General features: G+C 68.1%; 54 protein-coding genes and 1 tRNA gene (2 of these 55 cut by a window edge). 24 read left to right on the forward strand and 31 right to left on the reverse strand.

Annotated elements, in window-relative coordinates:
- Together CAP40_RS16980 and hslV are read right to left on the reverse strand one after the other, a co-directional pair.
- Window positions 1–225 carry the 5' portion of a hypothetical protein gene (locus CAP40_RS16980; RefSeq protein WP_144034406.1) on the reverse strand. Its footprint begins 174 nt before the window's first position, so the window shows 225 of its 399 coding nt (coding positions 1–225); its start codon is at window positions 223–225; its stop codon lies beyond the left edge, outside the window.
- On the reverse strand, window positions 218–769 hold the full coding sequence (hslV, locus tag CAP40_RS16985; RefSeq protein WP_086130717.1) for an ATP-dependent protease subunit HslV: 552 nt from the start codon (window positions 767–769) through the stop codon (window positions 218–220). The genes CAP40_RS16980 and hslV overlap by 8 nt, the downstream gene beginning before the upstream one ends.
- A gap of 286 nt (window positions 770–1,055) precedes the next feature.
- Between hslV and CAP40_RS16990 the strand changes: the two genes are divergently transcribed.
- The 3 genes from CAP40_RS16990 to CAP40_RS17000 all read left to right on the forward strand — a co-directional run bounded on the left by CAP40_RS16990 (window position 1,056) and on the right by CAP40_RS17000 (window position 7,239).
- A complete protein-coding gene (locus tag CAP40_RS16990; RefSeq protein ID WP_256924305.1) occupies window positions 1,056–3,950 on the forward strand; it encodes a TonB-dependent receptor domain-containing protein in 2,895 nt (964 codons plus the stop codon).
- A gap of 109 nt (window positions 3,951–4,059) precedes the next feature.
- Window positions 4,060–5,862 carry a family 43 glycosylhydrolase gene (locus CAP40_RS16995; protein WP_086130718.1) on the forward strand — a complete coding sequence of 601 codons (1,803 nt, stop codon included), beginning with the start codon at window positions 4,060–4,062 and terminating at the stop codon, window positions 5,860–5,862.
- An 81-nt stretch (window positions 5,863–5,943) separates the two neighbouring features.
- Complete coding sequence (locus tag CAP40_RS17000; protein WP_144034407.1) at window positions 5,944–7,239, forward strand: hypothetical protein; 1,296 nt, start codon at window positions 5,944–5,946, stop codon at window positions 7,237–7,239.
- Window positions 7,240–7,307: 68 nt separating this feature from the next.
- Here the strand turns inward: CAP40_RS17000 and CAP40_RS17005 are convergent, their stop codons facing one another.
- A complete protein-coding gene (locus tag CAP40_RS17005) occupies window positions 7,308–8,741 on the reverse strand; it encodes a glucoamylase family protein (protein ID WP_086130720.1) in 1,434 nt (477 codons plus the stop codon).
- Between the two features lie 153 nt (window positions 8,742–8,894).
- A complete protein-coding gene (locus CAP40_RS17010) occupies window positions 8,895–9,911 on the reverse strand; it encodes a LacI family DNA-binding transcriptional regulator (RefSeq protein ID WP_086130721.1) in 1,017 nt (338 codons plus the stop codon).
- A gap of 227 nt (window positions 9,912–10,138) precedes the next feature.
- On the opposite strand from CAP40_RS17010, the gene CAP40_RS17015 reads away from it, so the two are divergent.
- Window positions 10,139–12,388 (forward strand): glycoside hydrolase family 3 N-terminal domain-containing protein, encoded by a 2,250-nt coding sequence (locus tag CAP40_RS17015; RefSeq protein WP_373384951.1) that lies wholly within the window; start codon window positions 10,139–10,141, stop codon window positions 12,386–12,388.
- A 149-nt stretch (window positions 12,389–12,537) separates the two neighbouring features.
- Here CAP40_RS17015 and CAP40_RS17020 read toward each other — a convergent pair whose 3' ends face one another.
- A complete protein-coding gene (locus tag CAP40_RS17020; RefSeq protein ID WP_086130723.1) occupies window positions 12,538–13,887 on the reverse strand; it encodes an MFS transporter in 1,350 nt (449 codons plus the stop codon).
- 159 nt (window positions 13,888–14,046) lie between these two features.
- Here CAP40_RS17020 and CAP40_RS17025 point away from each other — a divergent pair, with 159 nt between their 5' ends.
- Window positions 14,047–15,219 carry an acyltransferase gene (locus tag CAP40_RS17025; protein WP_086130724.1) on the forward strand — a complete coding sequence of 391 codons (1,173 nt, stop codon included), beginning with the start codon at window positions 14,047–14,049 and terminating at the stop codon, window positions 15,217–15,219.
- 110 nt (window positions 15,220–15,329) lie between these two features.
- Here the strand turns inward: CAP40_RS17025 and CAP40_RS17030 are convergent.
- Window positions 15,330–15,406: transfer RNA gene (locus CAP40_RS17030), tRNA-Pro, on the reverse strand.
- Window positions 15,407–15,549: 143 nt separating this feature from the next.
- Between CAP40_RS17030 and yajC the strand changes: the two genes are divergently transcribed.
- The 5 genes from yajC to CAP40_RS17055 all read left to right on the forward strand — a co-directional run bounded on the left by yajC (window position 15,550) and on the right by CAP40_RS17055 (window position 20,017).
- Window positions 15,550–15,891 (forward strand): preprotein translocase subunit YajC, encoded by a 342-nt coding sequence (yajC, locus tag CAP40_RS17035; protein ID WP_086130725.1) that lies wholly within the window; start codon window positions 15,550–15,552, stop codon window positions 15,889–15,891.
- On the forward strand, window positions 15,891–17,483 hold the full coding sequence (gene secD, locus CAP40_RS17040) for a protein translocase subunit SecD (protein ID WP_086130726.1): 1,593 nt from the start codon (window positions 15,891–15,893) through the stop codon (window positions 17,481–17,483). The genes yajC and secD overlap by 1 nt, the downstream gene beginning before the upstream one ends.
- A gap of 14 nt (window positions 17,484–17,497) precedes the next feature.
- Complete coding sequence (gene secF / locus CAP40_RS17045; RefSeq protein WP_086130727.1) at window positions 17,498–18,451, forward strand: protein translocase subunit SecF; 954 nt, start codon at window positions 17,498–17,500, stop codon at window positions 18,449–18,451.
- Window positions 18,452–18,455: 4 nt separating this feature from the next.
- Entirely contained in the window at window positions 18,456–18,827 is a 372-nt protein-coding gene (locus tag CAP40_RS17050) for an Mth938-like domain-containing protein (protein ID WP_086130728.1), read from the forward strand.
- 68 nt (window positions 18,828–18,895) lie between these two features.
- The gene (locus tag CAP40_RS17055) at window positions 18,896–20,017 is read left to right on the forward strand and encodes a DUF3089 domain-containing protein (protein ID WP_086130729.1); all 1,122 of its coding nucleotides are present in this window, start codon (window positions 18,896–18,898) and stop codon (window positions 20,015–20,017) included.
- A gap of 55 nt (window positions 20,018–20,072) precedes the next feature.
- Here CAP40_RS17055 and CAP40_RS17060 read toward each other — a convergent pair whose 3' ends face one another.
- The 5 genes from CAP40_RS17060 to CAP40_RS17075 form a co-directional block, all read right to left on the reverse strand.
- On the reverse strand, window positions 20,073–20,702 hold the full coding sequence (locus CAP40_RS17060; protein WP_086130730.1) for a TMEM175 family protein: 630 nt from the start codon (window positions 20,700–20,702) through the stop codon (window positions 20,073–20,075).
- A 40-nt stretch (window positions 20,703–20,742) separates the two neighbouring features.
- On the reverse strand, window positions 20,743–21,378 hold the full coding sequence (locus CAP40_RS17065; RefSeq protein ID WP_086130731.1) for a hypothetical protein: 636 nt from the start codon (window positions 21,376–21,378) through the stop codon (window positions 20,743–20,745).
- Between the two features lie 77 nt (window positions 21,379–21,455).
- Entirely contained in the window at window positions 21,456–21,611 is a 156-nt protein-coding gene (locus tag CAP40_RS20540; protein ID WP_179188325.1) for a hypothetical protein, read from the reverse strand.
- A 59-nt stretch (window positions 21,612–21,670) separates the two neighbouring features.
- A complete protein-coding gene (locus CAP40_RS17070) occupies window positions 21,671–22,849 on the reverse strand; it encodes a glycosyltransferase (RefSeq protein ID WP_086130732.1) in 1,179 nt (392 codons plus the stop codon).
- A gap of 103 nt (window positions 22,850–22,952) precedes the next feature.
- Window positions 22,953–23,312 (reverse strand): glycine zipper 2TM domain-containing protein, encoded by a 360-nt coding sequence (locus CAP40_RS17075; protein ID WP_086130733.1) that lies wholly within the window; start codon window positions 23,310–23,312, stop codon window positions 22,953–22,955.
- A 105-nt stretch (window positions 23,313–23,417) separates the two neighbouring features.
- Between CAP40_RS17075 and CAP40_RS17080 the strand changes: the two genes are divergently transcribed.
- Window positions 23,418–23,855, forward strand: a complete 438-nt coding sequence (locus CAP40_RS17080; RefSeq protein WP_086130734.1) for a cupin domain-containing protein — start codon at window positions 23,418–23,420, stop codon at window positions 23,853–23,855.
- Window positions 23,856–25,070: 1,215 nt separating this feature from the next.
- On the opposite strand, the gene CAP40_RS17085 is transcribed toward CAP40_RS17080, so the two are convergent.
- From CAP40_RS17085 to CAP40_RS17105, 6 genes are all read right to left on the reverse strand, one after another.
- Window positions 25,071–25,496, reverse strand: a complete 426-nt coding sequence (locus tag CAP40_RS17085; protein ID WP_086130821.1) for an OsmC family protein — start codon at window positions 25,494–25,496, stop codon at window positions 25,071–25,073.
- A gap of 74 nt (window positions 25,497–25,570) precedes the next feature.
- A complete protein-coding gene (locus tag CAP40_RS17090) occupies window positions 25,571–25,972 on the reverse strand; it encodes a glycine zipper 2TM domain-containing protein (RefSeq protein WP_086130735.1) in 402 nt (133 codons plus the stop codon).
- A 116-nt stretch (window positions 25,973–26,088) separates the two neighbouring features.
- Entirely contained in the window at window positions 26,089–26,625 is a 537-nt protein-coding gene (locus tag CAP40_RS17095; protein ID WP_086130736.1) for a DUF3617 domain-containing protein, read from the reverse strand.
- A 183-nt stretch (window positions 26,626–26,808) separates the two neighbouring features.
- On the reverse strand, window positions 26,809–26,967 hold the full coding sequence (locus CAP40_RS20545) for a hypothetical protein (RefSeq protein ID WP_167301521.1): 159 nt from the start codon (window positions 26,965–26,967) through the stop codon (window positions 26,809–26,811).
- Window positions 26,964–27,173, reverse strand: a complete 210-nt coding sequence (locus CAP40_RS17100) for a hypothetical protein (protein WP_086130822.1) — start codon at window positions 27,171–27,173, stop codon at window positions 26,964–26,966. Before CAP40_RS17100 ends, CAP40_RS20545 begins: the two co-directional genes overlap by 4 nt.
- Before the next feature lie 94 nt (window positions 27,174–27,267).
- The gene (locus tag CAP40_RS17105) at window positions 27,268–27,480 is read right to left on the reverse strand and encodes a cold-shock protein (RefSeq protein ID WP_086130737.1); all 213 of its coding nucleotides are present in this window, start codon (window positions 27,478–27,480) and stop codon (window positions 27,268–27,270) included.
- A 271-nt stretch (window positions 27,481–27,751) separates the two neighbouring features.
- Here CAP40_RS17105 and CAP40_RS17110 point away from each other — a divergent pair, with 271 nt between their 5' ends.
- Window positions 27,752–28,159 (forward strand): hypothetical protein, encoded by a 408-nt coding sequence (locus CAP40_RS17110; RefSeq protein WP_086130738.1) that lies wholly within the window; start codon window positions 27,752–27,754, stop codon window positions 28,157–28,159.
- Between the two features lie 63 nt (window positions 28,160–28,222).
- On the opposite strand, the gene uvrA is transcribed toward CAP40_RS17110, so the two are convergent.
- Window positions 28,223–31,258 carry an excinuclease ABC subunit UvrA gene (gene uvrA, locus CAP40_RS17115; protein ID WP_086130739.1) on the reverse strand — a complete coding sequence of 1,012 codons (3,036 nt, stop codon included), beginning with the start codon at window positions 31,256–31,258 and terminating at the stop codon, window positions 28,223–28,225.
- A 193-nt stretch (window positions 31,259–31,451) separates the two neighbouring features.
- On the opposite strand from uvrA, the gene CAP40_RS17120 reads away from it, so the two are divergent.
- From CAP40_RS17120 to CAP40_RS17135, 4 genes are all read left to right on the forward strand, one after another.
- A complete protein-coding gene (locus tag CAP40_RS17120; protein ID WP_086130740.1) occupies window positions 31,452–31,715 on the forward strand; it encodes a hypothetical protein in 264 nt (87 codons plus the stop codon).
- Window positions 31,702–32,709, forward strand: a complete 1,008-nt coding sequence (locus CAP40_RS17125) for a hypothetical protein (RefSeq protein ID WP_086130741.1) — start codon at window positions 31,702–31,704, stop codon at window positions 32,707–32,709. The genes CAP40_RS17120 and CAP40_RS17125 overlap by 14 nt, the downstream gene beginning before the upstream one ends.
- 32 nt (window positions 32,710–32,741) lie before the next feature.
- Entirely contained in the window at window positions 32,742–33,185 is a 444-nt protein-coding gene (locus CAP40_RS17130) for a hypothetical protein (protein ID WP_086130742.1), read from the forward strand.
- A gap of 191 nt (window positions 33,186–33,376) precedes the next feature.
- Window positions 33,377–34,882: a hypothetical protein gene (locus CAP40_RS17135; RefSeq protein WP_144034408.1), complete on the forward strand. Its 1,506-nt coding sequence runs from the start codon at window positions 33,377–33,379 to the stop codon at window positions 34,880–34,882.
- On the opposite strand, the gene CAP40_RS17140 is transcribed toward CAP40_RS17135, so the two are convergent.
- Window positions 34,879–35,340: a vgr related protein gene (locus tag CAP40_RS17140; RefSeq protein ID WP_086130744.1), complete on the reverse strand. Its 462-nt coding sequence runs from the start codon at window positions 35,338–35,340 to the stop codon at window positions 34,879–34,881. The two genes, CAP40_RS17135 and CAP40_RS17140, sit on opposite strands and share 4 nt — an antisense overlap.
- A gap of 148 nt (window positions 35,341–35,488) precedes the next feature.
- Here CAP40_RS17140 and CAP40_RS17145 point away from each other — a divergent pair, with 148 nt between their 5' ends.
- Window positions 35,489–37,066, forward strand: a complete 1,578-nt coding sequence (locus CAP40_RS17145; RefSeq protein ID WP_086130745.1) for an ATP-binding cassette domain-containing protein — start codon at window positions 35,489–35,491, stop codon at window positions 37,064–37,066.
- 82 nt (window positions 37,067–37,148) lie between these two features.
- A complete protein-coding gene (locus CAP40_RS17150; RefSeq protein WP_144034409.1) occupies window positions 37,149–37,340 on the forward strand; it encodes a hypothetical protein in 192 nt (63 codons plus the stop codon).
- A gap of 40 nt (window positions 37,341–37,380) precedes the next feature.
- Here CAP40_RS17150 and CAP40_RS17155 read toward each other — a convergent pair whose 3' ends face one another.
- The 5 genes from CAP40_RS17155 to CAP40_RS17175 all read right to left on the reverse strand — a co-directional run bounded on the left by CAP40_RS17155 (window position 37,381) and on the right by CAP40_RS17175 (window position 41,619).
- Window positions 37,381–37,920 (reverse strand): PH domain-containing protein, encoded by a 540-nt coding sequence (locus CAP40_RS17155; RefSeq protein ID WP_086130747.1) that lies wholly within the window; start codon window positions 37,918–37,920, stop codon window positions 37,381–37,383.
- 73 nt (window positions 37,921–37,993) lie between these two features.
- On the reverse strand, window positions 37,994–38,707 hold the full coding sequence (locus CAP40_RS17160) for a TadE/TadG family type IV pilus assembly protein (RefSeq protein ID WP_086130748.1): 714 nt from the start codon (window positions 38,705–38,707) through the stop codon (window positions 37,994–37,996).
- Window positions 38,704–39,297 carry a TadE/TadG family type IV pilus assembly protein gene (locus CAP40_RS17165; protein ID WP_086130749.1) on the reverse strand — a complete coding sequence of 198 codons (594 nt, stop codon included), beginning with the start codon at window positions 39,295–39,297 and terminating at the stop codon, window positions 38,704–38,706. Before CAP40_RS17165 ends, CAP40_RS17160 begins: the two co-directional genes overlap by 4 nt.
- Window positions 39,294–41,054, reverse strand: coding sequence for a TadE/TadG family type IV pilus assembly protein (locus CAP40_RS17170; protein WP_306298593.1), 1,761 nt, complete (start codon window positions 41,052–41,054; stop codon window positions 39,294–39,296). Before CAP40_RS17170 ends, CAP40_RS17165 begins: the two co-directional genes overlap by 4 nt.
- A gap of 124 nt (window positions 41,055–41,178) precedes the next feature.
- Window positions 41,179–41,619, reverse strand: a complete 441-nt coding sequence (locus CAP40_RS17175) for a copper chaperone PCu(A)C (RefSeq protein ID WP_086130750.1) — start codon at window positions 41,617–41,619, stop codon at window positions 41,179–41,181.
- A 160-nt stretch (window positions 41,620–41,779) separates the two neighbouring features.
- Between CAP40_RS17175 and dnaK the strand changes: the two genes are divergently transcribed.
- The 4 genes from dnaK (at window position 41,780) to CAP40_RS17195 (ending at window position 46,875) form a co-directional block, all read left to right on the forward strand.
- Window positions 41,780–43,696, forward strand: coding sequence for a molecular chaperone DnaK (dnaK, locus tag CAP40_RS17180; protein ID WP_086130751.1), 1,917 nt, complete (start codon window positions 41,780–41,782; stop codon window positions 43,694–43,696).
- A 132-nt stretch (window positions 43,697–43,828) separates the two neighbouring features.
- Window positions 43,829–44,950, forward strand: coding sequence for a molecular chaperone DnaJ (gene dnaJ / locus CAP40_RS17185; RefSeq protein WP_086130752.1), 1,122 nt, complete (start codon window positions 43,829–43,831; stop codon window positions 44,948–44,950).
- A 467-nt stretch (window positions 44,951–45,417) separates the two neighbouring features.
- On the forward strand, window positions 45,418–46,365 hold the full coding sequence (locus tag CAP40_RS20655; protein WP_086130753.1) for a phage tail protein: 948 nt from the start codon (window positions 45,418–45,420) through the stop codon (window positions 46,363–46,365).
- Between the two features lie 123 nt (window positions 46,366–46,488).
- On the forward strand, window positions 46,489–46,875 hold the full coding sequence (locus CAP40_RS17195) for a glycine zipper 2TM domain-containing protein (protein ID WP_086130754.1): 387 nt from the start codon (window positions 46,489–46,491) through the stop codon (window positions 46,873–46,875).
- A gap of 90 nt (window positions 46,876–46,965) precedes the next feature.
- On the opposite strand, the gene CAP40_RS17200 is transcribed toward CAP40_RS17195, so the two are convergent.
- Window positions 46,966–47,541 carry an NADPH-dependent FMN reductase gene (locus CAP40_RS17200; protein WP_086130755.1) on the reverse strand — a complete coding sequence of 192 codons (576 nt, stop codon included), beginning with the start codon at window positions 47,539–47,541 and terminating at the stop codon, window positions 46,966–46,968.
- Between the two features lie 98 nt (window positions 47,542–47,639).
- On the opposite strand from CAP40_RS17200, the gene CAP40_RS17205 reads away from it, so the two are divergent.
- On the forward strand, window positions 47,640–48,032 hold the full coding sequence (locus CAP40_RS17205) for a helix-turn-helix domain-containing protein (protein ID WP_086130756.1): 393 nt from the start codon (window positions 47,640–47,642) through the stop codon (window positions 48,030–48,032).
- 43 nt (window positions 48,033–48,075) lie between these two features.
- On the opposite strand, the gene CAP40_RS17210 is transcribed toward CAP40_RS17205, so the two are convergent.
- The gene (locus CAP40_RS17210) at window positions 48,076–48,465 is read right to left on the reverse strand and encodes a hypothetical protein (RefSeq protein ID WP_086130757.1); all 390 of its coding nucleotides are present in this window, start codon (window positions 48,463–48,465) and stop codon (window positions 48,076–48,078) included.
- 122 nt (window positions 48,466–48,587) lie between these two features.
- Between CAP40_RS17210 and CAP40_RS17215 the strand changes: the two genes are divergently transcribed.
- A complete protein-coding gene (locus CAP40_RS17215) occupies window positions 48,588–49,370 on the forward strand; it encodes a helix-turn-helix domain-containing protein (protein WP_086130758.1) in 783 nt (260 codons plus the stop codon).
- A 38-nt stretch (window positions 49,371–49,408) separates the two neighbouring features.
- On the opposite strand, the gene CAP40_RS17220 is transcribed toward CAP40_RS17215, so the two are convergent.
- The 5 genes from CAP40_RS17220 to CAP40_RS17240 all read right to left on the reverse strand — a co-directional run.
- Window positions 49,409–50,215, reverse strand: coding sequence for a hypothetical protein (locus CAP40_RS17220; protein WP_086130759.1), 807 nt, complete (start codon window positions 50,213–50,215; stop codon window positions 49,409–49,411).
- Between the two features lie 168 nt (window positions 50,216–50,383).
- A complete protein-coding gene (locus CAP40_RS17225; protein ID WP_086130760.1) occupies window positions 50,384–52,936 on the reverse strand; it encodes an HWE histidine kinase domain-containing protein in 2,553 nt (850 codons plus the stop codon).
- Window positions 52,926–53,522 (reverse strand): biliverdin-producing heme oxygenase, encoded by a 597-nt coding sequence (locus CAP40_RS17230; protein ID WP_086130761.1) that lies wholly within the window; start codon window positions 53,520–53,522, stop codon window positions 52,926–52,928. The genes CAP40_RS17225 and CAP40_RS17230 overlap by 11 nt, the downstream gene beginning before the upstream one ends.
- On the reverse strand, window positions 53,519–54,829 hold the full coding sequence (gene purB / locus CAP40_RS17235) for an adenylosuccinate lyase (RefSeq protein ID WP_086130762.1): 1,311 nt from the start codon (window positions 54,827–54,829) through the stop codon (window positions 53,519–53,521). Before purB ends, CAP40_RS17230 begins: the two co-directional genes overlap by 4 nt.
- 46 nt (window positions 54,830–54,875) lie before the next feature.
- Window positions 54,876–55,198, reverse strand: partial view of a DUF1287 domain-containing protein gene (locus CAP40_RS17240; RefSeq protein WP_218822167.1) — the 3' portion only. It continues 313 nt past the right edge of the window; 323 of the gene's 636 nt are visible here — the last part of the coding sequence; the start codon falls outside the window, past its right edge — the gene reads right to left on this strand; the stop codon is at window positions 54,876–54,878.

Consider the following 55,198-nt stretch of genomic DNA (forward strand, 5'->3'; position numbering starts at 1 on the left):
GAGGTCGGCGACGTCGTTCGCCTGCACCGGGAAGTCGCGCGAATCGATCAGCACGTCGTAATCGTCGCGGATCGCGCGCACCTCCTGCGCCTTGGCGCCGGCCGCCGCCGCGAAGGCGCGTACCGTCTCCACCGTCCAGAAATCGCGGATATGGACCAGAATGCGGTTGCGGCGGGGATCATAGTCGAGGCGGAACTCCATCCGGCCGCCCCCGGCGTCAGGCATCACTGTCGAGCATTTCCACCGTCAGCCGATCATTGGTGTAGACGCACAGCTCGCCCGCGATCTTCATCGCGGCCCGCGCGATCTTCTCGGGGTCGCTTTCGTAGTCGACCAGCGCGCGCGCGGCGGCCAGGGCGAAATTGCCGCCCGAGCCAATCGCCGCCACGCCGCCCTCGGGCTCGAGCACGTCGCCGTTTCCGGTGACGACCAGCGTCACTTCCTTGTCGGCGACGATCAGCATCGCCTCGAGGTTGCGGAGATATTTGTCGGTGCGCCAGTCCTTGGCGAGCTCGACCGCGGCGCGGAGCAACTGGCCGTTATGGCGCTCCAGCTTGGCCTCGAGCCGTTCGAACAGCGTGAACGCGTCGGCGGTGGCCCCCGCGAAGCCCGCGATCACCTTGCCGTCGCCCAGGGGCCGCACCTTGCGGGCGTTGGGCTTCATCACGGTATTGCCGGCCGAGACCTGGCCGTCCCCCGCGATCACCACCTTGCCGGATTTGCGCACGGAGAGAATCGTCGTGCCGTGCCACGCATTTGTTTCGCTCATGGCGCGGATATGGGGAGTCCCCCGCACACGCCGCAAGAGGGGTGGCCAGCAACCCGCGGATGGCGGGGGCGGACCGAGGTGTTGCATCGACGACACATCGCAGTGCAGCAAAATTCAGCGCCGACAACGCTGACGCATCCGTGGGATTGACAGTTTCATGAAACCGGTTTCATGGGGGTTTCCGGCGGCAACCATAATCAGAACAACGCGCGCCACCGTTTGTAACCGGTTACAACTGGGTTGGGGAGGAATGACAGTGGGAATTTCGAGGAAGAATCGTCGCGTCTTGACGCGTGGCATCTCGGCGACGGCGATGGCCGCGGCGACCTTGTTCGCGAGCGGCGCGGTGTTGCTGCCGACCATGGCGTCGGCGCAGGTGAGCACCGCCAGCGTGCGCGGCCAGGTGATCGGCGCCGACGGCAAGGGCGCGGCCGGCGCGCAGGTGACCGCGCGCAGCACCGCCACCAACCAGACCTGGCGCGCGACCGGCGATGCGAATGGCGGCTACACGCTCACCGGCCTGCGCCCGGGCGAATATGAAGTGACCGCCACGGCGGGCGCCGAGACTACGAGCCAGCTGGTGGTGGTCGCAGTCGGCCAGTCGGCCAGCCTCGACCTGACGGTCGGCGGCGCGGCGGTGCCCGAGGGCCGGATCGTCGTCACCGGCAGCCGCCTGAGCGAGACGCGGACCAGCGAAGTCGCGACCAATGTCAGCGTGACGCAGATCCAGCGTCTTCCGCAGACCGACCGCAACTTCCTGTCCTTCGTCGCGCTCGCCCCGGGCGTGAAATATAATGACAGCGAGACCGACAAGGGCTTCACCTCGGGCGCCTCGACGGCGAGCCAGGTCAACGTGTTCGTCGACGGCGTCAGCCTGAAGAACCAGCTGCGCGAGGGCGGTATCGCCGGCCAGCAGAACAGCCGCGGCAACCCGTTCGGCCAGCTCGCCGTGCAGGAATTCCGCGTCCTCACCCAGAACTACAAGGCCGAATATGAGCAGGCCGGCGCGGCGATCGTCACGGCGGTCACCAAATCGGGCACCAACGAGTTCCACGGCGAGATCTTCGGCCAGTACACCGACAAGGGGCTGAGCGAGAAGGCGTATCTCGACAAGCGCAACAACCGCCCCGAGCCGCCGTTCGAGCGCAAGCAATATGGCGTGTCGCTGGGCGGCCCGATCATCAAGGACCGGCTGTTCTTCTTCGGCGCCTATGAAGGCAACGACCAGAATCGCGCCTTCAACGTCAAGAGCAGCGGGTCCGCCGACGCGATCCGGCAGTTCGAGCAATATTCGGGCCGCCGCCTGAGCGAGTTCGAAGGCGCATTCGTCAGCCCCTTCCGCGGCGACTTCTATTTCGGCAAGCTGACCCTGACGCCGGATGATCGCCAGACCTTCGACCTGTCGTTCAGCCGCCGCCAGGAAAGCGACATCCAGAACTTCGGCAATAATACTTCCTTCGAGAACGCCGAAAACAAGAAGAATAAGGTCGACACTTACCTGTTCAAGTGGAACTACAACGGCAACAACTTTACCAACGAGTTCAACGCCAGCTACCTGAACTACAACTTCAATCCGACATCGCTGCACCCCGAGCTTCCGTCCTACGACTATGTCAGCGTGATCCTGTTCGGCGGCAAGGATTCTACCCGCAACGAGACGCAGCAGAGCTACACGCTGCGCGACGACTTCACCTTCACCGGCTTCGACGGCCATGCGATCAAGTTCGGCGCGCGCGTGGAAGTGACGGACATCCAGTTCGACAACAACGCCTATATCCAGCCGCGTTATACCTATCGCATCGACGTCCCCGGCAACACCGACTTCTCCTTCCCGGCCGAAGCGCGGCTGGGGCTGGGCAGCGGCAAGATCCAGGGGTCGAACACCCAGATCGGCCTCTATGTCCAGGACGACTGGAACGTCACCGAGCGGGTGCAGCTGAATCTCGGCCTGCGCTGGGACTATGAGACCAACGGCTTCAACAACCATTATCGCACGCCGGCGGCGGCGGCGGCGGCGCTCCGCGCGCTGCCCAAGACCTATTATTTCGATCCCGAGAACTACATCACCGACGGCACCAACCGTAAGCCGTTCGCCGGTGCCTTCGCGCCGCGCCTCGGCTTCTCCTGGGACATCAAGGGCGATCGCTCGACGGTGATCTTCGGCGGGGCCGGCCGCTATTACGACCGCAACAATTTCAACAACACGATCGACGAGCTGTCGCGCACGATCAATCCGATCGGCATATTCCGCTTCTCGCGCGACGGCCAGCCGCGCTCGGGCCTGCCGACCATCCAGTGGAACCCGTCCTATGGCACGCGCGCAGGCCTGCTTGCACTGGTCGCCAGCGCCCAGAGCGCCGGCCTGCCCGAACTGTTCGCGGTCAAGAACAACGCGAAGCCGCCGGTGAACGACCAGTTCAGCCTCGGCGTGCGCCAGCGCATCGGCGTGTTCGAGGCCTCGGTCACCGGCTCGTACCAGCGCGGCCGCCACGGCTATACCAACCTGTTCGCCACCCGGCAGAACAACGGCCTGGGCAATTGCTGCAACACCGCGCCGGTGATTCCGTTCGGCTATGCCAATGTCCTGATCGGCTATGACGGGCTCGATACCCGCTACAAGGCGCTCTATTTCACGCTCGACAAGAACTACACCAAGAGCTCGGGCTGGGGCCTGAACATCGCCTATACCCTGTCCAAGGCGGAGCAGAATGGCGGCGACCTGTTCAGCCTCGATGGCGTGACGCCGGACCGCTATGGCTGGCGCCCCAAGGCCGGCGACGAGCGGCACCGGATCGTGATCTCCGGCATGGTCGACCTGCCGCTGGGCTTCCGCTTCTCGACCCTCACCACGCTGAGCAGCGGCGCGGGCTATCAGGTGACCGATGCCACCAACGGCTTCGACACCGGCGCGCTGCGCCTGGTCACGGCCTATCCGGTGAAGAACTGCATCAAGGGCCTGTTCGCCTTCTGCGAAGTGAATGCCTCGCTCGCCAAGGACGTGAAGATCGCAGGCGGCAACCTCGAGGCGGCGGTCGATGTCCTGAACCTGTTCAACAACAAGAACTTCAAGGACTTCGACACCTTCATGAGCTCCACCGACCCGCTCGTTCCGGGCCTGATCGGCGCGAACACGATCACGCTGCCGCGGCGCATCCAGTTCCGCCTGGGCTATCGCTTCTGAGGCGCTGCCCGCCCAGTCACTTTCGGGGGAGGCGAGCCACGGGGCTTTCCTCCCCCTTTTCATTCGGGCCCCTTTTTCATTCGGGCCCTTTTTCATTTGGGGAAGAACGATGCGCATCCTGTTTCCGCTCGGTGCCGGGCTGCTCGCGACGGGCACCGTCCAGGCACAGGAGGCGCGCCGGACCTATGCCAATCCGATCGACATCGATTATCGCTACAATTTCGAGCAGGTGAACGAGGGCATTTCCTATCGCACCGGCGCCGATCCGGCGATCGTCACCTTCAAGGGCAAATATTATCTCTTCCAGACGCTGGCGGACGGATATTGGTCGTCGCCCGACCTGGTGCACTGGACCTTCGTCACGCCCAGCCGCTGGCCGATGCGCTCGATCGTCGCGCCGGCGGTGTGGACCGATGGCGAGCGGATCCTCATCCAGCCCTCGATGATGGAGCCGAACGCGATCCTCTCCACCAGCGATCCCGACAGCGGCAAGCTCGACTTCTTCGTGCGGCGGATGCCGGCGATCCCCGGGCAACAGGGGCCGGGCGTGGAGCCGAAGCAGGGCGAAGTGCCGCCCGGGCCCTGGGATCCGGCGCTGTTCAAGGACGAGGACGGCAAATGGTACATGTACTGGGGCTCGTCCAACGTCTTCCCGCTCTACGGGATGGAGATCGCGTTCGCGGACGGGAAGCTGGCCTATAAGGGAAGGGCACGGCCGATGCTCGCGCTGCAGCCCGAACGACATGGCTGGGAACGGTTCGGCCAGGACCATAGCGGCGCCTTGCCCGACGGCACGCCGATCAAGCCCTTCATGGAAGGCGCCTGGATGACGAAGGCTGGGGGGCGCTACTATCTCCAGTACGGCGCGCCGGGGACGGAATACAACGCCTATGCCAACGGCACCTATGTCTCGGACAAGCCGCTGGGGCCGTTCGAATATGCGCCGTGGAACCCGGTCGCCTACAAGCCCGGCGGCTTCGTGCAGGGAGCGGGGCACGGCTCGACCTTCCAGGACGTCGACGGCAATTGGTGGAACACCGGCACGCCCTGGATCGGATACAACTGGACCTTCGAGCGGCGCATCGGCATGTGGCCGGCGAAATTCTGGGCGGACGGGCAGATGTCGGTCTCGACCCGGTTCGGCGACTTTCCCCATTATGCGCCGGGCGCGAAGGTCGCGGATCCGGAGAGCCTGTTCACCGGATGGATGTTGCTGTCGTACCGGAAATCGGCGGCGGCCTCATCGACGACGGGCGCGTTCGCGGCGGACCGGGTGACCGACGAGAATCCGCGGACCTTCTGGGTGGCAGGCGCGAACCGGCCCGGCGAGACGCTGACGGTGGATCTCGGCGCGGCGAAGACGCTGCGCGCGGTGCAGGTGAATTTCGCCGACTACCAGTCCGGCCGCTTCGGCGACGCACCGGATATCTATACCGAGTTCGCGCTGCAATCCTCGCTCGACGGCCGGAACTGGCGCCCGCTGGCCAGGACCGAGGCGCCGCGCCGCGACCGGCCCAACGCCTATTTCCAGCTGCCGGCGCCGGTGGAGGCGCGGTACGTGCGATACGTGCACGAGCATGTCGGCGGCGCGAACCTGGCGATCAGCGACCTGCGCGTGTTCGGCAGCGCGGGCGGCAAGGCGCCGGCGATGCCCGGCGGCGTGTCGGCGAAGCGGGACGGCGATGCGCGCAACGCCCATGTGGCGTGGAGGCCGGTGAAGGGCGCGGTGGGTTACAATGTCCTGTGGGGTGTGCGGCCGGACCGGCTGACGCTCGCCTATCAGCGCTGGGCCGACCAGGGCGCGGCGCTGGACATCCGCGCACTGAATGTCGGCGTGGACTATTGGGTCGCGATCGAGGCGTTCGACGAGAACGGGGTGTCGAAACGGACGCGGGCGATGCGGATCCGCTGATCCGCGCTCCAGTTCCGGCTTGCAATGTAGGATTTGCATTGTTCTCTATATGTTCCAAGTGGATTTATGGAGAATGTGATCATGGCGTATGTGACGGAAGCACAGCTGGCGGCATCGGACGGCGCTTCGCTCGTCGGCTTCGAACAGGCGGGTGGCGCGCATGCGGAGACGGTGGAGACTGCGCTTCGTCGGGTGCTGTCGCTCGAGAGCTTCGCGACCGGCGGCGGTTTCACCGACGACACGGCCGCGGTATCGGCCGCGATCGCCCAGGCCGCGGCGACGGGGCAGGTGCTGGACGGCAATGGCGGCCGGTTTCGGCTCACCGGCACGATCTATCTGCCCACGCGCACGCCGCTGAAGTTGCGCAACATCAACTTCCTGATCGATCACGCGGGACCTGCCATCTCCGCCCATGCGTCTTCGGGCAATGAAGTGGCGCGGTGCACATTCGAGATGGTCAATCTGCGCGCCATGCAGGACTGCGCGATCGCGTGGGACTGCAGCTATTGGCAATATTGCCAATGGATCAATTGCTTCGTCGGCACCGCGAACGGCACCGCCAAATTCGGCACGGCATGGCAGCTCCGTTCCGTGTGCTACTGGAACAGCTTCTATTCGCCCGAAGTCGAGCGTTGTGGTCTCGGCTGGGATCTGAACGATGCCAACGACACGCGATTCTTCATGCCGCGCATGGTCGATTTCACCGGCACGCCCCGGGCCGCGGTGGTCTTCAGCGGCCCGGTATCCGGGACGTCGTGGTACGGCGTCAGCTTTGAAGCGGCGTTCAGCCAGGCGCCGATCCAGTTCGATGCGGATTGCACCCAGAATTACTTCTATGGCGGACGTGCCGAATGCCGCGGCACCGCCGGTGCGCGCGCGATCGCGTTCAATGGTGCCGTGGCGAACGGCATCATGGGCATGGCTCCGGTGAACTGGAGCGACTTCTCCGATGCGATCGGCAATAATTTCGTGCAGTTCTACGGGTCGTTGAACGGCAGCGTGCTGAACGCCGGGACCGGGCAGTTCTTCGTGTCTTCCAATACCGTCAATGCGGACACGGTGGGCGGCCAGATCTACAACACCGTCCGGAACCGCTTCACCGGCTATCTCTCGGCCTTTGGCGCCAGGGACTTCGCGATGACGCCCGCAGTGGGTACGCTCGACATGAATGGTGAGCCGATCGACAATGTCGGCACGCTGGTCCTGTCCGGCGCCGCGACCAATCCTGGAAGCGGGAAGGTCGCGCTCGGAAACGGCACCGGCTTTACCGTGGGTGCAGCGGGCGGCGCTGCGATCCTGCCTGCCAGTCCGCTGGGCTATCTGACGGCCTATGTCGGCGCGACCGCGGTGAAGATTCCCTATTACAAGGCAAGCTAAGGCCGGAGGCTGATCCGGCGCGCCGGGGCGGGGCATGATGGCCGGCCCCGCCCCGGCGCGAAGCCGGATCACCCCAGCCACCCGCCGGTGAACCCGGCCAGCTTCAGCCCCTTCCGGATCGGCGCGCACGCCTGCATGCGCTTCCACACGAAGTCGCTGCGGTAGTTCGCCGCCTGGAGCAGGATCGGGCCCTGGTCGATGCCGATATAGTCGGTGTCGTACCAGCCCTTCACCGGATCGACGCGGCCCTTTTCGAGCTGCTTGTCGGTCCAGCGGAAGCTCGGGTTGAAGGCGTCGTAGAAGCCGTATTTGCCGTAGAGCAGGTCGCCATGGTCGCGGCGGAGCGCCTGCGCGGTGGGGATCACGATCTCCGGTGCGAAGGGCAGCGAGCCGAGCGAGGCGCTGGGCGTGATCGTGCCGTCGTCGCGGCCGTCCGGCTCATCGATCGGGCCGCGCGCGGAATAGCCGAAGAACTCGCGGTGCTCACCCTTGAAGTCGAGGCGGAAATTGCCCGGGCCATCGCATGCGGCGAGCCCCCAGCTCTGTGCGCCATAGCCGTCCCAGCGCATCGGATTGGCCACGCAATAGGCATGGTTGGCGAGCGTCTCGCGGCGGTTGTTCTCGAAATAGTCGAAGCCGGCCTCGCGCATCGCCGCATCGCGGATGCCGCGGAAGTCGATCCAGATATGGCTGTAATGCAGGGGGAACAGCGGCGCGAAGGCGAGGCGGCGGGTCGGCCCCTCGCCGCGCCAGCTGCGCGGATAGGTGGAGGTCCACACGTCCCAGCTGTCGGCCGGCAGCGGATGCTCCGGCCCCCCCAGGCCCAATAGGTAGACGCACATCCCCTCGTTATAGCCGGTCCAGTTGCTCGGGATCAGGCCGCGCTCGGGGTGCCAGCCCATCGACACGGCCTTGCGGCCGTCCGCCCGGAAGAAATTCCAGTCGGTACGGGCATAGAGCTTGTGCGCGAGCGCGCGGATCTCGCGCTCCTTGGCGTCCGCCCGGTCGTAATATTGGCCGGCGAACAGCACGCCCATCAGCAGCAGCGCGGTATCCACGCTGGAAAGCTCGACGTCGCGGAAGCGCGCGCCGGTGATCATGTCGATGAAATGATAGAAGGCGCCCTTGTGGCCGATCCTGCCGGTCGGCTCGGGCCCCTGGGGCGCTTCCCAGAAGAAGCGCAGCGTGGTGAGGGTGAGGTCGCGCGCCTCGGCCCGGGTGATCCAGCCGCGCTCGACGCCGATCGGATAGGCGGTGAGCGCGAAGCCGACCGAAGCGATCGAGCAGAAGCTGGGCGACGGATAGCGATCGGGGACCAGGCCGTTGTCGCGCCGCGCCGTTTCCCAGAACCAGCGGAAGGTGCGGTATTCGATGTCGGCGTAGAAGGGCGGCAGTGCGCGCGCGGCCGCGCCCTTGCGCGCCTGCGCCGCGGCGGCGCCGGGCAGCGCCGAGGCCGCGAGCAGCAGCGAAGATTGCGAAAGTAGCGCACGCCGGTCGATCATGTCCGAAGCCTCATAGCCGATAGAGCGGGGTCCCCGTTCCGCCCCGAAAAATCGGGGGCAGCGCGCGCGGCGCCGCCCCCGAGGGGGGTGTAACCGGGGAAGGGAGCCGTGGAACCGGTTACAGTCCAGGCCGAGAGAGAAACGGAGCCGCGGTCACGCATGCGCGGCTCCGTTCCCGGGGGCGGTGCGCGGCGCCGTGGTGGCGCGCATCACCAGCTCGGGAGTGAGGGTCTCGCTGGCGCGGTGCATGTCCTTGCCCTCGAGCAGGTCGATCAGCCGGGCGACGGCGCGGGCGCCCATCTCGGCGATGTTCACGCGGACGGTGCTGAGCGAGAGATAGCGGGCGAGCGGCACGTCGTCGAAGCCGGCGACCGCGATGTCCTCGGGCACGCGGGTGCCGGCGTCGCGCAGCGCATGGAGGCAGCCGATCGCCATCATGTCGTTGGCGGCGAAGACGGCGTCGGTGCGCGTGGTGCTCGCCAGTATCGCGCGCGCGGCGGCCTCGCCGGCCTCCTCGTTGAAGTTGCCCGGCAGGATGCGCGGGGGCAGGGCGTGGCGGGCGCAGACGGCGAGATAGCCCTCGGCGCGCTGGGCGGCGTCGAGATTGCCCTCCGGCCCGGCGATATGGACGATGTGGCGATAGCCGTTGGCGACGAGATGCTCGACCATCGCCTCGGCGCCCGCGCGATTGTCGAAGCGCAGCGCCGGGCGGCCGGGCAGATCGGCATGGCTGTTGAGCAGGATCGAGGGGAGCGCGGGCGGGATGGCCTGTTCGAGCGTCTCGGGCGCGATGTGCGGGGCCATGACGAGCAGGCCGTCGACGCGGCCTCGCATGGTGCGCAGCGCGACCGCCGCCTGGTCGCTGTCGTCGTGCATGTTGGAAAGGAGGAGGAGATAGCCGCGCCGGCTCGCCTCCCTGTCCATGCCGCGGACGCATTCGGAGAAGAACTCGCCGTGCAGGTCCGGCAGGACGACGCCGATCGCGTGCGCGCGGGCGAGGCTGAGGCTGCGCGCACCGGCATGGGGGACATAGCCGAGCTCGTTGGCCGCCTTGATCACTTTCTCGCGGGTTTCGGCGCGGACATTGTCGAGGCCGTTCAGCGCGCGCGACACCGACGCGACCGAAACTTCGGCGCGGCGTGCGACATCGCGGATGGTGGCCTCGCCCATTTCAGTCCCTTCTCCCCGATCGACGCGTGTTTTCCCGCGTTTCAGACCGCTTCGGCGATTGCAATACAACCCGTCCGCGAGTTATGTAACCGGTTACGGCGGGCGGCGACAAGCAAAAAAGTTTCGCGGTCGGCCGGGTGCAGACAATTTCCGTCGGCGTTCAGCGGCGGGCGTTCAGGAGAGGAAACGAGATGTTCGACACCAGGATTTCGCGACGCGCGGCTCTCATGGGAGCCGGAGCGGTCGCGGCCTGGGCCGCGAGCCCGGCGCGCGCGATGCTGCAGGCGGCGGGCAGCCTGCCGGTGCCCGCCTTCATCGATTCGCTGATCGCCAGGATGACGGTGGAGGAGAAGGCCGGGCAGCTCACCATCCTGCCCGCGGCCTGGGGCGGCGGCGTCGCCACCGCGCTCAACCCGCCCACCAACGGCCCGAGCTTCGAGCAGCAGCTGGAGGAAGTCGCGAAGATGCGGCTCACCGGCGTGTTCAACGGCAACGGCGCCGAGATGGCCCGCCGGATGCAGACCGTGGCGATGACCAGGTCGCGCCTCAAGATCCCGCTGCTCTTCGCCGCCGACGTGATCCATGGCCATCGCACCATCTTCCCGGTGCCGGTGGGCGAGGCGGCGGCGTTCGATCCCGATCTTGCCGAGCGCACCGCGCGCATGGCCTCGTACGAAGGCGCCGCGGCGGGCATCGACTGGACCTTCGCCCCGATGGTCGACATCGCGCGCGACCAGCGCTGGGGCCGCACCATGGAAGGCGCGGGCGAGGACACGCTGCTCGGCGAGGTCATCGCGGCGGCGCGCGTGCGCGGCTTCCAGGGCAAGGACCTGAAGGCGAACGACGCGATGCTGGCCTGTGCCAAGCATTTCGCCGCCTATGGCGCGGCCGAGGCCGGGCTCGACTATTCGACCGTCGACGTTTCCGAACGCACGCTGCGCGAAGTCTATCTGCCGCCGTTCAAGACCGCGTTCGACGAAGGCGCGCTTTCGGCCATGGCGTCGTTCAACGAGATTTCGGGCGTGCCCTCGACCGGCAGCGAATGGCTCATGCGCAGGATCCTGCGCGACGAATGGCGCTTCGAGGGCTTTGTCGTCTCCGACTATACCGGCGACATGGAGATGATCGACCATGGCTTCGCGGCCGATGCGCGCGAAGCGGCCAAGCTCGCCTTCCTGGCCGGCGTCGACATGAGCATGACCAGCGGCTTCTACCGCGATCACCTGCCCGATCTCGTCGCCAAGGGCGAGGTGCCGATCGCGCTGGTCGACGAATCGGTGCGCAAGGTGCTGGCGATGAAGGCGCGGCTCGGCCTGTTCGAGGATCCCTTCCGCCGGATCGATGCCAAGCGCGAAAAGGCGCGCTCGCGCACCAGGGAAGCGATCGCGCTGTCGCGCGAGAGCGGCCGCAAGTCGATCGTGATGCTCAAGAACGATGGCGACCTGCTGCCGCTGCCCAAGAGCGGCAAGAAGATCGCCATCATCGGGCCGTTCGCCGAGGGCAAGCACGACATCAACGGGCCCTGGGTGGTCTATGGCGACAATGCGCTGGCGATCGACCTGGCCACCGGCGTGCGCGGCGCGGTGGTGGACAAGGGCTCGGTGAGCGTCACGCTCGGCTCGGGCGTCGAAGCGCCGCTGGCCGGCGGCATCGCAGCGGCGGTGGCCGCGGCCAATGCGGCGGACGTGGTGATCCTGGCGATCGGCGAGAGCGAGAACATGTCCGGCGAAGCGCAGTCGCGCGCCGAGATCGTGATCCCCGCGCCGCAGATGGAACTTGCGGAAGCGGTGGCCCGGACGGGCAAGCCGATCGTGGTGGTGCTCAAGAACGGCCGGGCGCTGGCGCTGGACGGCGCAGTGCTGGCGGCGCCGGCGATCCTCGTCACCTGGTTCCTGGGCTCGGAGGGCGGCAACGCCACCGCCGACGTGCTGTTCGGCGATTATAGCCCCGCCGGGCGCCTGCCGTGCAGCTTCCCGCGCTCGCCCGGGCAGCAGCCCTATTACTACAACCACAAGCCGACGGGCCGGCCGAACCCGGAGGGGCCGCTGCAGCCCTACAAGGCGCATTATCGCGGCATCCCGAACTCGGCGCTGTTCCCGTTCGGGCACGGCCTGACCTATGGCAAGATCGGCTATTCCGACCTGTCGGTGCCGGCGACCCTGCCCTGGGACGGCGAGATCGCGGTCTCGGCGAAGATCACCAATTCGGGCAGCCGCGCGATCGAGGAAGTGGTGCAGCTCTACATCCGCGACCGGGTGGCGAGCGTGACGCGGCCGGTGCGCGAGCTGAAGGCGTTCCGCAAGCTGGCGCTGGCGCCGGGAGCGAGCGAGACGGTGACGTTCAAGCTCCGCCGCGAGCAGCTGCTGTTCATCGGCCGCGAGAACAAGCCGACCGTGGAGCCGGGGCTGTTCGACCTGTGGATCGCGCCGTCGGCGGAAGCCGAGGGCGTGAAGGCGCAGTTCACGCTGGCGGCTTGAGTTCTTCAATTCCTCCCCGAGCTTGCCTCGGGGAGGGGGGCCGCCGCCAAAGGCGGTGGTGGAGGGGTGCGCCGATGACGGCGCGTATCGCACCGCCCTTCCCAATCGCTTCGCGATGGTCCCCCTATCCCAGCAAGCTGGGGGAGGAATTAATTTGCCCGCCTCTCCAGGTCCTTCACGATCCGGGCATGCGCGCCCTTGCCCAGCGGGTTGAGCAGCATCAGCACGCATGACAGCGCCAGGAACGCCAGCGGCACCAGCGCGATGGTGAGGCGCATCGCGGCGAGGGTCGCCTCGCTCTGCCGGACATTGGCGACATAGCCGGCCGCGTCGAATCCGCTGGCGAGCAGCAGCGTGGCGAGGCCGATCGCGATGCGCTGGAGCAGCGCGGCCATGCCGAACACCGCGCCTTCGACGCGCAGGCCGGTGGCCTTCTCGCCATATTCCACCGTGTTGGGCAGCATCGCCCAATAGGCGAAGTGCAGCCCGACGATCAGCGCCTGCATCGCCACCAGGAAGAGCTGCATCGGCGTGGCCCGGTCGATATGTGCGCCGGCGAACAGCGCCAGCCCCGCCATGCAGAAGCCGGCGGCCAGGAACCATAGTCCGCGCGTGCCGAGCAGGCGCTGGAGCAGCATCCACAGCGGCACCGCCGCCGCCCCGACCACGCCCATCCAGGCGAGCGCGCTCTGCCCCGCCACGTCGTCGCCGATGAAATATTTGAAATAGTAGAGCACCGATTTGTTGAGGATCGTCACCGCGACGATCATCGCCATCATCGCGAGGTTGAGCGTGACGAAGGCACGATTGGCGGCGAGGCTGGCGAGGCTCGCCGCGATCGAGGGCGGCTGGGTGCGTGCGGGCGCGACCTGCTCGCGGTAGCTGGCGCCGACCAGCATGAGGATCGCGGTGCCCAGGATCGCGAACAGGATCGCCGCGCCGAGATAGGCCTGGGCGGGAACCGCGCTGCCGCTCAGCCAGGCGCCGAGCGGCAGCGTGCCGCGCGCGACCAGCACCGCCGCCATCGTGCCGAACAACATGCGCATGCCGGCGAGGAAGGCGCGGTCGCGGCTGTCGCTGCTCACCCGCGCGCTCATCGCCAGATAGGGCACGTTCACCGCGGCATAGGCGGTGCGGAAGAGCAGGTGGCCGGCGAAGATCGTCGCGATGCCCCACCATCCGCTTGCAAGGGGCGGCATGTAGGTGAGGACGAAGGCGAGCCCCAGCGGGATGCTGCCCAGCATCAGGAAGCGGCCATAGCCGCGCCCGGGCTCGCGCCGGTCGGCGATCGCGCCGGCGAGGAAATTGGCGAGCCCGTCCCATACCGAGGCGATGGTGTAGATCGCGGCGGCCCGCGCCACCGGCAGGTCGAGCGCCTCGGTATAGTAGAAGAGCAGGAAGAGCATGATGCTCTGCCAGTAGAGATTGAAGGCGAAGTCCCCGAAGGCGAAGAGCAGCAGCCGGAGGCGTGCCGGCGCGGCGCGGAGGCGGGCGATCATCGGGCCTGTCTAGCGCGGGCGGGGCGCGCGCGTCACGGGCTTATCGCGCATGCCGTCGTCCGGCTGGGCGATCGGCCGATCGGGCGGGCTTGCGCGGCGGTCCGGGCTCCGGATACGGCTGTCGTGCCGGGGAGCGGCGGGCGGCGTTGGAGGTACGCGATGGACATTCGGCCGGCCGACATCCGACGAGTCGAATGCCTCGACGGCCTGCGCGGGCTGGCGGCGCTCTGGGTGCTGTTCGGGCACATCGTGATCCTCACCGGCTTCCGCCTGCCGGTGCTGAGCAAGCCCGATCTCGGCGTCGATCTGTTCATCCTGCTCTCCGGCTTCCTGATGGTGTTCCAGTATCGGCTGCGCGCCGGTGCGGAGGATTGGCGCGCGCCCGGCACCTGGGCGGCATTCTGGACGCGCCGCTTCTTTCGCCTCGCGCCGCTCTTCTACGTGGCGCTGGCCGTGGCGCTGCTCGCCGGGCCGGCCCTTTATGCCGACCGGGTGGCGATCGACAGCTTCCTGGGCGAGCCGCTCCAGCCGCGCGAGCGCTATGCCGATGCGAGCCTCGCCAATATCGCGACGCATGTCAGCTTCGTGTTCGGCCTGCTTCCCGACTATGCCTTCCGCACCCCGCTGCCGGACTGGAGCCTGGGACTGGAGATGCAGTTCTACGCCGCCTTTCCGTTCCTGGTGCTGCTCGCGCGGCGGATCGGCTGGGTGCCGGCCGCGCTGGTCGCGGCGGGCGCGGCACTGGGGCTGGCAGTGCTCGCGCATCGGCTGGGGCTCGATTTCCCGATGCCCGCCTTCCTGCCGCTCAAGCTGCATCTCTTCCTGTGCGGCATGCTCATCGCCGCCGATCCCGGGCCGGGGCGAGGGCGGATCGGCGTCCATCTCGTCGTGGCGATGCTGCTCGCGGTGATGCCGGTGGGGGGCGATCACGACCTGCTCCACATCATCGTGCGCGAGATACTGGTGCTCGGCTTCTTCGCGCTCGTCCACCTGCGCTCGCTGGGTGCCGTCGACCGGGCGGCGCGGCTGCTCGGCGGCAGGGCGTTCCACTGGCTGGGGGAGCTTTCCTATGGCGCCTATCTCATCCACCTGCTGATCCTGTACCCGGTCGCGGCGGGCGTGATCGCGCGCTTCGGCACCGGGCTTGGCGCGGCCGGGCGATTCGCATTGACCGGCGCGATCGTGGTGCCGGCCACCTATGCCTTCGCCTATGTCACCTACAGGCTGGTCGAGCTGCCCGGGCAGCGGCTGGGCAAGGCCGTGATCGCGCGCGTCACCGGCAGCCGGACGCGCGCGCGCCAGACCCTGCCCGAGGAGATCGCGGCGCCCTAGCCGGGACGCGCAGGCGCGGGCCCGCGCGAATCCGCCGGGGTTCGCGGCATCGGGGCCATGGCTGAGGGAAGGGCCCCGAAAAGGGGCGGATCGGAGATCGATCGATGAAATGGTCGGGGCGACAGGATTCGAACCTGCGACCCCCACACCCCCAGTGTGATGCGCTACCAGGCTGCGCTACGCCCCGACCAAGGGTGCGCCCTCTAGGCCGGACCGGCGCGGGATGCAACCCATGGGCGACAATAGTTGCGCCGGGGTGTGCCGCATGTTAGCGCGCCGCGCTTGAACGGTGCGGATTCCTCCGCCCATGACAATAATAATCAGGACCCCATGCTCATCACGCCAGCACATGCACAGGCCGCAGGCGCGGCAGCCCAGGCCAACCCGATGGGCGGCGTCCTCGGACTTGCGCCGCTCGTCCTCATCTTCGTCGCCTTCTACTTCCTGATGATTCGCCCGCAGCAGAAGCGGATGAAGGATCTTCAGAACGCGGTGAACGCCGTGAAGAAGGGCGATCAGGTCGTCACCGGCGGCGGTCTGCTCGGCAAGGTGACCAAGGTCGACGAGACCGAAGTCGAGATCGAGCTTGCCCCCAATGTGAAGGTCCGCGCGATCAAGGCCACGCTCACCAGCGTGATGCCGGCCGGCGGCGCGAAGCCCGCGAACGACTGATGCTCGACTTTCCCCGCTGGAAGATCACGACGATCCTGGTCGGCATCGCGATCATGATCGCGCTGTCGATCCCGAGCTTCTTCCCCAAGAGCGCGCGCGACCATTGGCCGAGCTGGGTGCCCAAGCCGGCGATCAACCTGGGCCTCGACCTTGCCGGCGGCAGCTTCCTGCTGTTCGAGGCGAACACCGATGACGTGCGCCAGGCGAAGCTGACGCAGATGTCCGATCAGGTGAAGGCCGAGATGCGCAAGGACCCCAAGATCGACATTGGCGAAGTGTCGATCCAGGGCGGCAAGGTCAGCTTCATGGTCCGGGACGGGTCCAAGGTCGATGCCGCGCGCGAGAAGCTGCTGGCGATCACTGGCACCGGCGTGGGCACCACCGGCCAGCGCCAGTGGGACGTCGCGGTGGTCAATTCGTCGCAATTCGTGCTGACGCCGACCGAGGCGGGGATCAACGAAGCGATCGATACCGCGATGGGCGACGCGCGCGAAGTGATCGAGACGCGCATCAACGCGCTCGGCACCGTCGAGCCGACCGTGGTGCGCGAAGGCACCAACCGCATCGTCGTGCAGGTGCCGGGCCTGCAGAACCCGACCGCGCTCAAGGCGCTGATCGGCCAGACCGCGGTGCTCGAGTTCCGCCTGGTCGACGTCAACGCCGATCAGAACGCGGTGCAGCGCGGCGAAGCGCCCGCCGGCGACGTGATCATGCCGTACCAGGCGGGCGGCAAGGTCGCCGTGCAGCGCCAGGTGATGATCAGCGGCGACATGCTCGTCGACGCCAAGCAGACCTATGACCCGCAGACCGGCGCCCCGGGCGTCACGCTGCAGCTCAACGGCGCCGGCTCGAAGCGCTTCGCCAAGGTGACGCAGGAGAATAGCGGCAAGCCGTTCGCGATCATCATCGACGGCGTCGTGATCTCGGCCCCGAACATCAACGAGCCGATCCTGGGCGGCAGCGCCGTGATCAACGGCGGCTTCACCGTGGAAAGCGCGAACCAGCTCGCGATCGCGCTGCGCTCGGGCAAGCTGCCGGTGAAGCTGAAGGTGGTGCAGGAGTCGACGGTGAGCCCCGAGCTCGGCGCCGATTCGATCCGCGCCGGCGTCACGGCCTCGATCATCGCGGTCATCGCGGTGATCGCGTTCATGATCCTCACTTATGGCCGCTTCGGCATCTACGCCACGCTGGCGGTGATCATCAACGTGCTGGTCATCCTGGCAGTGATGGGGCTGCTCAACGCCACGCTGACGCTGCCGGGCATCGCCGGCTTCGTGCTGACCATCGGCACCGCGGTGGACGCGAACGTGCTGATCAACGAGCGCATCCGCGAGGAGCGGCGGCGCGGGCGCAGCGTGAGCCAGGCGGTCGAGCTTGGCTACAAGGAAGCCAGCCGGACGATCTTCGAGGCGAACGTGACGCACGCGATCGCCGGCCTGATCATGGTGATCCTGGGTTCCGGCCCGGTGCGCGGCTTCGCGGTCGTGCTGCTGATCGGCATCGCGACTTCGGTGTTCACCGCCGTCGTGTTCACCCGCATGCTCGTCACGATCTGGTTGCGCCGTAACCGGCCGACCGAAATCCACATTTAACGGAAGCGACGCGCATGCGGCTCCTCAAGATCATTCCCGACAATACGAACATCGGGTTCGTACGCGTCCGCTTCATCGCCTTCGCGGTCACCACGTTGCTCACCGTCGCCGCCGTGGCGCTGGTGGCCGTCCATGGGCTCAACATGGGCGTCGACTTCGTCGGCGGCGTCTCCATCGAGGAGAAGTTCGCCAGCCCGCCGCATCTCGACCAGGTGCGCGAGACGGTGAACGAGCTCGGCTTCGGCGAGGCGGCGCTCCAGCAGCTGGGCGGCCAGAACACCGTGACGATCCGCCTGCCGGTGCCGCATTCGACCACGCCGGATGCGGTCGACAAGATGGTCGAGACGGTGAAGACGGCGCTGGCGGCCAAGTTCCCCGGCGCGACCTTCAGCACCTATTCCACCGTGTCGGGCAAGGTCTCGGGCGAGCTGGTGAACAAGGGCATCCTGGCCGTGGTGCTGGCGATCATCGGCATCGCGATCTTCTCGTGGTTCCGCTACGAATGGCAGTTCGGCATCTCGACCGCGGTGGCGATCATCCACGACGTGCTGATGGCGCTCGGCTTCTTCGCGGTCACCGGCATGGTGTTCGACCTGAACATCGTCGCCGCAGTGCTGACGATCATCGGCTATTCGATCAACGACAAGATGGTGATCGACGACCGCATCCGCGAGAACATGCGCAAGTACCGCAAGATGGGGATGAGCGAGCTCATCGACCTTTCGGTGAACGAGACGCTGCCCCGCACGGTGATGACTTCGCTGACGATCATGCTCGCGCTCGCTTCGCTGCTGATCTTCGGCGGTCCGGTGCTGCGCGGCTTCACCGCCGCCATGATGCTCGGCATCGTCGTCGGCACCTATTCGTCGATCTATGTCTCGTCGTCGCTGCTGATCACGCTGGGCCTGAAGCCGGGCCCGCGCGAGGAGAAGCCCTCGCCGGCGAGCGGCGCCGAGCGCGTCCGCTGAGCCGATGGAAGTAAAGCGCGCCAGCGCGGAGGGGCCGGTCATCTCCGGCTTCTCCGGGCGCGGCTTTCGAGTCGACGAGGGCGTCTATGAAGGGCTGCTCATCACGCCCGAGCGCGCGGACGGATGGGCGCCGCCGCCGATCGCCGAGTTGACCGAAGCCGATCTCGCGCCCTTGCTGGGTCTGGAGCCTCGGCCCGAATTCCTGCTGCTCGGCACTGGCAGGACGCTGGTGCGCCCGCCACGGGCACTGGCCGAGGCGCTGGGTGCCAGGGGCATCGGCATCGAGGCGATGGACAGCCGCGCCGCGGCCCGCGCCTGGGGCGTGCTGCGCGCCGAACTGCGCTGGATCGCCGGAGCGCTCTACCCGCTGGACTAGGTTCCCGGAGGGGAGGCTTTCCGCATCGCTCGAACATTGGATATGCTGCCCGGAAAGGGAGAGGCAGCATGATGATTCTCGCGCTCGCGCTGGCCATGGCCGCTGGATCGGACACGCCGGACTATCGCAACGCCGCCAACTGGCTCTGCCGGCCCGGCCGGCAGGATGCGTGTACCGCGGACCTCTCCGCCACGGTGGTCGCCGCCGATGGCGCGCGCAGCGTCGAGCCGTTCAAGGCCGCGCGCGCGCCGCAGTTCGATTGCTTCTACGTCTACCCCACCATTTCGCTCGACCCGACTCCCAACAGCGACATGATCCCAGGGCCCGAGGAGAAGCGCGTCGCGCAGTTCCAGGTGGCGCGGTTCGGCGCCAATTGCCGGGTGTTCGCGCCGGTCTATCGCCAGGTCACGCTCACCGCGCTCAGGAGCATCATGGGCGGCGGCGCGCCCGCGATCGACCGCGACATGGCGTATCGCGACGTGAAGGCGGCCTGGGACGATTACATGGCCCATGACAACAAGGGGCGCGGCGTCGTGCTGATCGGGCACAGCCAGGGCTCGCTGATCCTCACCCAGCTCGTCGCCCGCGAAATCGACGGCAAGCCCGCGCAGAAGCAGCTGGTCTCGGCGATGCTGATCGGCAGTTCGGTGCCGGTCCCGGCGGGCAAGGACGTGGGTGGCATATTCCCGACGATCCCGCTGTGCCGCAGCGCCGACCAGGCCGGATGCGTGGTCACCTATGCGAGCTTCCGCGCCGACTCCCCGCCCACCGCCGCCAGCCGCTTCGCCAAGGGCGACAGGCCGGGCGTCGAGGCGGGCTGCACCAATCCGGCGGCGCTGGGCGGCGGCAGGGCAGTGGCGCACGCCTATCTCAATGCCGGCGGCAACATGCTCGTCCCGGGCCCGGCCGAGGCCTGGAGCAAGGACGGCGCAGCGATCGCCACGCCCTTCGTCAGCGTGCCGGGGCTGATCTCCACCGAGTGCGTCGACAAGGACGGCTTCAACTATCTCGCGGTGACGGTGAACGCGGATCCGGCGGATGCGCGCACCGATACCATCCCCGGCGACGTGAAGGTGGGCAGCATGATCCTGAAGGACTGGGGCCTGCACCTGATCGACATGAACCTGGCGCAGGGCGACCTGGTCGACCTGACCGCGCGCCAGTATCGCGCCTGGGCGAAGAAGCGCTAGGCGCCGTCCGAGGCGGGCTTGGTCCCCGCCCGGTAACGGCTTGCCGATACGGGCTTCAGCGTGCCGGCGCCAACCGTGTCAGCAGCATGCGCCAGAGCGGAATGGTGATCAGCACTATCTGGGCAAGGAACGGGATGAACAGGCTGGTCACGAATGCGGTGATGGAAGCGAGCAGCGCCGCAAGGCCGCGCTGGCGGATCATCCGGCGCTGTGCCGGCGTCACATGCTCTCCCACCACCGGCGGCGCGGTGAGGACGCGTTGGATCAGGATATTGAAGATCGATATCAGGATCATCCAGCCGCAATAAAAGGCGGTGGGCACGCGGTGGCCATAATATTCGGACGAGAAGGCCGTGAAGAAAGGCATCGCGGCGATCGCGCTCAGCAGCAGCAGGTTGGGCAGGAAGAGCCTGGGGCTCCAGTGGCGCGCACAATCGAACGCCCGGTGATGCCCCGCCCAGAAGGCGCCTATCACGAAGAAGGAAACGAAGAAGCCGATAAAGTTCGGGATCAGCTTGTTCAGCGCCTCCAGGAACGCGGTGTCGCTATAGGGCGCGGCGACATGCGGCACGTGGATCTCGATCACGAGCAATGTTATCGCGATGGCGAACACGGCATCGGAAAAGAACGCCATGCGCTCCAGCCCATGCGCCGGACTGTCGGCGTGCGTTTCCTTCGGCTTCATTGAATCCCCCCTCTGGTTCGGCAGCGTGCCTAGCAGAGGATCAGCGCGTCGTCTTGGGCGGCGTCGCCTTGGCGCGGCGCGTGGTGGCGCGTGGCGTGGTGGCCGGCGCCTTGGCCGCCGCGGCCTTGCGCGGTTTCGGCGCCGGCTTGGGTGCCGCAACGGTCTCGGTGGCCGGCTTGGCCGGAGCCGGCTTGGGCTTTGCCGCGGCCTTGGGCGCCGCCGGCTTGGCTTCGGCCTTGGCGGCGGGAGCCTTGGGTGCCGCCGGCTTGGCCTCGGCCCTGGTTGCGGATGCCTTGGCGGCGGCCGGAGTGGCGGGTGCCTTGGCCGCGGCTGCGGGCTTGGCCGCACGCTTTGCCGGCGCCTTGGCGGCCGGCTTCGCGGCGACGCTGCGCGTGCGCTTGGCCACCGGCTTGGCCGCAGCGGTGGCCGCTGCGGGTTTCGGGGCGGGCGGGGAAGCGGGAGCGGCCGCTTCCTCGGCCTTCTCGCTGGGCTTGAGCTTGGCGGCCAGCGCGACCAGGCCCGCGGCGAGCAGATCGTTCACCACCGGATGCTTGGCCAGCGCGTCAAGCTGCCTGCGCAGTTCCTTGGGCAGTTTCATCCCGGCGATGCTCTTGGGAAGAAAGCCCTTCTTCTCGGGCTTGGTATCGCCGGCCCGCTTGTCCTTCTTGCCCGCCATCACTCGGTCTCCACCGCTGGTAACTTCACTGTCATGAATGTCACGGACCGACGCCGCCTAGTCAACGCGGAAAAGGATCACTCTTCTTCCGCTTCCCAATCGGGTTCGAACTCTATCTCCAGGTCGCCCGGGCCGATCGGCGCCTCGGGCGCCTGCTCTGCCTGGGGCAGGATGTAATAGACGAGCGGCGGCGCTTCGGCAGGTCGCTCGGGCAGGTTGCGAAAAGGGTCCATGGTTCGTCTCTCTCCGTTACGTTCCGGGCACGAACGGCGGGCGGGGCGAAGCGGTTCCCTCAGGCGCCGTGGCGGCGATCGACGAGGCGCTGGAGAAACGCGTGGAGACGGGTGCTGTTGGCGGCCCAGGTGAACGGTGCGGCGACGGCGCGGGTGTCGGCCGGAGCGGGCGGCGCGGCGATCAGCGCGCCCAGTGCCTCGGCGAAGGCGGCGGGGGTGCGCGGAACGATGCTGCCGGCCGCCGGCGCGGTGACCACCTGGCGGGCGCCGCCCACATCGGGGATGACGATCGGGGTGCCGCTCGCCAGCGCCTCGAGCCATGCATTGGCGAGGCCTTCGCGTTCCGAGGCGAGCGCCATCGCATCGGCGGCGGCGAGCGCCGCGGCGACGCGATCGGGGGGGATCGAGCCGAGCAGCCTGACGCGGTCGCCCAGGCCGAGCTGTTCGATCCGCGCCTCGAGCCGCTTGCGATCGGGGCCTTCTCCGGCGATCCACAACGTGACGCCGGGAAGCGTCGAGACGGCGTCGATGACGATATCGTGCCCCTTGATCGGAATCAGCGCGCCGACCGAGAGGACCAGTGGCCCGTCGATGCCGAGCTCCGCCTTGGCGGTGGCACGGTCGCGGGGCGCGAAGCGGGCCAGGTCGACGCCGGTGGCGACCGTCTCGATCTTCTCGCCCGGGATGCCCATGGCGATCATGTCGGCGCGCAGCGCATCGCTCACCGAGAGCACGCCGTCCGCGCCCCGGCCGGCGGCGATCACCTGCGGCCCGATGGCGTTGCGCCGGCCCCAGTCATGGATATCGGAGCCGCGCGCCTTGATCGACACGGGCACGCCGATGCGCTCGCCGAGCACAACTGCAGCAGGGCCGTCGGGGAAGAAGAACTCGGCGGAGATCACGTCGAACGGGAATTCCCGGTGGATGGCGCCGAGCAGCGGGGTGAGCGCGGCGGCGAGGGCCCGGGCATGGAAACGGCCGCCGGTGCCCGGCAGGTTGCGGAAGCGGGGGCGGTGGACCGTCAGCCCGTTCCAGGTCTCGCGTTCCGGCAGGGCGGCGAGACGGGCGTAGCGGGAAAGCCGTGCCAGCGGCCAGGGCGGCAGGCCGAGCGGGGCGACGACGCGCACTTCCACATCCTCCCGCTCGGCCAGCGCCCGGGTCTGGCGCTCGACGAAGATGCCGAAATTGGGGCGCGACGCATCGGGGAAGAGCGTCGAGAGGACGAGCACGCGGAGCATGCTCCTGCCTATAGCCGGCAACGGTTAACGGGCCGCTCGCCACGCGAAAACGGCTCGCCCGGCGCGTTCTCCGGGCGAGCCGTTTCCTGTTGCCGGGGAAGGATCAGCGGCAGCGGCGCTTGCCGCTGCGCTCGATCTCGCGGCCCGCCACCGCGCCGGCCGCGGCACCGAGCAGCGTGCCGACGGTGCGGTCGCCACGGGTGTCGATCGTGCGGCCGACCAGCGCGCCGGCCACGCCGCCGACCACCAGGCCGGTGGTGCCGTCGGGCTTGCGGCAATAGCTGCGGCCGTCACGCCCGCGCCATTCGCGATATTCGTAGCGCTTGCGGTCGCGGCGATCCTGCGACCAGTTGCCGTCGACACCGGCCTTGGCGATGGGGGCGGCGTTCGCCGCGACCGGAACCACCGCGACGGACGGCACGGCCACAGCGATCGCGCCGAGCGCGAGAATGAATTTCCGCATGTTACACTCCTGATGCACTTTGGGGCAAACCGGGAACCTAACGTTTCGGTTCCGAACTAGTTTCATGAACGGAAAACAACATATCGTTCATCGAAGGGAAGGAAAATGGACGAAGCGCGGGCGATCATCGAGCGGCTGGAACTGGCGCCCCATCCCGAAGGCGGCTGGTATCGCGAGACCTGGCGCGCGGCGCCGGGCGCGGACGGGCGGGCGAGGGGAACCGCGATCCATTTCCTGCTCGAGCAGGGCCAGCGCTCCCACTGGCACCGGGTGGATGCCGACGAATGGTGGCTCTGGCACGCCGGCAGCCCGCTCGCGCTCCACATCGCCGACGCGGCGGACCGCGATCCGGCGACGACCCGGCTTGGCGGCGACGTGACCGCGGGCTATGCGCCCCAGTGCCTGGTCCCGGCGAATCGCTGGCAGGCGACCGAGGCGCCGCACGGATGGGCGCTGGTGAGCTGCATCGTCGTTCCGGGCTTCGATTTCGCCGGGTTCGAATTGGCGCCTCCAAATTGGTCTCCGCGCAACAATATTGCCTAGTTGTCCACGTTATCCACAGTCTTCACAAGCCTGCAGGGGCATTTCGCGCTTTGCGCGACTCGGGTTCGATGACACCATCATGACTGTAAGCGGAACGGTCCGGCGGCGGGAAACCAAAGCAAGATCAGAGGTTTACACGGGCCGGAAACGGTGCAGGTGCCTTCGGGAAACCGCATTCGGTTACGGTTCGGGGATGCGAGGCCCCGGAAGTTGCGAAGCCGAAGTGCCGCCCAGGCGCTGCTAAGGTTTCGCGGGACGCCGGAGCACGGTTCGGCCGGAAGCGGAGGGTGCTGCGCAAGCATTGCCCGAGGCGGAAGGGCGAAGCGGAAAGGGGTCGGAACCCTGGTTCGCGGAAAGGGGTGCGCAAGCGCCCGGCTTCGCGGACGAAGGAACGGCCTGCCGGGAGATTGGCCAGCCGGACGCGACGCGCAAGCGATGCGGAAGGATCTGGAGGGATCGAGCGGAGAGAAGCATCCAGCAAGGCTTCCGATTTCCGGCCCCCGGCCGGAGAGACGAAGCGGGCCGCCGGGGCTGGCAACCGCAACTCCCCTTCGGGGTGAGTGGACAACGGCCAGCCTCGACGACCGACCCGAGGTTCGCATGCCCTTGCCGGCGCGAGCCGAGGATGCCGCCGAAACCATGCCGACGATCCGTCCGGATCCACGGCAGCAGTCCGGCGACACGGGGCCTGGCAGCGATGCCGGGCCCCTTTTGCGTTGTCCGGCGCCGCAGGGCCCGGAGTTCGGGAGCCGGCGGGCATCTGGTTCGTTGCCGTCACCCCGGTTCCTCCGACATCGGCATCTGTGTGGCGGCTAGGACCAATTGATATTCGGGCTAACGGTGGCTTGGCGGGCCGGAACGCTTCCAGCCAACTTCTTTCGTCACCCTGAACTTGTTTCAGGGTCCAACGTGCCACCGGCGATACCGCGGGTGGAGAATTGGATGCTGAAACAAGTTCAGCACGACGGAAGGGAGAGGCTTCGACATTCAACTTCCTGCCCTCGCCACCAGGAATGGAAGGGGCAGTGCTGGAATGTCGATCATGCGCTAGGTCCCGGACTAGGGCGACGCCGAGGCCGAGCGATACCCACCACCGCACCTGGAAGTTTACGAAACATACGCTACGGGGCCCCGTTTTCGCTTCCCGTGCACCTGGTCGCCACCCCGGCCCAAGGCCGGGATGACGATGACGGGCCAGGCAACTCCTCGCGATATTCAGAGCAGGGTCGCGTCGAGGCTGCTTTCCGCCTTGAGCAGTTTGGAGACCGGGCAATTGGCATGGGCGCCGGCGGCCAGTGCCTCGAACTGCGCCTGGGCCAGGCCGGGGACGCTGGCCCGGAGCGTCAGGTCCGAGCGGGTGATGGTGAAGCCGTCGCCGTCCTGCTCGAGCTTCACCGCGGCGCGCGTCTCCAGTGCGCCTTCGCTGAAGCCGGCCCGGGCCAGGGCGAAGCTCAGTGCCATGGTGAAGCAGCCGGCATGGGCGGCGGCGACCAGTTCCTCGGGATTGGTGCCGGGCTCGTCGGCGAAGCGGGTGTTGAAGCCGTAGAACTGGTCGGTCAGCACGCCCGACTGGGTGGTGATATGGCCCTTGCCTTCCTTGCCGAAGCCTTCGTAGCGGGCAGTCGCGGTACGGGTCGTCATGATATGCATCTCCCTCTTTGCCGGGCCCCCGATCTAGGGAATCCGGGGCCCGGCTTGAAGGCCGCCCGTTCGGACTAGCGGCAGCGCGCCTCGCCCTTCTCGACCGACGAGCCTACCGCGCCGCCGGCCGCCGCACCGAGCAGCGCGCCGAGCAGTTCCGAGCCGCCCGGTGCGATCGCCGCGCCGAGCAGGCCGCCGGCCACGCCGCCGACCACCAGGCCGGTGGTGCCGTCGGAGCGGCGGCAATAATAGCGGCCGTCCTGGCCCCGATAGACGCGGTCGTTCCGGCCCAGCCGATATTCGCGATAGCCGCGGCCCTCGCGGTAATAGCGATCGGCATAATAGCCGCCATACGACGGATCGGGGCGGTTATAGTCGTAATCGCGATAGCCATAGCCGCCGCCGGGCCGCGTGTCGTAATCGGTACAGCCGGCAAGCGCCGTCGTGGCCGCCAGGCCGAGGATCAGGATGCGCATCGGTCTCTCCTCCGTGAACCCGCTCGCCTGGGGGAATGCACGGGGGGCGGAAAAGGTTTCGCCTCCATCACGAAATCGGGCGGCGGGGCCGGTGTTTCGCCGCCCCGCCGCTTGCGTCAGCTCTTCTCCTTGCCGGTGCAGGCGCCGGCGCGCTTCGCGTCGATCGTCATCGCCATGGTGCCGGCCTGGCCGCCGCTGGAGGTTACTTCGGTGTGATAGGAATCGGGGGAATAATTGCCCTTGATCGTCATGTCGCGCTTCTGGCCGGCGGTCTCGCAAGTCATCTTCGCGTCGATCGTGCCGCCGGCCATGGTGAAGTGATCGTAGCGGCAGCTCTTGTCGCCGCCGAACATGCCGGCCTTGGGCGACTTGACGTCGGCCTCGGTCACGCAACTGGCGAACTCCTGGCCCTTCATCATCTTGTCCTTCATCGCCTTCGCCATTTCGGGCGGCATCTTGTCCATGCCCGGCATGTCGAGATTGGTGATGGTGACCTTGCCGTCCCAATGGCCCGGCGAGATGAAGCTGCCGGCGCCCTGGGCCGCGGCGACCTTGTTCGAGACTTCCTCGACCGAGGCATTCTCGGCCGTGACCTTCGGCCCGGAATTGCAGGCGGCAAGGACCAGCGGCAGCAGCATGGTGAAGCGCTTCATCGAAATCCCCTCTTCAGTTGACCTGCCCCGGACGGGGCTATGCCTTGAACGCGGAAAAAGGGCATGCGGCCCCGCCGCCGCGCTCGACTGGGCGCACGAGGAGACCGGATGGACGGAAGCGTTATGGAAAGGGATGGGCCGGGGCCAGGCCGGTATGCCGGCCCCGGGGAGAAACGCCGGCCCCTAGCCGAGCACCTCGATCGCCGCGGCGCGGGCAATGGCGCGCTGACGCTGGCTGGTCTCGAGGGGGAAGAGGCGGCGGTGCGGCGGCACGAAGGCCTGGAAGGGCCGGCTGGCGCCGCGGATAATCTGGGTTTCGTGTATTCGATTGAAAAAGTTCATGTAGTTTCCTGTGTTGTTGATCGGATGGCCGGACTGGCCGCCTCTCGTGCAATGCGCGAGCTGACGGTACGTTCCTGGCGGACGGCCATTTCGAGCCATGCCGCTTCTGCCCGCAACCGCTGTTCGCGGACATTGTCGAGCGTGGCGGCATCGGCCTCGGCACGGCATTTCGCCGCCTGAGCCCGGAAATCGGGTTGGTTTGCCACTAATGCGTTCTCCAAGAGAGGACGTTGGGGTGGCGGCGCCCCCACAAGGGAGCGGAAGACGCCGCCGACGGCCAAGGCCGCCTGTCGGAGTCCGTTATTCGGCCGGCGACAGATTGGCGGCCGACGGGCGGCCGCGCTTGTCGTTCTCCAGCTCGTAGGTCACGCGCTGGTTCTGGCTGAGCGTGCTCATGCCCGAACGCTCGACGGCGCTGATATGGACGAAATGATCGTCCTTGCCGCCATCGGGCGAGATGAAGCCGAAGCCCTTCGTCGTATCGAAGAACTTGACGGTGCCGGTATAGCTCATGGCTTTCTTCCTCATGGTATCGGCCGCGCCCAGTGCGAGCGGACCTCGCGCTGCAAGGGGCAGATGGGAGGAAGAAGGGGCCGCAAAGCGCCGAAAACCGTCGAAATGCGACTGTAGCGGCAAGTATGTGGGAAGCGGGGGCCGAAAGCGCAACCCCCTGGTCATGCGGGCGCCGCCTCCTCCCGCCGCGTGATCGCCGTCACGCGTGCCGGTTCCGGGCCGGCGCTATCTCGGGCGCGGAAGGCCTGGCCTTCGTTCAGGGAGAAGAGACATGAGCTACAGGATCGCATTGGCCGCCGCCGCGGCCGCCCTGCTGGCGCCGCTGGGCGCGCAGGCACAGGAGACCCTCGCCCCCAGCGAGCTGACGCGCGACGCGCTGCCGGCCGATGCCGACATTGCCCGGATCGAGATCGCCCGCGCCGACCTGGCCGGAGCGATCGGCACCTGGTCCGGGGTGCGCAACTGCGGCGACGCGGCGCGGGTGAAGGGGCTGATGCAGGCGGCGTTCGACCGCTGGATCGGCCAGCAGGTGCAGGCGCGGCCGGGCAGGCTGCTGATCACCCATGGCTGGGAATCGAGCAGCTGGTCGTATCGCAACGGCAGGAGGCCCTGGCCCAGCAATGCGCGATACTGCCGGGGCAGCTTCGGCAGCGCCAAGGTCTATGCGCGCTTCTATTGAGTAAGGGGAGGGGCAAGCCGCCCCTCTCCTCTACCCTCGCCCCGCGGACGGGAAGAGGGTGCGCTATTCCGCCGCTACCGGCTCCTTCCGTGCACCGCTCCTTTCGAGGAGCGGCGCCAGATACCTGCCCGTGTAGCTGCGCGGTTCCTTCACCACGTCCTCGGGCGTGCCCTGGGCCACGATCTCGCCGCCCTTGACGCCGCCCTCGGGCCCCAGGTCCAGGATCCAGTCCGCCGTCTTGATGACGTCGAGATTATGCTCGATCACCACCACGGTGTTGCCCTGCTCGACCAGCGCATGGAGCACTTCCAGCAGCTTGCGGACGTCCTCGAAGTGCAGGCCGGTGGTCGGCTCGTCGAGGATGTAGAGCGTGTTGCCGGTGGCCCGCCGCGCCAGCTCCTTCGCCAGCTTCACTCGCTGCGCCTCGCCGCCCGAGAGCGTCGTCGCCTGCTGGCCGACCTTGACATAGCCCAGGCCGACCTCGGCCAGCATCGCCATCTTGTCGCGGATCGGCGGGACGGCCTTGAAGAACTCGACCGCGTCCTCGACCGTCATGTCGAGCACCTCGGCGATGCTCTTGCCCTTGAACTTCACTTCCAGCGTCTCGCGATTGTACCGCGCGCCGTGGCAGACGTCGCAAGTGACATAGACGTCGGGCAGGAAGTGCATCTCGATCTTGAGCACGCCGTCGCCCTGGCATGCCTCGCAGCGGCCGCCCTTGACGTTGAAGCTGAAGCGGCCGGGCTTGTAGCCCCGCGCCTGGGCCTCGGGCAGCCCCGCGAACCAGTCGCGGATGCTGGTGAAGGCGCCGGTATAGGTCGCCGGGTTCGAGCGCGGGGTGCGGCCGATCGGCGACTGGTCGATGTCGATCACCTTGTCGAGGTGCTGGAGGCCGGTGATCCGATCGTGCTTGCCGGCGAGCAGGCGGGCGCCGTTCAGCTGGCGCGCGGCGGCGGCATAGAGCGTGTCGATCGTGAAGCTCGACTTGCCCGAGCCCGAGACGCCGGTGATGCAGGTGAAGGTGCCTAGCGGGATCGACGCGGTGACGCCGCGCAGGTTGTTGGCGGTGGCGTTCTCCACCGTGAGCTTCTTGCCGGTGCCCTTGCGGCGCTTCGCCGGCACCGGGACTTCGCGGGTGCCGTTGAGATAGTCGGCAGTCACCGAGCCGGTGGCGGTGAGGATCTGGTCGAGCGTGCCGCGCGCGACGACTTCGCCGCCATGGACGCCGGCGCCCGGGCCCATGTCGAGGATATAGTCGGCGGTGCGGATCGCGTCCTCGTCATGCTCGACGACGATCACGGTGTTGCCGAGGTCGCGCAGCCGGCGCAGCGTGGCGAGCAGCATGTCGTTGTCGCGCTGGTGCAGGCCGATCGACGGCTCGTCGAGCACATAGAGCACGCCCGACAGGCCCGAGCCGATCTGCGAGGCGAGGCGGATGCGCTGGCTCTCGCCGCCCGAAAGCGTGCCCGAGGTGCGATCGAGGTTGAGATAGTCGAGGCCGACATTGTTGAGGAAGCCCAGCCGCTCGTCGATCTCCTTCAGGATCGCGCGGGCGATCTCGCGCTGCTGGTCGGTCAGCGTGGCGGGGAGCGCCTTGAACCAGCCGAGCGCATCGACCACCGAGAGGCGGGTGGCATGGCTGATATCCTCGCCCGCGATCTTGACCGCCAGCGCCTCGGGCTTGAGGCGGGCGCCGCCACAGGTCTCGCAGGGATGGGCCGCCTGGTACTTCGACAGCTCCTCGCGCATCCAGGCGGATTCGGTCTGGAGCATGCGGCGGTTGAGGTTGCCGATCACGCCCTCGAACGGCTTCTTCACATCGTACGACTTCTTGCCGTCGACGAAAGTGAGGGTGACCGGCTTGCCGCCGGTGCCGTGGAGGATGATCAGCCGGACCTCGCCGGGCAGGTCGCGCCAGGGCGTGTCGAGGCTGAAGCCGAACTCGCGGGCGAGGCTGCCGAGGACCTGCATGTAATAGGGGCTGGGCGGGTTGGACTTGGCCCAGGGGACGACCGCGCCCTTCTTGATGCTGAGATCGTGATTGGGGACGACCAGATCCTCGTCGAACACCAGCTTCTCGCCCAGGCCGTCGCATGCCGGGCAGGCACCCTGGGGCGCGTTGAACGAGAATAGGCGCGGCTCGATTTCCGGTATGGTGAAGCCGGAGACCGGGCAGGCGAATTTCTCGGAGAAGACGATGCGGTTGTCGGGGATGCCGGCGCCCTTGAGATTCCCCTCCCGCTTGCGGGAGGGGTTAGGGGAGGGTGAGTCCTGGCCTTCTGCCGTGAACGTCGACTGTGCCTCCCGCACTGACCCTCCCCCGGCCTCTCCCCCGGCCCCTCCCGCAAGCGGGAGGGGGGAAGAAAGTTCGGCGACCGTCATGTCCACCAGATCGACATAGGCCAGCCCTTCCGCGAGCTTGAGCGCGGTCTCGAAGCTCTCGGCCAGGCGGGTGGCGATATCGTCGCGGACGACGAGGCGGTCGATCACCACTTCGATGTCGTGCTTGTATTTCTTGTCGAGGGCGGGGGCCTCCTCGATCAGATAGGTCTCGCCGTCGATGCGGACGCGCTGGAAGCCGGCGCGCTGCCATTCGGCGAGCTCCTTGCGATACTCGCCCTTGCGGCCGCGCACGACCGGGGCGAGGAGGAGCAGCCGGGTGCCCTCGGGCAGCGCCAGGACGCGATCGACCATCTGGCTCACCGTCTGCGCCGAGATCGGCAGGCCGGTGGCGGGCGAATAGGGAATGCCGACGCGCGCCCAGAGCAGGCGCATGTAATCATAGATCTCGGTAACGGTGGCGACCGTCGAGCGCGGGTTGCGCGAAGTCGTCTTCTGCTCGATCGAGATGGCGGGGCTCAGGCCCTCGATATGATCGACATCGGGCTTCTGCATCAGTTCGAGGAACTGGCGGGCATAGGCGCTCAGCGACTCGACATAGCGGCGCTGGCCCTCGGCATAGATGGTGTCGAAGGCGAGGCTCGATTTGCCCGAGCCCGAAAGGCCCGTGATCACCGTGAGCGTGTCGCGCGGAATGTCGACGTCCACGCCCTTCAGATTATGCTCGCGCGCGCCGCGGACGGAGATGTGGGTAAGCATGCGGGAAGCCTGACTGTTCCAGTTATGTTCCGATTATAGGGAGCACGCCGGCGAGGTCAACGCGCGAGATCGCATGTGGGGCCACGGGGCGGGTGCGGCAAGGGCGAGGGGGCAGGACGGCGTGACGGCCGTCACGCGTGATGCTCCGGGAAATATGGGATCGATCCTCCGTCAAGGAAGAGGGAGGTTTCCCATGCTGACCAGGGAAGTTTTTTCCGGTGACTGCCGGAGCCAGATTCTCGCCTATATCGACGGGCTGACGCGCGCGAGCCTGATCCGCGACGATATCCCGCTGGATACGCAGCTGGGGGACATCGGCTTCGGGCCGCAGAAATGCGCCTGGCTCGAAGTGAAGGTCCGGGCCGAGCAGCGCGCGCGCGGCAAGCCCGAGATTCCCGGCGGCACGATCAAGGTGACCACCACGGTGGGGGAGGTCATCGGCTATGTCTGCGATTGATCCGCGCGCCGCGCTGGCGGCGTTCACCGCGCTGGCCCTGTGCCCGCCCGGCGCCGTGCTGGCCCAGGATGGGCCCGCGCCGGCGAAGAAGAAGAAGATCGAGGTCGACTTCAGCCTCTCGCAGCAATCGGCACCCGGCGCGAAGCCATGGGAACAGCCGGCGCTGCTGAGCTACACGATCGATCGCGATGGGCCGGACTTCTACAATGTGGAGCTGAACGCCGATCTCGACATCGGCGTGTACAAGGCACCCGCCCAGGGCACGGAATTCTCGATCGGGCCGAGCATTTCCTATGCGGGAAGCAATGCGAAGAGCAGCCGGCAGGACAATCTCGCGGCCGGCCTCACCGCCAAATATCGTACGATCTCGGCCAGTGGCGAGGCCGGGCTGCGCGCACTGGCGGGGCTGGACTATGCGCGCGAGGGCATCTTTCCCGATCGCGGCAAGGCCCCGTGCGATACCGATACGACCAGCGTCTTCTGCCGCAAGCAGCATGCCGAATCGCTGAAGGCCAGCCTCGATCTCTATCCGTTTCTCCGATGGTTCGAGGGGAGCGCGAACGAAAGCCCGCCCTTCAAGGGCAGGCACAACCGATCACTTTCCTGGTCGTTCAGCCCCCGCATCCAGATCGCGCATGACGATATCCTGGACGGGGCCGTGGATGCGTCGACCGGCGCGAAGGTTACGGGCGGGGTCACTTCGGTTCTCGCCGGTGCTGGCCTCAAGCTGACGCCGGGCTTCATCAATCCCCCGTTCGAGGTCAACCTGACCGGAACGGTACGCCAGCGGCTGTCGGCCTCGCCGCGGCGGACCGACCTGACCGACAAGACCGAGGCGCGGATGCAATTGTCCGCGACCTATTTCATCGCGCAGTCGGAAGATTCCGGCTGGCGGGCCGGCTTCTCGGTCATCTGGACCGAGGGCGGCGATTCCTTCGTCGACAAGCCCAAGGAAAGCACGATCGTCCTCGCATTCCGCATCGGACATTTCTGAGCCGGCCGGCCGGTGACGCAGGGAGTGGTGCAATGAGCGATTCCACGATGGACGCGATGCGCGCGTTCTGCACAGGCTATGTGCCGGCCGGGCTGGAAATGGCGGGGCTGGCCCGATGGTTTCTCTGGGCGGCACTTGCCGCAGGCCTGGTCGCGATGGTGCTCGAGACGATTGCGAAGGCGCGGGAGGCGCTGGCCGCCAATGCGGCCGACGGCGCGGCGGCGCCGCGCACCCTGACCCCGCTCAAGGAAGTATTCGAGGCGCTCAAGGGACTGGTCGAGGCGCTGGCCAAGGCGCCGATCTGGCTGGCGCTGTTCGCGGTGGGAATCGTCGTGTTCTGGGTTCCCGGCAGCGCCGTCTCCGGCGCCTGCGGATCCGAGGGGATCGAGAATTCCATGGCCAATGCCGGCATGGCCAACGAAGCGGCGCCCGCCGGCGAAGTCGCCGAAACCAACCGCAACGGAAAGGCCGAATGACGCACGTCGTGCAGGCATGATCCGCCGCCCCGGCTCGCTTTCCTTCGCCGCTCTCGCGAAGGGGGGAGCGGTCCGCCCCTCGACCCGGCGGGCCGCTCCTTGGCCTTCCTTTCGCGAAGCTGCATATGCATTTCACATGCCGTTCAGCGGCGTGGGCGGAAGCTCGCGGCACGATACAGGAGGGCAGGGCGATGCGGTTCGAGAGGATGATCCGGCTGACGATGCTGACCGGGGCGGCGCTCGCGCTGCCCGGCGCCGGCGTGGCGATGGCCGGGGCGGCGCCGGGCATGGGCCAGTCCGCACCGCAATCGGCCGACGACTATCAATGGATCGACCAGGCCGATGCGCTGTGGGACGCGATCGGCGACGCGCCGCCCGACTTCGCCTTCGCCTTCGAGGGGCAGGAACCCTGGGCCTGGCAGACGGCCGACGGCTATACGATCATCGTGGAGGATGCGGGCGCGGGTGGCATCCGCAGCTATTATTTCGCGCCGGGCGCGTCCGGGCCGTTCCTCGCGGTCGAGCCGGGGATGAGCTTTGCCTATGTGCGCGGGCGGCTCGCCATGGTCTATGACGCCGATGGCGAGGCGGCGCCCCGGGCCGAGTTCGGCGATTATGACGATGCGGCCGGCGACCTCTATGCGCGCGCCGTGCGGCTGCGCGAGGCGCTGGCGGGGCACGACTATCGCCCGGTCGATACCGATGCCTGGATCGATGCCAGCCCCTATCTGCTCAGCTTCATCCAGGTCTGGGACAGCGGCCGCAGCCGCTATCCGGGCTGGAACCGCTATCACGACCGCAGCGATGCCGCGGCCTGGCGCCGCCGCTTCGAGGCCGAGCAGCGCCGCCGCCGCGAGGCCGCCCAGCGCTTCCGCCACTGGCGCGAGGGCGGTTTCCAGGGCCCGCCGCCGGGCCGTTTCCACCCGCCGGGCCGCGGGCCGCATCAACCGGGCCGGCCGGGGGCAGAGCGCCCGCCGCAGCCGGGCTGGGGCTGGTCGCGCCAGCCGGGTCGCCCCGGCGGGCCGGGGACCAATCCGCCGCCGCGCCCGGGCACGCCGAACATCGAGCCCGGCGGCCCTCCGGTGCCGGGCCGGCCGCCGATGACGCGCCCCTGGAACGGCGGGCCGGACGGCCCGCGCGCACCCGGCTGGCGGCGCGGCCGCCCCGAGATGCCGACACCGGGAGCTCCCGGCGCGGGGCCGGATACGGGCAATCCGCCGGGTTCCGGCCCGCGCCCGCCCCGGCCCGGCGGCGGCACCGGCTGGCAGCGCCCGACTCCACCGCCGCCGGTGGCGACGCCGTCGCCCGCGCCGGTCCCGCCGCCTGCCGGGGCGGAGAATCCGCCCGCGCCGCCGGCATGGTCGCGCCCGCCCCGGCCGGAGGGTGGCTGGAACCGCCCGCGCCCGCCCGCGGATGGAGACAATGCGACGCCCGCGCCGCCGCGTCCGGTCCGGCCGGAAGGGGGCTGGAACCGCCCGCGCCTGCCCGCGGCCGGGGAGGGCGCGGCACCCGCACCGCCGCGTCCGCCGCGGCCGGAAGGGGGCTGGCAGCGGCCCGCGGCGCCCGCACCCGGCAGCGCGCCGCCGCCTCGGCCAAGCTACACGCCGCCGCCGCGCCCCAGCGCGCCGCCACCGGCTCCGCATCCGGCTCCGTCACCACGCCCGCCCAAGATCACGTCCGAGGACATGCCGCACTAGGCGGTGTGGAAGGGCAGCAGCGCCGCATAGCTGCTCAGCGGCGCGGCGCCGGGCAGCTCGACGCCGTGCCCGAGCAGGAACGCGTGGCGGACGATTTCCGCCTGCTGCTCGATGCCGTAGCGCAGGAAGGGACGGCCGGGCTCGAGCACATAGCCATAGCGGCAGAAGGGATGGCGCCGTAGCGGCAGGAACAGGCCCTGCTGATGCTGCCAGACATGGACGAGCTCGTGGACGAACAGCCCCTGCAGCACGAGGGGGGCGGCGGCGAAATCCTCGCGGTAGAGGCCCGAAGCGGGGTTGAAGTGGATCGTGCCGAGCGGCGCCATGGTGGTGTTACGCGGCTGGAAGAACGCCCATTTGCGATTGGCGACGAAGGCGCGCGCCGGATCGAGCGCGTCGCCGAACACCGAGCGGGCGAGCTCGGCTTCGCCGGGGGTGAGCGGGCGGGAAGCAGGCATGCGCCCTAGATGGCGCGGGCGGACGGGCTTGTCATCCGCGCGCCGGCCCGCCAGATAGCGCCTTCCCGAATTCCCAAGGAGTGAGCCGCCATGCGCCAGGAACCGATCGTCGTTCGCCCGATCGTCTCGTCCTGCCCGCAGGTGCCGCATGTCTTGCTTCGTAACTCTGGATTCGCTTTCCGCCGCCACGCCTGAGGGCGGCCGGCTCTTCGACGGCCTTACGCTGGCGCTCGGGCGGGAACGCACCGGGCTGGCGGGGCGCAACGGCTCGGGCAAATCGACCTTGCTGCGCATCGTCGCGGGCGAAATGCCGCCCGTGGCGGGGGACGTCACGCGTGCCGGCAGCATCGGCGTGCTTCGCCAGGACTGGCCGGGCGGCTGGCGCGTCGACGAAGTGCTCGGCGTGCGCGCGGAGCTGGCCCGGCTGGCCCGGGTGCTGGCTGGCAAGGGGAGCGCGGAGGACCTTGCCGAGGCCGACTGGACATTGGAGGAGCGCGTGGCCGCGGCGCTTGGCGAGGCCGGGCTGGACGCGATGGCGGTCGACCGGCGCGTGGCGACGCTTTCGGGCGGCGAGCGAACGCGGGCGGGGATCGCGCGCCTGCGCCTCGACGCGCCCGATCTGCTGCTGCTCGACGAGCCGACCAACAATCTCGATGCCGCGGGCCGCGCGGCGGTGGCGGCGCTGGTGGATGGATGGCGCGGCGGGGTGCTGGTCGCCAGCCATGACCGCGAACTGCTCGAGCATATGGACCGGATCGTCGAACTGACGCCGCTCGGCGCGCGCGTGTTCGGCGGCGGATGGTCGGCCTTTGCGGCCGCGCGGGCGGCGGAGCGGGCGCGGGCCGTGACCGAAGTGGAGCGGGCGGGCGACCTGTTGCGCGGCGCGGAGGCGGGGGCGCAGCAGGCGCGGGAGCGCCAGGCGCGGCGCGACCGGGCCGGTCGCGCCTATGCCGCGAGCGGATCGGCGCCGAAGATCCTGCTCGGGCGGCAGAAGGAGCGGGCGGAGAATTCGGCCGGGCGCGGGGCGGGCCTGGGCGAGCGGCTGGTGGGCGCTGCGGCGGAGCGGCTGGCGGCGGCACGGGCCGGGGTGGAAGTGGTGACGCCGCTGGTCATCGACTTGCCTGCCATCGGCCTGCCGGCGAACCGGCGATTGCTGGCGTTCGAGGACGCGGCGCTGGTGCGCGCGGGCCGGGTGTTCGGGCCATGGCGCTTCGAGATCACCGGGCCGGAACGCGTGGCGGTGACCGGCCCCAACGGTGCGGGCAAGACGAGCCTGCTCGGGATGGCGGCGGGCGCGTTGGCGCCGGATCGCGGCACGGTGCGGCGGGCCGAGGGGCGGGTGGCGATGCTCGACCAGCATGTCGGGCTGCTGGAGCCGGGGGCGTCTGTGCTCGACAATTTCCGGAGACTGCATCCGGGTGCTACCGAGCGCGAGGCCCATGCCGCCTGCGCGCGCTTCGCGTTCCGCAACCGGGATGCGCTGAAGCATGCGGGCGATCTCAGCGGTGGCGAGAGGCTGCGCGCGGGGCTGGCCTGTGTCCTCGGCGGCGTGACGGTGCCGCAATTGCTGCTGCTCGACGAGCCGACCAACCATCTCGACATGGAATCGATCGAGGTGCTGGAGGCGGCGCTGGCCGGCTTTGACGGCGCGCTGCTGGTGGTCAGCCACGACCGCGCGTTCCTGGAGGCGATCGGGGTGGCGCGGGAGATCGCGGTGGGATGTTGACGAGGCAGGCGTGCCGCGCCAGCATCGATGGATGCAGGAGCCGTCAAAGCGCGTTAGCCTAGGCCTGATCTATGGCTGTTGGGTGGGTGGCGTGCTCGGCACGATCATGGGGATCGGCTGCTGGCTGATCCTGCTCGGCGGCGGCAGGGTCTATTACAAGAACGCCCACCGGTATCTGTCGCTCGGCGAGAGCGCCCTGCAAGCGACGGGCATCCTGGCGCTGGGCCTTGGGCTGCTATGGGTTGCCGTGAAGATCACGCGGCCCGCGAAATAGGGCTTCCGATCGCCGGGGCGCATGGTCCGGATCGCCCTTCTCAGCCTTGCAATGGCGGCTCGCCCAGATCCTCGTGCACCATGTCGATCTCGCGCACGCCGCGGGTGCGGCGGGCGGTGTTGACCAGGTCGCGCAGCTTCTCGCGGCGGGCCCGGGCGCGGGCGACGTCGCGGATCACCAGCGGCGCCTCGCGCGTGGTCTCGTCCGACGAGGCGATGCTGATCGTGCCGATGTCCGCCAGCTGGTTGACGATCGTGAAGTCGATGCGGACGTCCTTCACCCGGTAGAGCTCGATCTCGTCGATCGACTTCCGGAGAATGCCCTTGTGGAGGATCAGCCGGTCCTCGGTGACTTCATAGGCGATGCCGAGATTCTCGAACCATTTGAGGACCAGCACCACGATCGCGACGACGAGCAGCAGCGGCGCGACCCAGGCGGCACCGGCCAGCATGCCCTGGGCGAGGAAATAGAAGGTGCCGACCAGCCCGAGCAGGAAGAGGAAGCAGGTGCCCCAGCCGGCGAGCGTGCCGATCAGCCAGCCGAGCGTGGAGGAACGGAAACGATCCAGGACTTGCGGCATGCGTGCGGGCCTTTCCTGCGGTGTTGGCCGGGGAAGATAGCGGATGGCGCCGCCACATCAACTCGGGGGAAGCTCAGCTTGTATATTTGTCGCAGGTCGAGCGCGTGGCGGCGGGGACGGGATTGAAGAGCTGCGAGAAGTCGCGCCGGTCGCGCACGATGAAGGAGGCGACATAATGGAGCCTGGCCGGGCCCATGAAGCTGGAGCCGAACAGGCGCTGATAATCGTAGTTCACTTCGACGAAGATCAGCCCCGAGCCGCTCGGCGCGGTGACGACCGCGCCCGGATCGCCCATGCCGGCGCTGGCGGTGCCGGCATTCGCCTGGGTCGCGTCGGTGCCGGCGGCCGCGCTGGTGGTGCCGTAGCTCGAATCATAGCCGGTCCCGCTCCTGAGCCCGAAGCAGCGCTGCCAGTGGATGCGCTGCACCGGCGCGGTGTCGTAGCTCTGCTGGACATATTCGAGGCTGGAGAGCGTCACCCGGCCATTGGCGCCGATCCCCAGCGCGCTGCCCTGGAGGCGCGCGGCCTGCAGCGCGTTGTTGATGTCCAGCTCGCGCAGCTGGACGGTGGAGGCCGTGCTCATCAGGCCCATGCGCGAGCCATTGTCGGCCAGGCTCGCGGTGAGCTGGCTGACCCGCAGATTGGCGAGCGCGAGGTTCGCGGTCTCGACCCCGTAGCAGCCGAGCACGAGCACGACGGGCAGGGCGAGCGCGAATTCGAGCATCGCCAGCCCCGACCTGGCGGCGGCGAAGCGGCGGAGCGGTGCCGGGACGCGATGCCGGCTCATGTGCAGATCGTCGCCGGCGAGGGGATGTTCTGGGTGGCGTAGGGCTGGTTCATCAGCGTGGTGGTGGCGCTGAGCGTTGCGGTGCCCGGCCAGCCGAACAGGCGCGTGACCGGGAACAGGCGGCCATAGGTGATCGCGGCGGTGTAGACGGTGACGTCGTTCGGCCCGCCCTGGCCCGCGCGCCCGGCATCGGCGTCCCATTGGCCGTTGCCGTTGATATCGGTGTAGCATTCGCCGGGGTCGCGCACGCCGTTGCCGTTGGTGTCGACGAACGGCTCCGGGGCGACGGCGCTGAAGCTGGTATAGCTGCGCCGGGTGGGAGAGCCGGCGGCGAAGGCGGCGCCCGGCGCCACCGCCTGGACCTGGGCCAGCACGCGCGCATCGATCGAGGCGGGAGTGGCCCCCTGGATACCGCTGTCGCGCCCTGCCTTCTGCACCGCGCCGGTGATCACCGACTGGACATAGGCCTGATAGCCCAGCTCCATCATGCCCATCATCAGCACCAGCATCACCGGCAGCACGAAGGCGAACTCCACCACCGTGACGCCGCGCCGGTCGCGAAGGAGGCGGACGAGGCCGTGCCGGCTCATTGCGAGACCCGCAGCATCGCCACCTGCTTGGCGATGGTGGCGAAGGCAGTGGACAGGCCGGCGCCGGTGGTGGTGGCGAGCGCCTGGTTGGTGGTGGTGGCGCAGGACTGCATCTGGGTGGTCGCGCTCGAATCGATCGTCACCGTCCAGATCTGGATGTTGCGCGCCTTGGCCGCGGCGCATTCCGCGAGGAAGCGGGCGTTGTGATAGGCCTTCAGATTGGTGAAGTCGCCGCCGCTCACCCGCCGGTCGTAATATTCGTTGCCGTACATGCCGTAGATCGACGTGCTGGGAGCCATGTCGCCATCGGTGAGGAACACGATCACCCGGTTGGGCGCCTGGCGCGCGGGCCAGGGCGCGGTGTCCGCCGCGAAGATGCCGGTGGGCGAAAGCAGCCGCGTGCCCCAGATCATGCCGGTGTCGTGATAGGTGCCGCCGATCGGCCGGAAATCGCTGGCGTTGACATAGTTGGACACCTGGGTCCGCGTCATCACCGCCAGGCGCGAGACCGGCTTGCCGCAGGAGACATAGCCGAGCTGGTAATAGGACGCGGTGCCGATGTTCGGGCTGCCGCTGCTGTCGCCGGTCGAAGTGGCGGTGGCGGTGCTCGAATAATTGTTGCGGGCATAGAAGAGCTCGGGCCACATCGGTTTCCACTGGGTGTCGATGTTCGAATTGGGCACGAGATCGGGATCGAGATCGGGCGGCAGCGTCGAGGTGTTGAAGCTCGTGGTGCCGGCGGTGGTGGCGCGCTCCTCGATGCAGCCGGTCCAGCGATTGGTGGCGCCGGTGGTCTTGCTGGGATCGGTGACCGTGCTGCCGGCGACGAAGCTGCGCACGTCGAAATTGAGCTGCTGGTACTTCCAGATCGGGATGCCGAGCAGGTTCCCGGTCTGGCTGCGCGATTCATAGTTCCACTGCGTGTTCGCGCTGCCCGTGCCGCCCACCATATAGGCGGGGGACAGCGCGACGATCGCCTTCCCGGCGTTCACGGTGGAAGTGTAGGTGACGAAGCCGTAGCGGATATGGGTGGAGGGATCCGCGGCGGCGGCGAGCGTGTCGTAGAAGTTCAGCACCGCCGAGCGCAGCGCCGAGATGCGTGAGCCGCTCTTCTCCGGCACGTAATAGGCGGTGCTGCCCGGATAGCCGGCGACGCTGTCATTGCCGCTGCCCGCGCCGTCGGCGGGGCGGGTGTAGGTGGTGGTGCCGGCCGAACCGACATAGTTGTTGCACGTGCTGTCGTCGTCCTGCGGCAGGCAGGCCATCGAGCCCGTCGTGTCGAGCACGAAGATCACGTCGGTGTCGCCGACGTCGTAGCTCGCCTGGCAGGTGACGTTGATCGTCTGGCTCGGCACGCCGAACATCGACAGGATCGTCATCGGCACCACTGCCTGGGCAGTGCCGGCGACCTGGGCGTCCGAGGTCTTGCTGGGCGTGAAGCTGGCGGTGCTGGTCTTGAACCAGCCGGTGCGGAAATTGTTGGTGAAGAAGGTCTGGGCCTGGGCAGTCGCGGTCGCGTCCAGCGTGGTGTTGCCGGCCGAGGTGTCGGTCATGAACTTGCGGCCGGCCAGGACGCCCGCATCGCACGCCTGCTGCAGCCGCGTCTTGACGACGTACATGCGGGCGGAGTCGATCGCGCAGCCGCAAAAGGCGGCAAGCGGGATGAGCGCGGCCGCCATCATCGCCAGGGTATTGCCGCGGCGGTCCCGCGCGAGACGCGCCAAGAACCCCGCGGGACGTTGCCGATCCTGCACCACGATACGCTCCGCACCGGGACCTGCTAAGGTCCACAATATGGAGCATTTTTTCTTCCGAAACTGAAAAAGAGATGGTTTCCGGCGGGGTAGGGAATTCTCCTCCGGGGGTTTCTACGGAGGCGGCCTAGCTCCCCGGCGCCGGATCGCCCGCGCCGACGACCTTCGCGTCGAGCTGGAGCGTCTTGCCGCTGGCGAAGGACAGCTGGAGCGGGACCGTCTGGCCGGGCTTCACCGCCGGCCCGATCGAGAAGAGCATGACGTGACGGCCGCCCGGCGCGAAGGCGAGCTTGCCGCCGGCGGGGACGGCGACGTCCTTGAGCGGGGCCATCGACATCATGCCATGCTCGCCCTTCATGTTCTCGTGCAGCTCGGCCTTCAGCGCGGCGCGCGAGGAGACGGCGAGCAGCGTGTCGGCGGTCGCGCCGCCCTGCACGGTGAAATAGGCCGCGCCCGGCTGGCCGGCGACGGCGGGCAGCCGGACCCAGGCGTTGTCGGCGGAAAGCGTGCCCGCGGGCGTGCAGGCGGAAAGTGCCGCCACCGTAACGATCATCGAGAAACGCCGCATCCGCCTTACTCCCATTCCGGGAAACCCTCTAGAAAGCCCTGCTTCTTGCGGCAAGCGCGTGTGCACCTATATCCGGCAACGTGACCGGTTCTCCGCGCTGCCTCCTAGCAGGGGCGTGGGGGCCAAGTTTTTGATTTGAACTGGGGGCCAACGAGGGACCATGGCTAAAGTTATCGGTATCGACCTGGGGACGACCAACAGCTGCGTGGCAGTGATGGAGGGCGGCAAGCCCAAGGTCATCGAGAATGTGGAAGGCGCGCGTACCACGCCGTCGATCGTCGCCTTCGCCAAGGATGGCGAACGCCTGATCGGCCAGCCGGCGAAGCGCCAGGCAGTGACCAATCCGGACAACACGGTTTTCGCGGTGAAGCGCCTGATCGGCCGCCGCTTCGACGATCCGGTGACCAAGAAGGACACCGAGCTGGTGCCCTACACCATCGTGCGCGGCGCCAATGGCGACGCCTGGGTGCAGGCCGGCGGCGAGGACTACAGCCCGTCGCAGATTTCGGCGTTCATCCTGCAGAAGATGAAGGAAACCGCCGAGGCCTATCTCGGCGAGAACGTCACCCAGGCCGTCATCACGGTGCCGGCGTATTTCAACGACGCGCAGCGCCAGGCGACCAAGGACGCCGGCAAGATCGCGGGCCTGGAAGTGCTGCGCATCATCAACGAGCCGACGGCGGCGGCGCTCGCCTATGGCCTCGAGAAGAACGACGGCAAGACGATCGCGGTCTATGATCTTGGCGGCGGCACGTTCGACATCTCGGTGCTCGAGATCGGCGACGGCGTGTTCGAAGTGAAGGCGACCAACGGCGACACCTTCCTGGGCGGCGAGGACTTCGACGCCAAGCTGGTGCAGTTCCTGGCCGAGGACTTCAAGAAGGCCGAGGGCATCGACCTCACCAAGGACAAGCTGGCGCTGCAGCGCCTGAAGGAAGCCGCCGAAAAGGCCAAGATCGAGCTTTCCTCGGCGCAGACCACCGAAGTGAACCTGCCCTTCATCACCGCCGACGCCAATGGGCCGAAGCACCTGGTGAAGACGATCAACCGCGCCGAGCTGGAGCGCCTCGTCGAGGACCTGATCCAGCGCACGCTCGAGCCGTGCCGCAAGGCGCTGGCCGATGCCGGCGTCAAGGGCTCGGCGATCGACGAAGTGGTGCTGGTGGGCGGCATGACCCGCATGCCCAAGGTCCGCCAGATCGTGAAGGAGTTCTTCGGCAAGGAGCCGCACACCGGCGTGAACCCCGATGAGGTGGTTGCGATCGGCGCGGCGATCCAGGCCGGCGTGCTTCAGGGCGACGTCAAGGACGTGCTGCTGCTCGACGTGACTCCGCTGAGCCTCGGCATCGAGACGCTGGGCGGCGTGTTCACCCGCATGATCGACCGCAACACGACGATCCCGACCAAGAAGAGCCAGGTCTATTCGACCGCCGACGACGGCCAGCAGGCGGTGACGATCCGTGTCTTCCAGGGCGAGCGCGAGATGGCGGCGGACAACAAGCTGCTCGGCCAGTTCGATCTGGTCGGCATCCCGCCGGCGCCGCGCGGCGTGCCGCAGATCGAAGTGACCTTCGACATCGACGCCAATGGCCTGGTCAACGTGTCGGCCAAGGACAAGGGCACCGGCAAGGAGCAGCAGATCCGCATCCAGGCCTCGGGCGGCCTTTCGGACAGCGACATCGAGCAGATGGTCCGCGACGCAGAGAGCTTCGCCGAGGAGGACAAGAAGCGCCGTGCCGCGGCCGAGGCGAAGAACAATGCCGAGAGCCTGATCCACACCACTGAGCGCCAGCTCCAGGAAAATGGCGACAAGGTCGATGCCGGGTTGAAGGCGGAGATCGAGGCGGCGGTGGCCGAGGCCAAGGCCGCGGTCGATGGCGGCGACGCCGACGAGATGCAGGCCAAGAGCCAGAACCTCGCCCAGGTGGCGATGAAGCTCGGCCAGGCGATCTACGAGAAGCAGACTGCCGAGCAGGCTTCGCCCCAGGCGGGCGCCGGCGCGGCGGCGGGTTCGGAGACCGGTGGCGAGGAAGTCGTCGATGCCGAGTTCTCCGAGGTGGACGACAACAAGGCGTAACTTAACTTCCCTCCCTCTCCTCGCGTGCGGGGAGAGGGCCGGGGAGAGGGGGAGTGGGGCGGCAATGCGGATTTCCGGCGGCGTGCCCCTCTCCCGACCCTCTCCCTGCGAGCGGGGAGAGGGCTTTAATTGATGACCACCGAAGTCGATTATTACGAGCTGCTCGAAGTCGAGCGCACCGCGGACGACGTCACGCTCAAGTCCGCCTATCGCAAGCTCGCGATCAAATATCATCCGGACAAGAATGCCGGGTGCAAGGATCACGAGGCCAAGTTCAAGGCGATCAACGAAGCCTATGACTGTCTGAAGGATCCGCAGAAGCGCGCGGCCTATGACCGGTTCGGCCATGCGGCGTTCAAGAACGGTATGGGCGGCGGCGGCGCCGGCCCGCAGCCCGATTTCGGCGCGTTCAGCGACATTTTCGAAAGCGTGTTCGGCGAGTTCATGGGCGGTGGCCGGGGCGGCGGCCGCCAGGTGCGCCGCGGCGCCGACCTGCGCTACGACATGGAGATCACGCTGGAAGAGGCCTTTCACGGCAAGACCAGCGAAGTCACCGTCGACGTATCCGGGCATTGCGACACGTGCGAGGGCACCGGCGCCAAGCCGGGCACCAAGGCGACTCAGTGCAAATATTGCGGCGGGCACGGCAAGGTGCGCGCGCAGCAGGGCTTCTTCATGGTCGAGCGCGCCTGCCACCATTGCCACGGCGCGGGCGAGATCATCGACGAGCCGTGCCGCGATTGCCGCGGCGAAGGCCGGGCCGACAAGACCAAGACGCTCAAGATCAACGTGCCGCCGGGCGTGGACGAGGGCACCCGGATCCGCTTGCAGGGCGAAGGCGAAGCGGGTGCGCGCGGCGCGCCGGCGGGCGACCTCTACATCTTCCTGCACGTTAAGAAGCACGCGATCTTCGATCGCGAGGGCACGAACCTGTTCGCGCATGCGCCGATCAGCTTTACCACCGCGGCGCTGGGCGGCGAAATCGTCCTGCCCGGCCTGGACGGCGAGAAGCATGTGGTGAAGATCGCGCCGGGCACCCAGAGCGGCCGCGAAGTGCGCCAGCGCGGCGCCGGCATGCCGGTGCTCCAGGGGCGCGGGCGCGGCGACCTGGTCGTCGAGCTCGTCGTCGAGATGCCGACCAAGCTGACCGCGAAGCAGCGCGAGCTGCTCGAGGAATTCCGCGCGACCGAGACGGGCGACGAATGCCCCCAGACGACCGGCTTCTTCGCCAAGCTCAAGGCGGCGTTGGGGTAGGGCAGATCGACATTCAGTTCCCTCCCTTCCATTCCCGGTGGCGAGGGACGGAAGTTGAATGTCGAGCGCTCTCCCTTCCGTCATGCTGAACTTGTTTCAGCATCCAATTCTCCACTGGCGATATCGCTGGTGGCACCTTGGACCCTGAAACAAGTTCAGGGTGACGAAGGAGGTTGGTTCGGAGTGTTCCTGCCTGCCAAGCCACACCCCCAGCCTGAATGTCGATTGGCCCCAGAGTCGTGGGGATGACGAGAGAAATCGGGATGATGGGGGAAGCCAAACCTGGACTTGTTCCCGGGGTGACGCCGGAACCGCGGAAGACGCAGCTACCTGCAGGTGCGCCCGTAGTCGATGCAATCCCCTCCCTTTCGCACCGTTTCGGTCCGGCTCGCTCCCATATGGGGTCTGTCCCGATTGCCGCCGGGTGTCGATAGTTGCGCGTCCTGGGGAAGCGGGGGAGAAAACCCATGTGGGCTTGGCTGAAGGCATTGCTGGCGCGGCTGTTCGGCGGCCGGGCGCCGAAGCCCGCTCCGCCGGTACTGGAGGAGGAAACCGTCCGGCCCGGCCCGCCGCCGCCTTCGGGCATGCAGCAGCTGCTGGTGATGAACGGCGTCTTCCCGCAGGACGGCCCGGCCCCCGCGCAATTCACCGTCGGCATGATCGAGAGCTTTGCCGGCAGCTACCCGGCCTATGGCGCCAGGCCGTGCACCGGCGGCACGCTGCCGATCCTGTGGAACCAGCCGCTGACGGCGGTGATGGGAACGAGTTTCGGCGGCGACGGAATCACGACCATCGGCGTGCCCGACCTGCATGCCCGGGTCGTGATCGGCGGCGGGCCGGTGGGCGGGATGCCGCCGGGCGCGCTCGTCCTCAGCTGGCTGATCGCGTTGGATGCGAGCGTCGACGCGCCGTTGCCGGGAACGGTGACGCCCTTTTGCGGGACCGTGGTGCCGGGCGGCTGGGCGCCCTGCGACGGCGCGACGCTGCCGGTCCAGCAATATGCCGCGCTGTTCGCGGCGATCGGCACCGCGTTCGGCGGCAATGGCGCGACGACCTTCCAGCTGCCGGACCTGAACGGCGCGGCGCCGGTGGGCCTGGGACCGGGCATGGCGCTGGGCCAGAAGGTGTCGGGCACGATCGGTGGGCTGGGCCTCAACTATATCATCAATACCGGCGATCTTCTGGCTCCCGGCAGCGGCGATGGCGATCCGCCGGCCTATCATGCCTATGCCGGGCAGGTGACGGCCTATGCCGGCGCGCAGATCCCCCAGGGCTGGGCGGCGTGCGACGGCAGCGTGCTGCCGATCTCGCACTATCCGACCTTGTTCCAGGCGATCGGCGACATCTGGGGCGGCGACGGCAAGACGAGCTTCGGCCTGCCCGATCTGCGCGGCCGGATGATGCCCGGGGCCTGAGCCGCCGCGATTTCGTTACGTGAACGCAAGCTGCAAGACGAGTTCAGCATCGCATCAGGCCGAATCGCCTAGACCCATCCTCGTACCCGGTGCCCAGGCACCGGCCAAAGGAGGAGATAGATCATGCGTAAGACGCTTCTGGGCCTCGCGGCCATGGCCGTTGCCCTTCCCGCCCTGCCCTCGACCGCGATGGCGCAGCGTTATGACGGCTATCGGGGCGACGATGGTCGCTACGAGCGCGGCTATGACAATCGCGGCTATGACCGGGGCTATGACGACCGCGGCCATTACAACGGCCCGAGCTGGCGTGGCCGCGACGGCCGCAACTATTGCCGCCGTTCGGACGGCACGACAGGCATGCTGATCGGCGGCGTCGCCGGTGCGCTGGTCGGCCGCAGCATCGATCGCTACGGCGATCGCACCCCCGGCACGCTGCTCGGCGCCCTGGGCGGCGCGCTGCTCGGCCGGGCGATCGACAAGGACAGCAGCGGCGGCCGTCGCTGCCGCTAAGTCCCGAGGGATTTCAAGCAGGAGGCAGGGGCCCGGTGGAAACGCCGGGCCCCTTCTCTTTGCCGGCCCCCTTCTCCTTGGGCGTGTCGCTCAGGCGGCGCGGGCGGCCTTGAGCGCGTTGCCCCACCAGGCGATCTCGTCGAACAAGGTGGCGCGCGCGGCGGCGAGATGGGGATAGTCGTCCAGCGTCTTGCCCTGCTGCAGGATGCCGAGGAACGGCTCCATGCCCACATTCACCTCGGCCCTGATCGGCGCCATGTGCAGCTCGACCGCGATGCCGCGCAGCTGCTCGATCGCACGGGCGCCGCCGACGCCGCCATAGCCGACGAACGCCACCGGCTTGCGGCGCCATTCGAAGGTGGCGGAATCGAGCGCGTTCTTCAGCACCGCGGTGGGCCCGTGATTATATTCCGCAGCGGTGACGATGAAGCCGTCATATCTGCCGACCTTCTGGCGCCAGGCCTCGGCAGCAGGGTGCGAATAGACGCCCTGGGTCCAGGATGGGGGGACGGGCTCCTCGAACAGCGGCAGATTCTGGTCGCGCAGGTCGAGGATATCGAGCGTGAAGTCGTCGCGCGCGGCGGCACCGGCGGCGATCCATTGGGCGGGAACGTCCGCGAAACGCTGCGGGCGGGTGCTGCCGATGATGAGTGCGAGGTTGAGCATGGAAATTTCGACCCTTTCCGGTTACGAATCGTAACAGGGGATCAAATGATGCGGTGGGCGCATCGCCACAAGGAGGCACATTTCTGGAACCCAGGCACATGCATGTAAGCGGCGGGCAGATAGGCGGACAGCACCAGGGCTGTACGCCGGTGCGCGAGATCCTCGCCAAGATCGGCGACAAATGGAGCATCCTGACGATCATGATGCTGAGCGGCGGCACCAGGCGGTTCAGCGAGCTGCAGCGCGGGATCGAGGGCATCTCGCAGCGGATGCTGACGCTCACCCTGCGCGGGCTGGAACGCGACGGGCTGGTGATGCGCGAAGTGTTCCCGACGATCCCGCCGCGGGTGGAATATACGCTGACGCCGCTGGGGCGCTCGCTCCAGCAGCCGGTGACTGCGCTCGGCCAATGGGTGACGGCGAACCTGCCGGAGATCGATGCGGCGCGGCGCCGGTTCGATGCGTCGGCGGAGGATCGGGCGGGCAGTTGACGGAAGAAGCCTGGCGGATGTGCCGGGCTCCTTCCGTCCTGTTTCAGGCAAAGGCGCGGCGGAACAGCGACAGGCCGTGGAATTCGAGCGCCGCGAGCCCCGCCACCGCCAGTGCCTGGACGGCCAGGAAGGCGGCGCCGAGCGGATTCGGCGCGAGCAGGGCGATCACCGCGAAGCTGGCCGCGGTCCAGCCCAGGTTGAGCAGGGCGATGGCGCGAACCGGCCATTCGACCCGGTCGGTCCGGCGCGCCGCCCAGAGCATGAACGCAGCCGAGGGGAAGAGCAGCAGCCCGGCCTCGAACAGCAGCGCCGCGGGCAGGCCGAGCAACCCGGCGAGCGGTCCGGCGCCGGCGGCGAGCAGCGCGCCCATCGCCAGGCAGGTGACTGCGTCGATGGTGAGCACGGTGCGGAGGAAATGGATCGGATTGGTCATGGGTCGTCTCCCTTGCTGGTGATGACGCAAGGCTGACGGCATCGGCGCACCCGGTCGATTACGCGGGAGGTAATGGAAACCGGCGCGGCTTGCGGGCAGAGAAGCGGCGAAGGAGACTATCCGTGCAGCCAGCCGTCCGCCCGCTCGGCGACCAGATCAGGGAATGGCGCCGCCGCCGCCGGCTGAGCCAGATGGACCTGGCGCTGGATGCGGAGATATCGACCCGGCATCTGAGCTTCATCGAGACCGGGCGCACCCGGCCGAGCCGCGAGATGGTGCTGCGCCTGGCCGACCAGCTCGCGCTGCCGCTCCGCGAACGCAACACGATGCTGCTCGCGGCGGGGTTCGCGCCGCTCTATGCTCAGCGGGCGCTCGACGATCCTGCCCTGGCGGCGGCGCGGCGGGCGATCGACCTGGTGCTGAAGGGGCACGAGCCCTGGCCGGCGCTGGCGATCGACCGGCATTGGCATCTGATCGCGGCCAATGCGGCGGTCGAGCCGCTGCTCGCCGGCTGCGCCCCGCACTTGCTGGCGGGGCCGGTCAACGTGCTGCGCCTGAGCCTGCACCCCGAGGGGCTGGCGCCGCGGATCCTGAACCTCGCCGAATGGCGCGCGCACCTGCTCGAGCGGCTGCGGCGCCAAGCGATGACCACCGGCGACCAGGCGCTGGAGGCGCTGGTCGTCGAGCTGGAGGGCTATCCCTTTCCCGACGGGGCGGGGCAGCTGGAGGATATGGGCGGGGTGGCGATCCCGCTGCGGCTCGCCACCCCGCTGGGCGACCTCAGCTTCATCAGCACCACCACCGTATTCGGCACGCCGCTCGACGTGACGCTGGACGAACTGGCGATCGAGGCCTTCTATCCGGCGGACGCGATGACGGCGGAGCGGCTGCGGGGGGTGCATTGAAATTCCTCCTCCGGCTTGCTGGGGGAGGAACTTGGAGTTCACCGCCCGTCGTCGCTCCAGTGCGGCGGGTCGCTGAGCAGCTTGATCACACCATAGGTCGCGCCGATCCGATGGAGATCGGTGTTGGTGTCGCCCGAGCGCGGTGCGCCGATCTCGCGCGGCTTGCCCTGCTTGTCCCGCACCTTGATCGTGCCGTTCCAGCCGATCGTCATGTCGATCGCACGGCCTTCGATATGGCGCGAAGTGAGCGAGGGCTCGAAGGCGATCTGGAACAGGTCGCACATCGCCTGCGCACCGGCCTTCGACCTGGCGAGGTCGCCATGATCCCATCGGATATCCAGGCCGGGCAGGGCGGGGACCTTGTTCGGCGCGACCAGCCCCTTTGCCACCCGCCAGCTGTAATGCATCAGCTGCGCGCGGAGGGCGTTGCGGCGCGTGGCGGAGATCGTGACGCTGGCGCCCGCATCCTTCAGCGCCTTCAGAAAGGCGGTGACGTTGTCGCGGAAGGGCTGGACCAGGTCGGCGACGGCGGCGCTGTTCGGATATCTGGCCTGGTTGGCGTTCCACCAGTCCGCACCCGCGAACGGCGGGCGGGTGCCCTGGCCGGCGGCGAGCGCGAGCCAGGTCCTGCCGCCGGGGCCGATCAGGCCGTCCGGCCTGGCCGCACCCAGCACCTGTGCCTGGTAGCCGGTGATCGCCGCAATGGTGAGCGTGCCGCATTCGCCGCTGGTCGGGAGCAGCTTCTGGCCGGTGGCGCCGAGCCAGTCGTTGAGGAGGTGCTGGACGACCAGTACGTCCGCCAGGTCGTTGACGCCGTTCTTCCCTACCGATGCGCCGATGGGCATGTGATCCCTCCCTTGAGATTCCCCTCCTTGGAAGGGAGGGGTTAGGGGTGGGTAGATGCGCACGATATGGCAGCCGTTCGCCCGCCTTTACCATATCGCCAGGACACGACCCACCCCCAACCCCTCCCTTCCAGGGAGGGGAGCTTGTGAGTCGTATCGGCTGAAATCCTACATTGAAAGCAGGTCGGAGAGCGCGCGGGAGATGCTTGCGAGCGTATAGGGCTTCTGGGTGACGAGCGCAGCGGCATGCTCGCCGGGAAGCTTGAGCTGCTCGCCATAGCCGGTGGCGAAGAGGAAGGGCACCTGGGCGGCGATGAGGTCGTCGGCAAGCGGCAGGCTGGTCTCGGCGCCGAGATTGACGTCGAGCACCGCGGCTTCGAACGTTTCGCGGGCGATCTCCTCGCGCGCCTGGGCGAGCGTGCCGGCGGTAACCACGCGGTGGGCACCCAGGCGCGTGAGAATGTCCTCGGCGTCCATGGCGATGATCAGACTGTCCTCGACCAGCAGCACCACGCCCGAGAGCAGCTTGGGCACGGCGGTGCCCGGCGCGGGTGCGGATGGCGCCGCGGGATGGCCCGCGCGGCTCGGGTCGATCTCGATATAGCGGGCGGGCACCCGGAAATCGGCTTCGAGCCCGGTGAGCGGATAGCGCACGTCGGCGCGGCCGCCCAGGTCATAGGGGATCGAGCGCGTGATGATCGTGGTGCCGAAGCCTTGCCGTTTCGGCGGTTGCACGGCGGGGCCGCCGCGCTCGCGCCATGCGATCGCCAGGTCGCCGTCGCGCTCGATCCGCCAGCCGATATCGACCGAGCCGCTGTCCGAGAGCGCGCCATATTTGGCCGAGTTCGTCATCAGCTCGTGCAGTACCAGCGCCAGCGCCGAGAAGGCCTGGGGATGGAGCAGCACCGCCGGCCCGTCGGTCTCCACCCGGCCCGCCTTGCCGGCGAGATAGGCGGCGGCCTCGGTCTCGATCAGGCGGAGCAGGGGCGCGGCGGACCAATTGTCCTGCGTGATCTGGTCGTGCGCGCGGGCGAGGCTCTCGATCCGGCCTTCGAGCAGGTGGATGGTGTTGCGGGCATCCGCCTCGGGATCGAGCGACTGGCGGACCAGGCCGCGGATCAGGCTGAGGATGTTGCGGACGCGGTGGTTCAGCTCCGCGATCAGCAGTTCCTGGCGCTCGGAGAAGCGGCGGCGCTCCTCCTGGGCTTCGTCGCTGAGGCGCAACACGACTTCGATCAGCGACGCGCGCAGCATCTCGGCGACGCGCAGTTCGGCGTTCGAGAAGGGCTCGGAGCGGCCGCGGACTTCCTGGCTCCACAATTCGAAGCTCTTGCGCGGCGTGAGGCGCGGGCCGTTGGGGCCGAGCTGCGCGGGCTTGTGCGGGTCGCCGGCCCATTTGACCGTGCGGATCTTCTCCTGGCGGAACAGCAGCACGTAATCGCGCGGGCGGCGCGAGATCGGAATCGCGAGCAGTCCGGCGGCGACATCGTCATAGTCGGCGGCGGCGGGAAGAGTGTCCGCGAGGCGATCGGTCGAGAAGATCCTGCCCGCGGCCATTGCGTTCAGTCGGCGGGTGATCGCCGAGAATGCGGCGGCCGGCGGCGTCATGCCGGAAGAGGAGACCTTGCCGTCGAGCCAGATCGCGATGCCGTCGCACGGCACGGTTTCGCGCATCATCGTGCCGAGCCATTCGGGATTGTCGAGCAGCGTCGAATCGCCGGCCACCGCGGCGAGCAGCCGGTCGCTGGCGGAACGCGCCGCCAGCTCATAGGCGGCCAGCTCCTTGCGCTCGCGGCTCTCGAGCTTGAGCGCGAACATCTGGCCGAACAGCTCGGCGATCGAGCGCCGTTCGAAGCTGGGGCAGCGCGCGGCATAGTGATGGCAGGCGAACAGGCCCCAGAGCTGGCCCTCGACGATGATCGAAATGGAGAGCGAGGCGCCGACGCCCATGTTCTTCAGATATTCGATATGGATCGGCGAGACCGATCGCAGCACCGATAGCGAAAGGTCGATCGGGGCGCCGCGCTCGTCGAGCCGGGGCAGCACGGGCACCGGCTCGGCATTCACGTCGGCGATGATGCGGAAGGGCGTGCGGACATAGAGCTTGCGCGCCTGTTGCGGGATGTCGCTGGCGGGGTAGCGCAGGTCGAGAAAACTGCCGATGCCGGTGCGGGCAGCCTCGGCCACCACCACGCCCGAACCGTCCCGATCGAAGCGATAGACCATCACCCGGTCGAAGCCGGTCAAGGCGCGGACCTGGCGGGCGCCCTCGCGATAGAAGGCGGCGGCGTCGGCGGTCTCGTCGAGCCGCGCCATCATCGCGCGGATCGCCGAGCCGATATCGGTGGAGGCGTCCTCGCTGCAATCCTCGCCTTCCAGCACGATCGTGTCGCCGATCATGTGCAGCGCGAAATCGAAGCAACGGCCGCTGGCGATCCGCAGCCCGAAGACGCGCTCGACCGCGTCGCCGCCGCGCAACATGGCGAGGCGGTTGCGCAGGGTGTGGACGGCGTGCTCGCCGAGCAGCGGGATGGCGGAAGTGCCGAGCAGGTCGTCGGCAGGTTTTTCGAGGAATTGCTCGGCATTGGCCGAGACGCGGCGGATCAGCCAGTCGACCGAAAGCGCCAGCAGGAAGCCGAAGGGCTGGACGGCGCCCAGCGCGTGAATCGGCTCGCGATCGCAATTGGTGAGATCGACCTCGAAATCGCTGTTACTGGCCAATCTCTGCCTTTCGCCATTTCTCCGCCGAACGCTCGAACGCCGTGAAAGTGGCAAGCGCCGCGGTGATCGCCGCCTCGAGCGCGGCGGGCTCGTGCAAGAGACGATCGATAACCGTCAGTAGTTGTTGCCACTTTTCGGTGCGCTGATCTGCATCAAGATAGGCACGGGGAAATCCGGCGGGCAGGCGCCGGGCAAGGAATTTCCCGCCGAGGCGCGAACCTTCGAGGACGTAGAGGGTGCCGGCGATCCAACTATCGTCATCCCGGCGAACGCCGGGATCTCGTGCGGCTCCTTCCTCGCCCTCCTGCCCGAGATCCCGGCGTTCGCCGGAATGACGGCTTGAGGCGGGCTTCGGGAGATGGGCCAGGTCCTCGCGCAGCAGATGCCCCCGCTTGCGCTCTTCCCAATCGTCGACCACCCGATCGCCCGGAAGCGCCGCTTCCAGCGCCCACACCACATCGGCATGGGCCGCGAGGAAGCGGGCATAGCTTTCCCGGTGGGTCAGGTCGAAACCGGCAAAGGCCGTATCCACCCGGTCATGCGCCGCGGACGTCGCTGCACGCAGCGCCTGGCGGGTGGGGTTCAAGCGAAGACGCGCTCGAAGATCGTGTCGACCTGCCTGAAATGATAGCCGAGGTCGAACTTGTCCTCGATTTCCGCCGGCGAGAGTGCCGCGGTCACTTCCGGATCGGCCTTGAGCAGCTCGAGCAGCGAGAGTTCGCCGTCCGATTCCCACACCTTCATCGCATTGCGCTGGACCAGCCGATAGCTGTCCTCGCGGCTGACGCCGGCCTGGGTAAGGGCGAGAAGCACGCGCTGGGAATGCACGAGGCCGCCCATTCGATCCAGGTTCTTCTGCATGCGCGCCGGATAGACGAGCAGCTTGTCCATCACGCCGGTGAGGCGGGCCAGGGCGAAGTCGAGCGTGATCGTCGCGTCCGGGCCGATATAGCGCTCGACCGAGCTGTGCGAGATGTCGCGCTCGTGCCACAGCGCGACATTCTCCATCGCCGGGATCGTCGCGCTGCGGACCATGCGGGCGAGGCCGGTGAGATTCTCGGTCAGCACCGGGTTGCGCTTGTGCGGCATCGCCGACGAGCCCTTCTGGCCCGGCGAGAAATATTCCTCGGCCTCGAGCACTTCGGTGCGCTGCAGATGGCGAACCTCGATGGCGAGGCGCTCGATCGAGCTCGCGATCACGCCGAGAGTCGCGAAGAACATCGCATGGCGATCGCGCGGGATCACCTGGGTCGAGACCGGCTCGACCGCGAGCCCGAGCTTGGCGGCGACATGCGCTTCGACGCGCGGATCGATATTGGCGAAGGTGCCGACCGCGCCCGAAATGGCGCAAGTGGCGATATCCGCGCGGGCGGCGACGAGGCGCTCGCGGTTGCGCTTGAACTCGGCATAGGCTTCGGCGAGCTTGAGGCCGAAGGTGACCGGTTCGGCATGGATGCCGTGGCTGCGGCCGATCGTCGGCGTGAGCTTGTGTTCATATGCGCGGCGCTTGAGCACTTCGAGCAGCTGATCGAGATCGGCGAGCAGGATGTCGCTGGCGCGGGCGAGCTGGACGGCGAGGCAGGTGTCGAGCACGTCCGAGCTGGTCATGCCCTGGTGCATGAAGCGGGCCTCGTCGCCCACCTGCTCGGCCACCCAGGTGAGGAAGGCGATCACGTCGTGCTTGGTAACCGCCTCGATCGCGTCGATCGCAGCGACGTCGATGGCCGGGTTGGTCGCCCACCAGTCCCACAGCGCCTTGGCGGCGCTCTTCGGCACCACGCCCAGTTCCGCCAGGGCCTCCGTCGCGTGCGCCTCGATCTCGAACCAGATACGGAAGCGCGCCTCGGGCGACCAGATGGCGGTCATTTCAGGGCGCGAATAACGGGGAACCATTGCAAGCCTTTCGCCGGGGGTATGGCGCGCCCCTAGCAAGCGTGCCTCAGACTTTCCACCGAAAGCGGCCGGTGATCGGCCAATCGAGCAGCGCATCCTCCTCGCGCGCGCCCCGGCCGATATTGTGGAGGATCATCGGCGCGCGGGCGCCGGGCAGGTCGGAGACCAGCCCGATATGCGTGCCGGTGCCGCCGATGCCGTTCGCCGGCGCGGAGGTGAAGATGTCGCCGGGCTGCCAGCCCTTGCCGTCCGCCGGGATCGGCAGCCGGGCACCGGCGCGGGCGAGGAAGACGGCGAGATTGGGCACGCGCCGATGGTCGATGCTCGGATCGGGGCGGGAAAGGCCCCATTTGCGCGGATAGGCGACGA

It is taken from the genome of Sphingomonas sp. IBVSS2, from assembly GCF_002127225.1.
In the GTDB taxonomy this organism is placed as follows: Bacteria; Pseudomonadota; Alphaproteobacteria; order Sphingomonadales; family Sphingomonadaceae; genus Sphingomonas.

Bases quoted from the DNA above. Each gene is read 5' to 3' on its own strand.
- hslV (WP_086130717.1), bottom strand. From the start codon at position 769: ATGAGCGAAACAAATGCGTGGCACGGCACGACGATTCTCTCCGTGCGC.
- CAP40_RS16995 (WP_086130718.1), top strand. From the start codon at position 4,060: ATGCGCATCCTGTTTCCGCTCGGTGCCGGGCTGCTCGCGACGGGCACC.
- CAP40_RS17000 (WP_144034407.1), top strand. From the start codon at position 5,944: ATGGCGTATGTGACGGAAGCACAGCTGGCGGCATCGGACGGCGCTTCG.
- CAP40_RS17005 (WP_086130720.1), bottom strand. From the start codon at position 8,741: ATGATCGACCGGCGTGCGCTACTTTCGCAATCTTCGCTGCTGCTCGCG.
- CAP40_RS17010 (WP_086130721.1), bottom strand. From the start codon at position 9,911: ATGGGCGAGGCCACCATCCGCGATGTCGCACGCCGCGCCGAAGTTTCG.
- CAP40_RS17015 (WP_373384951.1), top strand. From the start codon at position 10,139: ATGGGAGCCGGAGCGGTCGCGGCCTGGGCCGCGAGCCCGGCGCGCGCG.
- CAP40_RS17020 (WP_086130723.1), bottom strand. From the start codon at position 13,887: ATGATCGCCCGCCTCCGCGCCGCGCCGGCACGCCTCCGGCTGCTGCTC.
- CAP40_RS17025 (WP_086130724.1), top strand. From the start codon at position 14,047: ATGGACATTCGGCCGGCCGACATCCGACGAGTCGAATGCCTCGACGGC.
- yajC (WP_086130725.1), top strand. From the start codon at position 15,550: ATGCTCATCACGCCAGCACATGCACAGGCCGCAGGCGCGGCAGCCCAG.
- secD (WP_086130726.1), top strand. From the start codon at position 15,891: ATGCTCGACTTTCCCCGCTGGAAGATCACGACGATCCTGGTCGGCATC.
- secF (WP_086130727.1), top strand. From the start codon at position 17,498: ATGCGGCTCCTCAAGATCATTCCCGACAATACGAACATCGGGTTCGTA.
- CAP40_RS17050 (WP_086130728.1), top strand. From the start codon at position 18,456: ATGGAAGTAAAGCGCGCCAGCGCGGAGGGGCCGGTCATCTCCGGCTTC.
- CAP40_RS17055 (WP_086130729.1), top strand. From the start codon at position 18,896: ATGATGATTCTCGCGCTCGCGCTGGCCATGGCCGCTGGATCGGACACG.
- CAP40_RS17060 (WP_086130730.1), bottom strand. From the start codon at position 20,702: ATGAAGCCGAAGGAAACGCACGCCGACAGTCCGGCGCATGGGCTGGAG.
- CAP40_RS17065 (WP_086130731.1), bottom strand. From the start codon at position 21,378: ATGGCGGGCAAGAAGGACAAGCGGGCCGGCGATACCAAGCCCGAGAAG.
- CAP40_RS20540 (WP_179188325.1), bottom strand. From the start codon at position 21,611: ATGGACCCTTTTCGCAACCTGCCCGAGCGACCTGCCGAAGCGCCGCCG.
- CAP40_RS17070 (WP_086130732.1), bottom strand. From the start codon at position 22,849: ATGCTCCGCGTGCTCGTCCTCTCGACGCTCTTCCCCGATGCGTCGCGC.
- CAP40_RS17075 (WP_086130733.1), bottom strand. From the start codon at position 23,312: ATGCGGAAATTCATTCTCGCGCTCGGCGCGATCGCTGTGGCCGTGCCG.
- CAP40_RS17080 (WP_086130734.1), top strand. From the start codon at position 23,418: ATGGACGAAGCGCGGGCGATCATCGAGCGGCTGGAACTGGCGCCCCAT.
- CAP40_RS17085 (WP_086130821.1), bottom strand. From the start codon at position 25,496: ATGACGACCCGTACCGCGACTGCCCGCTACGAAGGCTTCGGCAAGGAA.
- CAP40_RS17090 (WP_086130735.1), bottom strand. From the start codon at position 25,972: ATGCGCATCCTGATCCTCGGCCTGGCGGCCACGACGGCGCTTGCCGGC.
- CAP40_RS17095 (WP_086130736.1), bottom strand. From the start codon at position 26,625: ATGAAGCGCTTCACCATGCTGCTGCCGCTGGTCCTTGCCGCCTGCAAT.
- CAP40_RS20545 (WP_167301521.1), bottom strand. From the start codon at position 26,967: ATGAACTTTTTCAATCGAATACACGAAACCCAGATTATCCGCGGCGCC.
- CAP40_RS17105 (WP_086130737.1), bottom strand. From the start codon at position 27,480: ATGAGCTATACCGGCACCGTCAAGTTCTTCGATACGACGAAGGGCTTC.
- CAP40_RS17110 (WP_086130738.1), top strand. From the start codon at position 27,752: ATGAGCTACAGGATCGCATTGGCCGCCGCCGCGGCCGCCCTGCTGGCG.
- uvrA (WP_086130739.1), bottom strand. From the start codon at position 31,258: ATGCTTACCCACATCTCCGTCCGCGGCGCGCGCGAGCATAATCTGAAG.
- CAP40_RS17120 (WP_086130740.1), top strand. From the start codon at position 31,452: ATGCTGACCAGGGAAGTTTTTTCCGGTGACTGCCGGAGCCAGATTCTC.
- CAP40_RS17125 (WP_086130741.1), top strand. From the start codon at position 31,702: ATGTCTGCGATTGATCCGCGCGCCGCGCTGGCGGCGTTCACCGCGCTG.
- CAP40_RS17130 (WP_086130742.1), top strand. From the start codon at position 32,742: ATGAGCGATTCCACGATGGACGCGATGCGCGCGTTCTGCACAGGCTAT.
- CAP40_RS17135 (WP_144034408.1), top strand. From the start codon at position 33,377: ATGCGGTTCGAGAGGATGATCCGGCTGACGATGCTGACCGGGGCGGCG.
- CAP40_RS17140 (WP_086130744.1), bottom strand. From the start codon at position 35,340: ATGCCTGCTTCCCGCCCGCTCACCCCCGGCGAAGCCGAGCTCGCCCGC.
- CAP40_RS17145 (WP_086130745.1), top strand. From the start codon at position 35,489: ATGTCTTGCTTCGTAACTCTGGATTCGCTTTCCGCCGCCACGCCTGAG.
- CAP40_RS17155 (WP_086130747.1), bottom strand. From the start codon at position 37,920: ATGCCGCAAGTCCTGGATCGTTTCCGTTCCTCCACGCTCGGCTGGCTG.
- CAP40_RS17160 (WP_086130748.1), bottom strand. From the start codon at position 38,707: ATGAGCCGGCATCGCGTCCCGGCACCGCTCCGCCGCTTCGCCGCCGCC.
- CAP40_RS17165 (WP_086130749.1), bottom strand. From the start codon at position 39,297: ATGAGCCGGCACGGCCTCGTCCGCCTCCTTCGCGACCGGCGCGGCGTC.
- CAP40_RS17175 (WP_086130750.1), bottom strand. From the start codon at position 41,619: ATGCGGCGTTTCTCGATGATCGTTACGGTGGCGGCACTTTCCGCCTGC.
- dnaK (WP_086130751.1), top strand. From the start codon at position 41,780: ATGGCTAAAGTTATCGGTATCGACCTGGGGACGACCAACAGCTGCGTG.
- dnaJ (WP_086130752.1), top strand. From the start codon at position 43,829: ATGACCACCGAAGTCGATTATTACGAGCTGCTCGAAGTCGAGCGCACC.
- CAP40_RS20655 (WP_086130753.1), top strand. From the start codon at position 45,418: ATGTGGGCTTGGCTGAAGGCATTGCTGGCGCGGCTGTTCGGCGGCCGG.
- CAP40_RS17195 (WP_086130754.1), top strand. From the start codon at position 46,489: ATGCGTAAGACGCTTCTGGGCCTCGCGGCCATGGCCGTTGCCCTTCCC.
- CAP40_RS17200 (WP_086130755.1), bottom strand. From the start codon at position 47,541: ATGCTCAACCTCGCACTCATCATCGGCAGCACCCGCCCGCAGCGTTTC.
- CAP40_RS17205 (WP_086130756.1), top strand. From the start codon at position 47,640: ATGCATGTAAGCGGCGGGCAGATAGGCGGACAGCACCAGGGCTGTACG.
- CAP40_RS17210 (WP_086130757.1), bottom strand. From the start codon at position 48,465: ATGACCAATCCGATCCATTTCCTCCGCACCGTGCTCACCATCGACGCA.
- CAP40_RS17220 (WP_086130759.1), bottom strand. From the start codon at position 50,215: ATGCCCATCGGCGCATCGGTAGGGAAGAACGGCGTCAACGACCTGGCG.
- purB (WP_086130762.1), bottom strand. From the start codon at position 54,829: ATGGTTCCCCGTTATTCGCGCCCTGAAATGACCGCCATCTGGTCGCCC.